The organism is Flavobacterium sp. (genome assembly GCF_013822155.1).
Taxonomy (GTDB): Bacteria; Bacteroidota; Bacteroidia; order Flavobacteriales; family Flavobacteriaceae; genus Flavobacterium.
On record NZ_PNJW01000022.1, the window covers coordinates 1 to 46,108 of the forward strand.

A 46,108-nucleotide genomic window follows, 5' to 3' on the forward strand; every position below is an offset into this window, starting at 1 on the left:
CCAAGCTTTTGAAGATATTAAGAAAACGGAAGTCAGAATAGATCAAATCAATCATCTATTGGCCACCCGTACAGATTATGAAAGTCAAACGTATTCTGAATTAATTGATGAATTGAGTGATGTAACACATCATTTTGAAGTATTAGGGGGTTACAATTATGTCGGCGATACCGAAAAAATTCTGTTAGGATTAGGATTCAAAAGAGAAGAATTCAATAATCAAACGGATACTTTTTCAGGAGGATGGCGGATGCGGATTGAATTAGCAAAACTGCTTTTACAATCCAACGATATTTTGCTTCTCGATGAGCCAACCAATCACTTAGATATTGAAAGTATAATTTGGTTAGAAGGGTTTCTTAGAAATTTTCCCGGAGTAGTGGTCATCGTTTCGCATGATAAAATGTTTTTAGATAATGTGACGAATCGAACCATTGAAATTTCGCTCGGAAAAGCATATGATTTCAATAAGCCTTATTCACAATATTTAGTTTTGCGAGAAGAAATTCGTGAAAAGCAATTGGCTACTCAAAAAAATCAAGCTAAAAAAATTGAAGAGACTGAAAAGTTAATTGAAAAGTTTAGAGCGAAAGCTTCAAAAGCTTCCATGGCTCAATCGTTAATTAAAAAACTCGATAAAGTAGAGCGAATTGAAGTCGATGAAGATGACAATTCTGTTATGAATATTTCATTTCCTGTTTCCATTACTCCCGGAAGAGTGGTGATTGAAGCTGAAAAGGTAACCAAAGCCTATGGTGATAAAATCATTCTAAAAGATATTTCGTTGTTAGTTGAACGTGGCAGTAAAATTGCTTTCGTGGGTCAAAATGGTCAAGGGAAATCGACTTTTATCAAAGCCATTGTAAACGAATTCAAATACCAAGGGTCAATCAAATTAGGTCATAATGTGCAGTTGGGTTATTTTGCCCAAAATCAGGCAGAATATTTAGACGGCGAAATTACGTTGTTGGAAACCATGGTGAATGCTGCAACAGACAGTAATCGTTCTAAAGTCCGCGATATGTTAGGTTCCTTTTTGTTTCGAGGGGATGATGTGGAAAAAAAGGTAAAGGTGCTATCCGGTGGAGAACGAAACCGTTTGGCGTTATGCAAATTATTGTTGCAACCCATTAATGTTTTATTGATGGATGAGCCAACCAATCACTTAGATATTAAATCAAAAAACGTTTTAAAAGCGGCCTTAAATAAATTTGAAGGAACCTTACTGTTGGTTTCACACGATAGGGATTTTTTACAAGGAATGGCAAATACGGTATATGAATTCAAAGACCAAAAAATCAGAGAATATTTGGGAGATATCAACTTTTTCTTAGAGCAACGTAATGCCATGAACATGCGTGAAATTGAAAAGAAAGATGTAGTAGCGAATTCAAATTCCAATAAAGAAAATAAATCGGTTTCGTATGAAGATCAAAAGAAGAACAAATCGCTTCAAAATCGCTTAAGTAAAATTGAAAGTCAAATCAAGCAATTGGAAATCGACATTCAAAATGATGATAAAGCATTGATGTCAAATTATGACAAACATATTGAAGATGCCAGTTTTTTTATGGCCTATAATAAAAAGAAACAGGAGTTAGATAAATTATTGGGGGATTGGGAAGTTATTCAAGGTGAGATAGATGCTTTAAATTAGGTAACAATATGATTCGTAAAAATTTACATTTGATTATTTCAGTGTTGATTGTTATTCCCGCAGCACTTTTTTACGGATTATTCCCAAATGAAACAGTACCGATTTTATTTGATTTTGCGGTTCAATCTACTGATTTAAAGAATGTGTTTCGAGCTATTCTGGGATTGTATTTAGCTTTTTCGGCTTTTTGGATTATGGGAATACTAAAACCTGATTTTTGGAACATGGCCACGCTTTCTAATTTCATATTTATGATTGGATTAGTATCTGGTAGAATGTTGAGTATGATTTTGGATGGCATTCCTTCTCCGGCTTTTTCTTATGGTATTATTGGCGAATTGATTTTAGCGATTTTTGCCTTATATCAATACCGAAAATATAAAAATTCTATTTAAACGGATTTCGCTCTTGCCAATCTGTTTTAGGTTCCAAATAACAGAATAACTGTTCCATTTTTTTGTTGATTAGCACATTTGAATGTTGCATAAACCCAAACATTTCTACCGGTTTTGCACCTACAGAACTTTTGATTTCCAAAGCTGTTCGGGCAAAAACAATTTCTTTAAAACCTTGGTTGATTGAATAGGCAATCATATCATAGAGCATATTTAAATACAACATTTTTTCACGCTGAATTTTTTCATCATAACCCAAAAAATAGGTATCCATTTGGTTACCGTTTTTAATTAAGGTATTGAATCCAATTAAACTGCCATTTTCAAAATAACCATAGAATAAAAAATTGTCTTTCAGTTTTTCTTTCATCACCCGAAAGTGGTTTTTAGCTAAGAAAAAAGTATTAAACGGAGCGTTTTGAGCTACGTGATGATACAAATCATAAATGGTTTCTTCCTGAGCAATAATTTCCTCTAAATCCATTTTTTTCTTTTGAATTCCTTCTGCTTTTTTACGGCAACGTTTGTATTGGTCACGGTATTTTTTTGCTAATGCGGCGATATAGTCATCAAAAGTTGCCCAATGGTCACAAGAGCAAAAAACCATATTGGGTTGGGTTGTGAAACGATAAAAAGTTTGAAAATCAGGGGCAGAAAAATGAGATACATTTTCAGTATCAAAATCTTTTAAGGTCGTTAAATGTACTTTCAGTCCTTTTTGTTTAAGTGTTTTTTTGATTTCGTTTGTTGCTTGATAAAGTGTCTCAACTCCTTTCGATGAATCAATTTCAGGAGAAAACTGAAAGGCATTTTGTCCGGTTAGCATGTTGTTTCCCATTAACAAGACATGTGAACAAAAGTTTCTGAAGATTATATTTCGAATGAATGTTTTGACGCATTTGTCCCGTTCACCAAACGATTCCAACTTATTTAAATCTAAAAATTGAGATAAGGCGATACCAACCAAGTTTTTGTTTTCGAAAATACCTATAAAAAAACAGCTCATGTTTTGAGGAGCTGATTCTTCTAACACGTCTAAATAGTGGGTCGATAAAAATATATTCGAGGTAGCTAAGCTATTCCATTGGGATGGCAATTGCTTAACCGATTCGTAAATGCTAAAAGTATACGCTGAATTCAAAGACAAATTGTTTCAGAAATAAGTTGATAAAGTTAAAGTATGTTGGATAAATAATAATCTTATTTAACTTTATATAAATATTTGATTATGATTTATAACAAAAGTACCATTCAGAAAGAAATTCAGGAACTTAAAGGTTGGGGTTTTAAAGACAATGCAATAGATAAAGCTTATGTTTTTAAAAATTTCTTGGAAGCTTTAGCATTCATTGTTCAAGTAGGGTGTCTTTCGGAAAAACAAAACCATCATGCTGAAATTTGGAATGTCTATAATAAAGTAACCCTCCGTTTATCAACTCATGATGCAGGAGGGGTTACTGATAAAGATATTAAATTAGCAGCGGCAATTGACAAGTTGGCTTAAACCCAACCACAAACAATGGCTCCCATAATAGTCATGCTAACGGTCCAATAACCGGCATTGATAAAAATATATTTCCATGATTTATGTTCGAATAAACCATTGATGGCTATTAATGGGAAGGCAAAAAACAATCCGGACATAAATCCGTGAAGTGCTCCGTGTTTAAAAGTTCGGAAAACAGTTCCATAATCTGCCATAAATGCAGCATAAGAGGGCTTGGCTGTTTCGATATAATCCGGACCGCCAATCATTCCTAAAGCACCAAATTGGTGAATGGAAAGCACTTGCATAATCATAGCAATCATGACTGAAAAAAGAAAGGTCAGGCCAAATATTTTCAGCATGTTTCCTTTTTTTAATTGTTCTTCGGTAAGACCGGATTCTTTCATCCAAGCATTGGCAAAAAGCATCGGACTATACCATACGGCACCTACCACTAATGTGGAAGTCGCTGCTACTAAAACAGAGATAAAATTCATTTCCATAAGTTAAAAAGTTATTGGTTAGTATATCAAATATAAAATATAAATGAATAACTTGTTTTAAAATAGGCAATAAATTGAAGTTCAAAAAGTTAAAAGGATAAGTTTCCGGCAATTTCTTTTAAACTGATTTCGGTTTGTTTTGTCAACAATTCTGCATTGGTTAAACGAATAACAGCATTGGCATAATTCACTTGAGCGGTTCTGAATTCAACCGGAGATATAGTCCCAATTTTAAATTTGTCTAATGTTATTTCTAAATTTTGACGGGCAATTTTTTCGTTCTTTTGTTCCATTTCCAATAAGGCTAAATTGGAAAGATACGATTGGTAAAAACTCGATATTTGGGCATTAACCGCTTGCTTTTGTCTATCAATCTGCAATTGCGTATTTTCCAATTGAATTTTAGACGTTCGTTCATTACGGTTTTGATTAAATCCGTCAAATATATTGATAGAGGCTGTAAAACCATAATTAAAGTTTTGCCCGGAAGTCTGCGTTATGAATCCAAAAGGAGATTCCGATCGAATGAAATTATATCCTGTTGATAAACTCAAACTTGGGTATCTTGCTGCTTTTACTTGCTTAAGTTCGTATTCCTGAATTTTTTTGTTGATGTATTGTATCTGTAATTCCGGATTTTGTTCTTGGGCCAATCCGAGCAAGTCTGTTAATTTTAAAGTTTCATCAATTAAAATAACATCAGTTACTGTAAAATCTGTTTCAGAAGGGCGGACTAATAATTGATTCAAAGCGATTTTTGAAATGGCATATTGTTCCTTTAACCTGATTTTTGCGGAAACATCTGCATTGTAATCCACTTCGGCATTCAGCACTTCTAATTTTGAAGCTTTACCAATAGTGAATCGTGTTTGTGCTGTTTTTAATCGGAATTCAGAAACAGCGATAATACTGTCTAAACTTCTAATCAAATGTTGTTGATTGACCAAAATATAATAGGTGTCATATACTTCACTGACTTTTGCAAGCACGTTTAATTTTAATTCAGTTTCACCCAATTTTTGAATTTCTTTCAATTGGTTATGACGTGCAAACATACTGAAACCATCAAAAATAGTCCACTCTAAACCAACGCCGTAATTTAGATTTAAATTTTTTGCTCCGTCAATTTCAATTTCGTTACCATTCGATTGGGTTTGTTTAGTGTTTAAAATGGTGTTGTTATTAGTAACAACCCCATTCACTCTTGGCAACATTCCGGCATTTCCCAAGCTTACATTTTCTTCATTTATTTTAACTTCGTTTTTTGCAATACGAAGGTCAAAATTATTCTCTAATGTAATGGCAATCGCTTCTTCTAAGGTTAGAACGGTTTGTCCTACAGCAAAAAAAGGAAGTCCTATTAGAAATACTACTATATATTTAAAATTTTTCATAAGTTCAAATTAAACAGACTCACGGTCAAATTGATCAGCTTGGTCTAATTCAGTCCGGTGTTTCTTTTCACGCGACCACATCAGGTAAATGGCAGGAATCACATAAAGGGTTAAAATTAACGAGAAAATAGTTCCTCCAACAATTACAATTCCCATACCCATTCTACTCTGAGAAGCAGCCCCTAACGAAACGGCAATTGGCATCGCTCCTAAAGCTAAGGTCAAACTGGTCATCAAAATCGGTCGGAGGCGAGATTCAGCGGCTTGCATAACCGCTTCATATTTTGTTTTTCCTTGTTCGCGAAGTTGGTTGGCAAATTCAACAATTAAAATTCCGTTTTTGGTTACTAGTCCAATCAGCATGACTGTTCCAATCTGACTGAAAATATTCCACGTTTGTCCGAAAAGCCAAAGGGAGAATAAGGCTCCGGCAACAGCCATTGGTACTGTTAAAATGATGATAAACGGATCGATAAAACTTTCAAATTGTCCGGCTAAGATTAAGAAAATTAATAATAATGCCAATCCAAAAGCAAACATGGTGTTGGAATTACTTTCCGCAAAATCACGTGATTCGCCTCCTAAGTCGGTTGTAAAGGTTTCGTCCAGCACTTTTTCTTTGATGCGTTCCATGGCTTCAATTCCGTCCCCAATACTTTTTCCTGGAGCTAAACCAGCCGAAACAGTTGCCGCCATATAACGATTATTGTGAAATAATTGAGGCGGACTGCTTTGCTCGTCAATGGTCACTACATTGTCTAATTGTATCAATTGACCGGCATTATTTCGAACAAAGATTGCTGCTAAATCCAACGGTTGGTCGCGGTCTTTTTTATCAAATTGTCCGATTACTTGGTATTGTTTTCCGTTCATTAAGAAATAACCAAAACGTTGCCCGCTTAACGATAATTGAATGCTTTGGGCAACATCGAGTACAGAAACACCCAATGATTCCGCTTTTTCGCGATTGATAGTAACATAAATTTCAGGTTTGTTGAATTTTAAGTTTACATCGGTAATTGAAAAAGTTGGGTCTTTAGAGGCTTCTTCCATGAATTCCGGAATTTTTTTCCTTAGCATTTCAAAGTTTTTTGCTTGAACGATAAACTGAATGGGTAATCCTCCTCGTCTGTTAACAGAAATAGTGGGTTGCTCGGAAACGGATGTTTTGGTGTCAGTAAAACCTTTGGTTAATTTTGTTAATCGGTCAGCAACTTCTTTTTGCGAAGCATCTCTATCTTCAGGATCAACTAATGAAAGTCTGGCAAAACCTCTGTTAAGTGAACCGGCACTAAATCCGGGGGAAGTGACAATCAAACTTATTTTTTTCTCAGGAATGGAATCAGTTATCAATTGCGACAAGTCTTGCATAAAGCGATCCATGTAATCGTAGGTAGCACCTTCTTGTCCGGTAACATTCACAAGTATCATACTTCGGTCGTCATAGGGAGCCGTTTCTTTTTGTAGAATGTTGTAAAACAAGACTGATAATCCCAAACAGATAATCAAAATTGGAAAACTCAACCATTTTCTCTTCATGAATTTACCTAACGAGTTGGCATAACCTTTATTTAAATTTTCATAAAACGGTTCGGTCATTTCGTAGAATTTCGAACGTTTTTGTTTCCCGCCTTTCATCAAATAAGCATTCAACATGGGTGTTAAACTTAAGGAAACAAAGGCCGATATTAAAACGGCCGCACCGATCACTATTCCAAACTCTCGGAATAATCTTCCCACAAAGCCTTCTAAGAATATAATAGGAAGAAATACTGCTGCAAGCGTAATGGAAATAGAAATTACAGCAAAGAAAATTTCATTGGAACCTTTGATGGCTGCTTCGATGGGCGACATGCCTTCTTCTACTTTCTTGAAAATGTTTTCGGTGACTACAATACCGTCATCTACTACCAATCCGGTTGCTAAAACAATTGCCAACAACGTAAGTACATTGATGGAAAAACCAAAAATATACATAATGAAAAAAGTAGCAATTAAAGAAACAGGAATGTCAATTAATGGTCGAAAAGCAATGGCCCAATCTCTAAAGAAAAGATAGATTACTAAAGTTACTAAAAGTAAAGAAATCAACAAAGTTTCAGCTACTTCTAAAATAGCTTTTTTGATAAAAATGGTCGTATCAATTGCTACATTCAGTTCAAAATCTTTTGGTAAATCTTTTTTCAGTAATTCGTATTGTTTATAGAATTCTTCCGAAATATCTAAATAATTGGTCCCCGGTTGTGGTGTAATGGCTAGTCCAATCATGGTTTGACCGGAATCACTCAACCTGGTTTCCAGGTTTTCTGCTTCCAAACTTGCCTTCGCAACATCCGACAAGCGAACAATTTTATCGCCTTCTGATTTTACAATGATGTTGTTAAAATCTTGTTCAGTAGATAAATTACCAAGGGTTTTTACGGTTAATTCAGTATTGTTTCCTGTCAGCTTTCCGGAGGGTAATTCGACATTTTGTTTGTTCAAAGCCGTTAGTACATCAGAAGCAGTGCAACCATAAGCAGAAAGTTTAATTGGGTCAATCCACAAACGCATGGCATATTTTCGTTCACCCCAAATCCGAACACTACTAACACCCGGAATGGTTTGCAAACGTTGTAAAATTACATTTTCCGCATAATCTGTAAGTTCCAAAACATTTTTATTTTCACTCTTCATGGTCATTGTCAGAATCGGGTCGGAGTCGGCATCAGCTTTTGAAACTACAGGGGGTGCAGTTAAATCTTGCGGCAAATTTCTAACAGCTTGCGAAACTTTATCACGCACATCATTGGCGGCTTCTTCAAGGTTTTTACCTAGATTAAATTCGATGGAAATAACACTGGTGCCTTGTGCACTGGTAGAGGAAATGTTTCGAATTCCGTCGATGGAATTAATTGCTTTTTCAAGCGGTTCTGTAATTTGCGATTCTATAATATCTGCGTTGGCACCCGTATAATTGGTTTGAACGGTAATTTGTGCCGGGTCAATGGATGGAAATTCACGAACGCCCAAATAAGTGTAGCCAATGATTCCAAAAAGGACAATCATCAGATTCATCACAATGGTTAAAACCGGTCGCTTGATGCTTAAAGTTGATAAACTCATGCGATTTAGTTTTTAGGTAGTGTTACGTTTAGTGGTGCTCCTTCTTTTAAAGCCATGATTCCGGATATGATGACCGTATCACCGGGTTTTAATCCGGCAGTGACCAGAATTTCTTTTTCTGTACGGGATTCCGTTTCAATTATTACTTCTTTAGCCTTTCCTTTGGATGAGATAAAAACTTTTTTACCGTTTTGAATCGGAATGATTGCTTCGGTCGGAACAAGTAAGGCATCGTTGATATCATCTAAAGGCAAGGTGATATTAGCATAGGTGCCGGGAATTAATCTTCCTTGTTTATTGTCTGCAAAAGCTCTTATTTGTAATGTTCTGGTGGATTGTTCAATGGCAGGTTCCATGGCATAAATTTTACCCGAAAACTTTTCACTGGAACCGGAGGTTGTAAAACTTAAATCGGAATTCAGCCTCATTAATGTGGCATATTTTTCCGGAATGGAAAATGTTATTTTCACCTGTGCATTGTTCACCAGTTTTGCAATTAGTGTGGTTGGTGTTACATAGGTTCCGGGAGAAATAGACCGTAAACCGATTTTTCCTGAAAAGGGTGCTACAATCGAAGTTTTAGCAATTTGAGCTTGAATTAATTGGGTTTGTGCTTGCGTGGATTGTAATTCTGCTTTGGCAACATCATATTCTTCCTGACTAATGGCTTCTTTTTCTAAAAGTAATTTGGCTCTTCGTTCGTTTTCAGAAGCTAAGGATTGTCGGGTTTTGGCTTGCGACAATTGAGCTCTTAATTCGATATCGTTGACTTTAATTAACTGTTGTCCTTTGGTTACGTTTTGCCCTTCTTTAAAAAAGATACCTTGTACAACGCCTGAAACTTCACTGCGAAGTTCAATTTGTTCGTTAGCATCAATGGTACCTGACAAAGTTAATTCATTAGAGAATTTCTGAGGTGTTAAAACAAGACCTTTGACATTGGTAGCCATTTTTGGAGCGGCACTTTTGCTATTGTTTTTTTCGTTTTGTGATTTATTGCTTGTAATTCTATAAACTATTAACGCTAGTAATCCCACTGAAAGCAGAATTATAAAGATGTTTTTAAATTTCATAAGGTTAGGCTTGTTTTTTTGTGGTTGTAAAATTTATAGTTTACAAATTTACCTTTTCTAAAACCAAAGGTTTTAGGGTTAATTGTTATTTAACAAATATTTAGTTAATTTTTAAAGTCTTATAAAGAGTGGGTTTTGTTTTTACTTAATCAAGTTTCTTAAAACAGAAAGTACCTAGTGCAGTTCGTCGATAATTGTAAGTAAAAACTACAAAAAAATAATAAAATATGCATTTCATCGATTAAATATGTATTATAACGATTAAAGTATCTATATTTACTTCGTCAAACCCAAATTTAATAAACTTATGAAAACAATTACTACTACATTTTTTCTATTTTTCATTTCCTTTCTCGCTTTAGCAGAGGTTTCTGTTACGGAAAAAGAGGCTTTAGTAAAATTCTATCAGTCTACCAATGGTAATCAATGGAAAAAAACATGGGATTTAAAAGCTGCAACTTCTACTTGGTATGGTGTGAAAATAAAAGACAACAAAGTAGTTGGTCTTGAATTGCCAAACAACAACTTAAAAGGTCAAATTCCTGCAGAAATTTCTAATTTAAAATATTTAGAAACATTAGATTTATTTAAAAATGATTTAAATGGAAGTTTGCCGGCATCAATAGGTGAATTACAAGCGTTGAAAACATTAAATGTTTCGTTCAATCGTTTAACCGGTTCAATTCCTGTTACGATAGGAAATGCAAAATCATTAAAAATAGTAGAATTATACATGAATTCTTTAACAGGTGGATTGCCAAATGAAATTGGAAATTTAGCTCAATTAGAAAACCTATCCTTATTTAACAATATGCTTGAAGGTGAATTACCTAAATCATTATTTGGATTAAAAAATCTGAAAGTTTTAATGTTAAACAGCAATAACTTCTCCGGTAAATTAAGCTATGAAGTTGAGAATTTAACAGCTCTTGAAAACTTAAGTTTATTTGAAAATAACTTTGTAGGACAAGTGCCTTTTGAGTTAGAGAATTTAAGCAATTTAAAAGAAATGAATATTTCCTATAACAAATTCAATGGATTAATATCGTATGCATTAGCTAAAAAAGATACTTTCCAAATGACGATGTTAAACGAAAAAGGATTAGCGGTTCGTTTACCGTTGATTACTGACAATACTGGAGTAGTAGGTACTCCGGATTAATTTCCAATACAAATACCAACAACCCAAAAAAACTTACTTTCCCCAAATTGTGAGTTTTTTTTTATTGGTTTAAATTGTAGTTTAAGATTCTATACTATAAAAGTTTCCCGTATCAACTGATACTTTTTTTAAAGCCACACATTACACAAATTTATTTATGTAATGTATGGCAAATAGATTTAAGCACTAACAAAACTTTTGTATTCAAGCTTTAGGTTTATTTCCAAAAGAATGCATACAAGAATACTAAAACAATCATGATGGCAAAGGCACTGATGTTAAAGGTAGAACTTGTTTTAAAGGTTTCTCTGCGTAATTCAAATCCTTTGGCATCATCAACGCCTTTATTTTGATTCCAGCTTATTAAAGCAATAATAGCCATGGTTAGTAAAGTGGTATACCCCATTTGATCCAAGAAAGGGACACTAGGGAAAATATTTTCCAACGCAGAACCTTCAGCCCAACCTTTCGGCCCAACTTTAAAGAACATTGCAATCGGTATGGAAACTAAAGCACCCCAAATAGCAGCTTTATTAGTCGTTTTTTTCCAGAATAGCCCTAATAGAAAGATGGCTAATATGCCCGGACTCACTACGCCGGTATATTCCTGTATAAACTGAAACGCTTGGTTAATTCCGCCTAACAACGGGGCAACGATTGCTCCTATCAATAAAGCAACGGCAGAAGTTATTCGGCCTACACGAACAGTTGTTTTATCATCTGAATTTTTATTGATGTATTGTTTGTAAATATCCATCGTAAAAATCGTTGAAGTTGAATTTAACATGGAGGCTAAAGAAGAAACAATTGCAGCAGTCAAAGCCACAAAAGCTAATCCTTTCAGACCGGAAGGTAAAAACTGAATCAACCACGGATAGGCTTTGTCTGCAGCGGCATCACTCGGAATATTGATTAAACCATCTGCTCCTAATCGGGCTAACATTTCCGGATCATTTACAATCACAAAGGCTGCAATTCCCGGAATTACCACGATAAATGGAATTAATAATTTCAAAAAGGCAGCTAATAATATCCCTTTTTGAGCTTCTTTTAATGATTTAGCAGCCAAAGCTCGTTGGATAATATATTGGTTAAAACCCCAATAATATAAATTAGCTACCCACATTCCTCCTATTAAAACCCCAATACCCGGTAAATTTAGATATTCCGGATTGGACTCATCTAAAATCATCGAGAATTTGGTAGGAGCTTTATCATAAATGATTCCCAATCCTTCCATCATTCCTTGACCGTCTGAAACAGTATTTAAAGCTAGGTAAGTGGTTGCTAATCCACCAAAAATTAAAAACACTACTTGAATGGCATCAGTCCAGGCAATGGAAGCCAAACCGCCATAAATGGAATAAGCTGCGGCAAAAAGGGATAAACCGATGATTGCCCACATCATATCGACACCCATTATCGTATTCATTGCTAAGGCTCCCAAATATAATACGGATGTGATGTTGACAAAAACATATAAAGCGACCCAAAAAACAGCCAAAATAGTTTTTAAATTAGTAGAAAACCGTTTTTCTACAAACTCCGGAATGGTATAAATTCCTTTTTCTATAAAAATGGGTAAAAAATATTTCCCTACAATGATTAAGGTTATAGCGGCCATCCACTCATAAGAAGAAATGGCAAGACCTACTGCAAATCCTGAACCCGACATGCCTATAAATTGTTCCGCAGAAATATTGGCAGCAATTAACGAAGTTCCAATAGCCCACCAAGGCAGCGATTTACTGGCTAAAAAATAATCTTCTGCATTTTTTTGATGCCCTTTTTTGCTTCGGGACATGTACAATCCTACACCCAAAATTAAAAGTGCGTAAGCAATAAAAATGACATAGTCTAAGGTAACAAAACCTGTATTCATAGGAAATGGATTAGTGTTATTGTTTTAATTTATAATGCAAGGTAGGCAAGTCTCTCAAAATGGCGGCACTTTTTTCAGGCGAAATATCACGTTGGGCTTCACCCATCATTTCATAGCCCACCATGAATTTTTTAACGGTGGCACTTCGCAACAAAGGCGGATAAAAATGCATGTGAAAATGCCATTCCGGATGAGCTGTTCGGTCTGTTGGAGCTTGATGAATTCCGGAAGAATAGGGGAAGGAGGTTTCAAAAAGATTATCATATTTAACCGTAATTCCTTTTATTATTTCAGCAAAAGAAACTGTCTCCTCTTTGGTCATCCCAATGATACTCCCAAAATGTCGTTTGCTGATAATCATGGTTTCATAAGGCCAAATCGCCCAAAAGGGTACGACTACTGCAAAATGTTCATTTTCTATTACGATTCTTTCTTTCAATTTTAATTCTTCTTCTAAATAGTCTTTCAACAAACTTTTTTTGTTGGCATCAAAGTATTTCTGCAAACTTTTTTGTGTTTTTTCTATTTGGGTGGGTAAGGAGGATTGTGCCCAAATTTGTCCATGCGGATGTGGATTACTACAGCCCATCACAGCACCTTTGTTTTCAAAAATTTGTACATAATTGATAAAATCATGATTGCCCAATTCAAGATATTGCTCTTTCCAAGTTTGAATCACTTTTGTAATATCAGTCACTTCCATTTCAGGAATGGTCAAATTATGTTGGGGTGAAAAACAAACCACTTTATTGATACCTCTTTCGGGTTTCAGTTGAAATAAGGATGATTTAGAAGGGTTTTCATTAAAAACTTCTTCTTGTAACAAGGCGGCAAAATCATTTTCAAACACAAAGCAATCCGTATAATGAGGGTTCTTGGTTCCGTTTGAACGTTCATTTCCCGGGCACAAATAACAATTGGGGTCATAGGCCGGTAATTCTTCCGAATGACTTTTTTCTTTTTGTCCTTGCCAAGGTCTTTTTGTGCGGTGTGGCGATACCAAAACCCATTCTTCTGTCAAAGGGTTGAACCGACGGTGGGGATGTTCGTTTGTATTGAAAGTTTGCATAGTATGGTGTTCAAGAAATCAATAAAAAGGTTACCAATTTATAGACGGCTCTATTATTTATACGTTAGTTGTTCCTTTTGAAATTTTTATTTTATAAGCAGAAAGTGTAAGGCCAAATTCTTTTAAATAAGCTTCTGAAATTTTAGTAATTAAGGCATCTTCTGTTCCTTTTTCTACTAAATTAAGGGAACAACCGCCAAATCCGCCACCCATCATTCTGGCACCTAAAACCGATTTTTCATGGCGTACCGACGCAACTAAAAAATCAATTTCTTCACAACTGACCTCATATTCTTTAGATAATCCATCGTGGGTTTCATACATCAATTGACCCAATTTTTCGAAATCATTTTTATCTAAAGCTGCAACCGCTTCATTCACTCGTCTAATTTCGTTTACTACAAAATGACAGCGTTTAAAGAGAATTTCACCTAACGCATCCCTCAGTTTTTCCAGTTGATTTTCAGTACAATCTCTAAAACTTTTAACCAATGGAAATTGATTTTTAATGATAGCTAAACCTTCTTCCACTTCTTGTCTTCGGGTATTATAGCCGGAGGTGAGATGGGTATGTTTAACATTGCTGTCCAATAAAAGTAGTGAATATTTTTTAAAATCTGCCTTGTGGTATTCATAGTCTAAGGTTGTACAGTCTAATTTGATGACCTTGTTTTTCTTGCCAAAAACACTTGCAAATTGATCCATAATGCCACATTTCACGCCAACAAAGGTGTGCTCTGACTTTTGGCCTATTTTAGCCAAATCTTCTTTTGTTAAATGGAAAGAGAATAGTTTGTTTAAGGCATAGCCAAATCCGCATTCTAATGCAGCGGAAGAGGATAGTCCGGCTCCCATTGGGATAGTGCTGCTGAATACGATAGTAAAACCTTCTAAAGGCAAACCACGTTCTTTCAATTGTTGTAAGACACCTAGAATATAATTAACCCACATTTTGTCAATAGGTTTCAAATCGTCTTTCCAATTGAATTTATAAGACTCGTTTAAATCTTTAGCAACAAGAGTACATTCGTCAGAATTTGATTTGGAAACAGCAAAACAAATGTATTTGTTGATGGCTGCTGGTAAGACAAATCCATCATTATAATCAACATGCTCACCAATAATATTGATTCTTCCCGGCGACAGAAACAAGGCTTCGGGCTCGTGTTGAAAAATGGTTTTAAAATGTTCCGAAGTCGAGGCAATTAATTTTTTTTTCATTTTGTTGCAAGAGATTTCATTTAGGATTTTACTATGTTTAGCGTCGCTGAAGCAGCTTGTAACCCGTTTGATTTGGCTTCAAATTTTACAGTTCCTACTGTTTTTCCGGCTTGAATAATTACTTGGCATTTCCCGTTGAAAGCACTTCTTTGCCAAGCACCTTCCCGGCATTTATCCGGCTCATGTGAACTGGGATCACCATTGCCAACACCAATTATTTTAGCATCGCCTGAGATATAAAATTTAACCATGTTGTCTGCATAAGGAACCTCGCGTCCTTTTTCATCCGTAATCGAAATGTTGAATACGGTTGCATCTTTTCCATCTGCCGTTAAAATGGTTTTATCAGGTGAAAGCACCACAGCATAAGCATTTCCGGTGGTTTCAACTTTTGTGGTTATTTTTTTTCCTTTTTTATAACCCACAGCTTCTAAAGTGCCGGGCTCATAGGTCACTTGCCATTCTAAATGACTGTTTCGGGGCATTGTTTTTTTACCCAAACTTTTGCCGTTCAAAAAGAGTTCTACGTCATCGGCATTTGAATTTACCCAAACATCAATTGGTTTCCCCACTTTTTCAGGCCAATTCCAATGGGGTGAAATGTGTAATACATCTTTTGTTGACCACCAACTTTGGTAATAATAATAGATGTTTTTTGGAAAACCACAGACATCTAAAATTCCAAAATGCGAACTGATATTTGGCCATTTATAGGGAGTTGGTTCGCCACGATAATCAAATCCTGTCCATACAAATCCACCTAGCCAATACTTGTTTTCGGCAGCTAATTTCCACCAGGTTTCTGCCTTGCTTGCCCACCACGGATGGGTGATGTCCTGATCAGGCACATAAGCTCTAATTTCATCTTTTTCATAGATGCCTCGGGTAGTAACAGTGCTCCCCATTTCAGTTCCCAGCAAGGGTTGATTGGGGTGATCACGGTGATAATCCGCAACGGCATATTCACGATAATTGAATCCACGAATGGGAATGACCTCGTTTACACCTTTAAAATCATTGGCCATATCTGCAGCGTAAGTGCTCGTTCTTGTGGGGTCTAAATCTTCTTGAATGGCTAAAAGTGTTTGGGCTATCTTTTTGCCATAATCGTTTCCTTGAATATTTTGTTCTTCATTTCCAATGGACCATAAAAAGACCGACGGATGATTTCTGTCGCGTTTGAGTAGGCGTTTGAATTGGTCAATATATTCCGGACTGCTGTTTAATAAACGTTGTTCATCAACCACTAACATTCCTAAACTGTCACAGGCTTCTAAAAGCTCCGGAGTTGGGGCATTATGACTGGTTCGGTAGGCATTGGAACCCATTTCCTTTAATAATTTTATGCGGTAATACTGCATATAATCCGGTAAGGCACTTCCAATTCCGGCATGGTCCTGATGGTTATTGGTGCCTTGAATTTTTAAAGGGTTACCATTGAGAAAAAAACCTTCTTTTGCATCAAATTTTACAGTTTTTATTCCGAAACGCGTTTTAGTTTGATGTGCTATTTGGTTGTTTGATTGAACGACGGAAATTACTTTATACAAATAAGGGTCTTCTAATGACCAAAGGCGGACATTGTTTAAATTTATTTTCTGTTTTACCGTAATGTCTTTATAGGTTCCTAACGTGATTTTTTGTTCTGCTGTTTTGGCTAAAACTTTCCCGTTTCTATCCGTAATATAGGCGTAAACCAAACCACCGGTAGTTTTTAAATGATTATTTTGAACAGTGGTTTCAATAGTGACAATGGCATTTTTGCCCTTTATTTCTGAATGTACAAAAACACCATCCTGCGGAATGAAAATTTTATCGGTAATGTTCAACCAAACGTGTCTGTAAATGCCGGCACCTTCATAAAACCAACCTTCATATTGCGTGGCATCCACACGAACGACAAGTACATTGTCGCCTTCAAAATGAATATAATTGGAAACATCATACGAATTACCAACGTAACCGCTAAAATTGGTGCCAACATAAAATCCGTTTAACCAAATTTCAGCATTTCTGTAAATCCCATCAAATTGAATCTCAAAACGTTTATTACTTTTCGCTTTGTCTACCGTAAAATGTTTTCTATACCATCCAATGCTGGTTTCCGGATAAGCACCCCCTACAGGTTTGTAGCCATGACTGTCCATTTCAACTTGTTCAGATTTTACAAAGGGTAATTCCACCACCCAATCGTGTGGAACATTGACTTTTGTCCAAGCGGTATCTACAAATTTTGGATTGACAATGGTAGTGGCAAAAACGTTTGATTTGTGAAGTAAAGCGGTTTTGCTGTAATCAAAATCTTTTTCAGGATTGGCCGCATGACCAAAATGGAACTTCCAATCCTCATCTAAACTTATTTTTTCTTGTGCGGTTGTAGGGATAAAATTTAGAAATAGACAAGAAATCAGTATGGTAAATTTTCCGAATGTAGGAGATAAAATGTATCGCATATGTTTAATTTTCTTTAAAGGCATCCAATGCCGGAGAAGGTTTCCCGTCCGCTAACCACGCACTTAAACTATAATGACTCCAACTTTTTTCACCTTGTGGCTCCCAATACAAGACACCTAAACCTTTGTTGTTGGGAACATTTTTGACCGCCTTGATAGTGGCTTCTAATAATTCTTTGGTGTTTTGCACTTTGTCATATTCACCGCCAACTTCAACGACCATCACTTCTTTGTTGTAACGGTTGACCATATCCTTTAAGTTGAATGCTAAATTGGCTATGGTTTCGGTGTAGTCTTTTTTTACCCAAAACGGATAATAGGAAAGACCAATCACATCATATTTTACGTTTTGAGCGGTTGCATTGTCAAAAAATGTTCTGAATTTTGCATTGTTATCGCCCTCGTCTAGGTGTACAATCACTTTAATTGATTTGTCAACGGCTTTTACGGCATCGTACCCTTTGTTTAGCAAAATACCCAACTGTTTCCAATTGTCAGTGCTTCCGTCAGGCCAAAGCATGCCTCCGGGAATTTCGTTACCTACTTGAACCCACTCGGTTTTTACTTTTGCTTTTTTTAAAGCGGTCATCACCTCAAACGTATGGTTATAAACTGCTTGGGCTAATTGATCAAAAGGTAACTTGGCCCAAGCTGCCGGTTTGTTTTGTTTGGCAGGGTCAGCCCAGGAATCGCTGTAATGAAAATCAATCATAATGCGAAATCCCATTTTTTGAGCCCGTAACGCAAAGGCTACTGTCTCATCTTTGCTGCAATGTCCACTGGCTTTGTCATCATTAGGATTGACAAAAACCCGAAGTCGAACGGTATTCATGCCGCGGTCTTTCAACAATTGTAAACAATCTTTTTTGGAACCGTCAGCATCATAAAATTGATAACCGGTAGCTTCCATTTGGGGTAACCAACTTACATCAGCTCCTTTTGAAAAGGCTTGTCCGAAATGTAGGGTGGAATGAAAAACAATAAAAAATAAGGGCAGAAAATAAAAGATCTTTTTCATGATTAATCTTTGTTAAAGGCGGCCATGGCCGGCACGGCTTTGTTTGTAAAATCCCACAAGGCTTGGTTTTCAAAGGGCGATCCATTGGTGGACTCATTGCCTCTGAAAGCAACCCATTCGGTTCCCCAATAAGCAAAACCGATTCCGCTTGTTGTTTCTTTGACTAGTGATTTTATGGCTAGAAGGTAATTTTTTTGCCCTTCCGGGGTGGCCGGATAAGCCGGGATTAATTGATTTTCTAAACCAACAAGGTTATTGGTCCAATCATTCCAAGTTAACGTAAACGGATAGGCTGTTTCCGCAACCACTACTTTTTTGTTATACGTTTGCCCTAACGAATTTATAGTGCTTTTTAAATCGGGTAAACTTTTACCATGCCAAACAGGGTAAAAGGACAACCCGATATAATCATAATCAACGGTGCTCATCTTGTTGTAAAACCAAGTTGCACCGGAACCTATTCCCGCATAATGGATCATGATTTTTGTTGTAGGAGCTTGTGTTCGGATGGTAGCACTTAGGGTAGAAAGCAATTCTAAACACTGACTTTCATTGTTGATTAAATGACCTTTTGGCCATAATAGCCCACTGTTGATTTCATTTCCTATTTGGAAGATATCCGGTTGAATCTCTGTTAAAATGGTTGTGGTATAATCTGATGCTGCTGTTTTCAAATCTGCAAAAGATAAGTTTTGCCAGGCAACAGGAGTAGTTTGATTTCCGGGATCAGCCCAAGTATCGGAATAATGAACGGTTAACCATACTTTCATACCGGCTTGTTTTACCCGTTGAGCAAATGCTTTTACTTCATTAAATCCGGAATGAGCATCGGCAGGATTTTTCCAAAGACGAATTCGAATCGTATTACAGCCTGCATTTTTTAAAGTGGTCAAAGCTATTTCAGGCTGATTGTTGGCATTGTAATAAACAGTGTTTTCACTTTCAATCAAAGGAAGGTAAGACATATCTGCCGCTCGGATAAAATTGTCTTCCACTACAGGATCTTCCGGAGTGTTTGAGTCATCTTCTGAACAACTTCCAATAAGGAAGACCAATGAAAGTAAAGTAAAAATTTTCAATAAATTTTTCATAGTATTTTTTTAAATTGTTTCAAAAGCAAAAATGGTCTGATGGTGATAGCGTTCTCCCTTTTTTAAAACGGCAGAAGGGAAGTTTTTATGATTCGGAGCATCCGGATAATTTTGTGTTTCAAAGCAAATGCCACTTTCCGGATGGTAATCCGCTGCTTCTTTTCCTTTGATTTGCCCAAAACAATTGCCGCCAACATAGACATGAACCGCCGGTTGATCGGTTAGAACAGTCATTTTTAAGTTATGCTGCTCACTGGTTAAAACAGCCGCAACTTTTTGATTGGCTTTTAAAGTGAACGTATTGTCAATGGATTTGGGAGCTTTTTTAGCGTTAGTAAAATCAAAAGAACTGTCGCTCAACTTAATCAGAACACCGCTCGGGATGTTTTCTTGGTTGGTTTCTAATACCGATTCAGAATGAATAATTAAATCTTGATTGGTCACATTTCCTTGATGACCATCTAAATTAAAATAGCTGTGTTGGGTTAAATTCAATAGGGTATCTTCCGTGCCATGGGCATGAAATTCCACAATTACCTGATTGGATTCTGTAAGCATATAGGTCACTTCAGCCATCAGGATTCCGGGATAATTTTCTTCTAAATGTTGACTGATATATTCTAAAGTGATGGAAGGATAGTCTCCTTCGCTGATTTTTTTAACTTTCCAAAATTGTTGACTGAAACCTTTAACACCGCCATGCAATTGATGGGCACCGTGATTTTTCGTTAAGTTGATTTCTTTTCCGTTTAAGGAAAAAGTAGCCTGGTTAATTCTTCCCGCAAATCGTCCGATAACGGCACCAAAATAGGGAGCACTGGGCAAATCATAGGAGGCAATGTAATCGGCTAAGGTGTCAAAACCCAATACCACATCAATCTTTTCCTGATTTGACAAAGGGAATTTCAACGAGGTAATGGTCGCTCCATAATTGATAACCGACAATTCCATGCCGTTTTTGTTCTTTAGAGTATAGCACAAAACCTCTTTTCCGTCGGATAGCGTTCCGAAAGATTTGATGTTTTTTGGGTGATCTAATTGTGAAAAATGCATTTTTTATATCATTTTAATAGTAATGTCTCATCAAAAGTAGGGAACATTGTTTAATAACCATACCGGTACCTACCGGTTTTTGATTATCTTGCCACCAGTTTTTAGTAAAGAGTCATTTTTTATGAAGTTAATTACAGTAGATAATCATTCCGGCGTTCCAAAATACAAACAGATAATAGCCTCTATCGAAGAAGCAATTGCGGTTAAACGATTACAACGCGGGGACAAATTACCTTCAGTCAATAAAGTGAGTTTGGAATTTTCAATCTCTCGGGATACCGTTTTACTGGCCTATGAGGAATTAAAAAAAAGAGGAATTGTTTTTGCCATTTTAGGAAAAGGCTATTATATAAAAAGTGTGGAATTTAGTTTTGAACAACGTTTTTTTGTGCTTTTTGATGAGTTGAATGCGTTTAAGGAAGATTTGTATACTTCTATTTTGGAATCCATTGATAACAAAGCCCAGATTGATATTTTCTTCCATCATTTTAATTTGGAAATGTTCCGAAAACTAATCAATGAAAGTAATGGAAATTATTCAAAATACATTATTATGCCTACCAATTTAGTGGGTGCGGCGGACCTTATCAAAACACTGCCTAAAAATGATGTCTATATTTTAGACCAAACCAATGAAGAATTAATCAAGTATCCTTCTGTTCATCAAAATTTTGTAAAAGACATGTATAGGGCTTTAGCAGAAGCCAAAAATAAGTTAGCAAAATACCAAAAAATGGTTTTGATTTTCCCCGGATTTAAAGAGCCGTTAGGGATGGTGGAAGGGTTTTTAAATTTCTGTCAGGAACATCATTTCGTGCATGAAGTAATTCGGGATTTTGATTTACAAACGATCCAAGTTGGTACTGTTTTTATTATTCCAAACGACCGTCATTTGGTTCAGGTATTAGAACAATCAAAAGTGCAACAATTGCAGATTGGTCTGGATTTCGGAATTATCTCTTACAATGATACGCCCTTGAAGAAAGTAGTAGAAAACGGAATTACCACCATTTCAACTGATTTTAAGGCAATGGGCGTTCTTTTGACAGAAATGATTTTAAACAATAAAAAAGAACAAGTGGAAAACCGAAGTCAGTTAATCATTCGGGCTTCGTTGTAAAAATTGCTAAGTATTGTTTTTTTTTGAATTATAGAGGATGGATAATTGTTAAAAAAGCAATAAATTTACAAGACAAATTTCCCGAACGGAAAAGTAGGGCTGTTCCATAAAAGATTCGTTAAATGAAGGCTTTCATTTCAAAAGGCATTTTTCTTTTTCTTACTTTATTTTGTTTAAGTGGTTTCGCTCAATCAGATTCGTTAGGCGTAAAACAAAGAGATTTAAAAGATGTCTATTATAAAGTTTTCAAAAGAGAGGATTCTTTAGTTTCGCAGCGAGATTACCAAGATAAAAAAGCGGTTTTTTCATTACTTCCGGCATCAACCTCTTCAAGCGGAGCAGGAAGAGCACTTGTGATTTCATTTGTAACCACTTTTTACCTGAGTGAATTGGAAAACACGAATATGTCTGCTGTTTCGTTCACACCGTCGTTAACCTTTTCTAACCAATATATTTTTCCGGTGCAAACGTATTTGTTTACCAAAGGGAACAAATATGTTTTAACGGGCGATTATCGCTACATGATTTATCCGCAATCTACGTATGGTATTGGTAATAACAACTATGAAAACGAACAATCTGTTTTAGATTACCAACAATGGCGGTTGTATCAATATGTAGCCCGTCGGGTGAAAAAGCAGTTATACCTCGGTTTAGGATTTTTGCTGGATAATTATCAAAATATTTCAGAGGAATCTTTTATTGAAGGAGAAACCGACTATGTAAAATACATGAACAATGATTTTAGCGACGAATTAGCCATCGGTTTTGCGTTTCAAACGATTTACGATTCCAGGGATAATATTACGAATCCATCCAAAGGGGTGTTTATGGAATTGGATTATAAATTCAATTCTAAGTTTAATGATAATATGACCGATTATAGTTCTGTTTATTTTGATTTGAGAAACTTCAAGTCATTTTCAAAAACAAAGCATCGCGTGTGGGCCAATAAGTTTTTTTGGTGGAATACGTTTGGAGGCAATCCTCATTACCTCGATTTGCCCAGTATTGGTTGGGACCATTTTCAAAAAACGGGGAGAGGCTTTACCCGAAACCGGTTCCGGAGCAATGCGTTGATTTATTTGGAATCGGAATACCGAACGGATATTACTAAAGACGGACTTTTAGGGGCAGTTTTTTTTGCGAACGTTTCCTCCGTTTCCGCAATTGATACCTATCAGTTTGAAAAATTTAATCCGGCAATTGGAACGGGATTGCGTATCAAATGGAGTAAAATCAACAATTCTAATATTTCGTTAGATTTAGGCGTGAGCAAACAGGATGTGACTTTTAGGTTAGGTTTTTATGAGAATTTTTAAGGACATGACTTACATCAACTTTTTTGTGTTTTTTAGTGAATACCTTTGTGTAGATAGATTGTTGAAAAAGTGAAAGAAAAGGCTTAACTTTGAGTAGCCCTTAGGCATATCAGCTAATTCATTTTTTTATGAAAGTAATTGATAAAATACTCCAAACTTCAAAAACATTCCTGGAAGAAACCGGAGAGTTAGCCTATTTTTCTGCCCGTTTTTTTAAAGAAGCAACCAAACGACCTTTTGAATTTAAAGAATTTCTCCGACAATGTTACAACATGGGAAATGCGTCGCTACTGCTCGTGGGGGTTACCGGATTTATCATCGGACTGGTTTTTACCTTACAATCCAGACCAACCCTGCAAGAGTTTGGAGCAGTTTCTTGGATTCCCTCTATGGTAGGGATATCCATCATAAGAGAAATCGGGCCAATCATCACCGCGTTAATTTGTGCCGGTAGAATTGGTTCCGGAATTGGAGCTGAGCTGGGTTCGATGCGGGTGACGGAACAAATTGATGCAATGGAAGTGTCCGGAACCAATCCGTTTAAGTATTTAGTGGTTACCCGAATTATGGCAACCACATTTATGTTGCCCATTTTAGTATTCTTTGGAGATGCCGTTGCTATTTTTGGTTCTTTTTTAGTTGAAAACATCAAAGGGGACGTTTCCTTTTTATTATATTTTAATCAGGTTTTTAAACATTTGGAATTTGGCGATATCATTCCGGCAACCCTCAAATCTTTCTTTTTTGGTTTTGCCATCGGATTAGTGGGCTGTTTTAAAGGGTTTACTTGTAAAAAAGGAACGGCCGGAGTGGGTTTAGCGGCAAATTCAGCAGTGGTTTACACGTCGATGTTGTTGTTTATCATTGACTTTATAGCTGTTTTTTTAACCGATATTTTTTATGATTTATAGCCATGGAAGAAACAAGGGAAAATAGAAAACCGGTAGTGGAAATTAAAGAGCTATACAAATCCTATGGAAGCAATAAGGTATTGGATGGGTTTAACCTGAATTTGTATGAAGGGGAAAACCTGGTGGTGATGGGAAAATCAGGCTCCGGAAAATCAGTGATGATAAAATGTTTAATCGGTTTAGAACAACCCGATAGTGGCACGATAAATATCATGGGGCAAGATATAAGCAAACTTTCCCGGGAGCAATTGGACGAACTTCGCACAGAAATCGGGTTTTTATTTCAAGGGAGTGCCTTGTATGATTCGATGTCAGTTCGGGAGAATTTAGAATTTCCATTGCGTCGCCACACCAAAAAATTCGGTGTGATTAAAGACACAACACCTTTGGTCATGGAGGCATTACAAAATGTAGGATTGGCAAATGCAATCGACTTAATGCCCAATGAACTTTCCGGTGGAATGAAACGCAGAGTGGCATTAGCCCGTACGTTGATATTGCAACCTAAAGTGATTTTGTATGACGAACCTACAACAGGGTTAGACCCAATTACGTCTAAAGAAATCATCTTGCTAATGCAAACGATTCAACATAAATATAAAACTTCCTCCCTGATTATTACACATGATGTCGATTGTGCTCGAGTGATTTCAAACCGCATGATTTTATTGGTGGAGGGAATCAATTATGCCGAAGGTACTTTTGAAGAACTAAAAGCGATAAAGGACGAAAAAGTGCAGGCCTTTTTTAAATAATAAGCAGTATGGAAAAATCAACCAATCAAAAAATTCAACTCGGAATCTTCGTCATTCTGGGGCTGGCTATTTTTGTTGCCGCTATTTACTTTGTGGGAAACAAGCAAAATATGTTTGGAAAAACAACGCAGCTAACGGCTGTATTCAATAATGTAAATGGACTGCAATTGGGAAACAGTGTTCGTTATTCCGGTATCAATGTAGGGACTGTCCGCGAAATTAGTATGATAAATGACACCGTTATTCGCGTAACGATGATTATTGAGGATAAAATCATACCGCATATTAAAAAAAATGCGATTGCCACCATTACTTCTGACGGATTAGTAGGGAATATGATCATCAACATTATCCCCGGAAAAGGGAACGACTTACCCGTTCAGCCCGAGGACGAAATCAGAACCTATAGCCGAATCAGAACCGATGATATTTTGGAAACACTCAATGTAACCAATGAAAATGCAGCCTTGTTAACAGCAGATTTATTAAAAATCACCAAACAAATCACGCAGGGAAAAGGCACGGTTGGATTGCTGATTAATGACACCCTCTTGGCTAAAGATTTAAAAGAAACAATGCATTACCTCAAAATATCCGGAAAAGGGACTTCAGAAGCGGTTCAAAATTTGAATAAACTGATTGCCTCTCTAAACGACCAAAACAATGTGGTGGGGGTATTAAAAGACACGGCAGTGGCCAATTCCATCAAAAAAATCATAGTGAATTTAGAGCAATCCAGTGGTGAGATGGAAAAGGTGATTACAAATTTAGACGCCACCATTACCAATATAAAAGAGGGGAAAGGGGCATTGAATTACTTGTCTAACGACCCTAAATTGGTGCAACAGATTGATTCGACGATGCTCAATTTAAACCAGGCGAGTATAAAACTCAATGAAGATTTAGAAGCCATGAAGCATAATTTTCTGTTGAGGGGCTATTTTAAAAAATTGGAAAAGGAAAAAGCGAAAGCGAATAAGAAGTAAGCTTTTTTATACGCCAAAAGGCACTGAAATCAACCTTTTCCTTTCATTATGTAGAACAAATTCGACAAAAATATCCCCTGCTTTATCACCTCTCTTTGTGGTATTATCCATACTTTTGACTTGAAATTGCGGAAGTAGCAGTCAGACCTGGTGTTTCGGTATTTTGCAGCATAAACGGACTTGTAAAATTGGGGCAATACAATGTCAGAACAAATGAGTAAACTTCGGGAGTTTTTACACTTTTCCCGCAAAGACTTCGTTACGGCGAAGAACAGAAAAATAATTCACTATTCACTTTTAGTGGCTTTGGTAGTCATGCAGTTTTTGTTAGGACTGACCATTTATAACGAATGGATCAATCAAAACAAATTAAATGCGTTAAAAGCTGAAATGCAATTGGCGGATAAGGTGCGGCTCACGGCCGATAAAACCCAAGAAGACTACATGGATGCTCAATGGCAGTTGCAAACTTTTTTTCTGAAAAGAGAAACAACGGCTTTGGAAAAGTATTTTGAGTTAATGGGTGGTGTTGTGAAACGAATGGATACTTTGCATGGTTTGTCCGCTAACCATGCCCGATGGAAACAATTAATTGCCAAAAAAAACCTTAAGGAGCACCAATTGGCTGATTTAAAAATGGGTTTAGATACCTTGTTGACATATTATCTTGCTGATTCCACTTTTTTGAACAGTAAAACAGTCGAGTTTAAAAGTTTTCCGGAACAGGAAATTTTACAAAATGTGGAGGTTGAAACCCATATCAAAGCCGGGCAGGCAGCCCGTAAGAATTTATTTTCCCGTTTGATGGCAGCTTTTTCAGGGAGAGTACAAATTCAAAAAGACATTGTTGAGAATACCGTAAAAATGAAATACGGAAAAAAAACGACGTCCGGAACGGTGCAGGAGCAAATGAAAGAATTGTTACAACAGGCTTCAACTTACTACAAAGAGTTGTTTGTCCAATGGCGAAACAGTTTTTATGGCTTAAAAAAGGAAGATGAGGCCTTGATGGCTCTGAATGAAGCGTTGGTTACGGAAAGCCATTTGATGTTGGCGGATTTTAACCGACTTTCCAATGAAATTTATAAAGAAAACGCACAAGCGGTGCTGGAACAAGATGAAACCAACCATACTATCCGAATTTTTGCGTTATTCGGTTTAATCGGAGGATTATTGTTGTTAACCTTATTTTTGGTGCTCATTACCCGATTGGCTTTTCAAAAAGAAGAACAGCTGACCCAAGCACAAACAACCATTCAGCAACATTTGGTGTTTAAAACAAAAATCGTGGGAATGTTGAGCCATGAAATTCGCTCCCCACTCAGTTTGATAGGCGTGTTCAGCAAACGCTTGAGTCAACGATTTTCAGAGGTAGAAACCAAAGAGGTGTTTCAGTCGTTACAGTATACTGCCAATTCCCTTTTGGTGTTGGTGAATCAAGTGTTGGATTTTTCCAAAACGGAAAACAACAAATTAAGCTTGAAGAAGGAGCCTTTTGAATTGAGTCAAGAATTGAATGCATTATTTTCAAATTTACAAATTTTAGTGGAGCAATCCGGAAACCAATTGATTGTACCTACAGAACAACTCGAATCATGCTCGGTAAAGGCAGATTTGGTAAAAATACAGCAGTTGTTTTATAATTTGGTGGGCAATGCCAATCGGTTTACTCAAAAAGGGATTATTCGGATAGCCATGGCCGTTCAGCCACAAGGCAATCGACAGGTGAGGATGATGGTCGAAATCAAAGACAACGGAAAGGGTATTCCGCCAAAAGAATTTGAACTGATTATGGAGGCGGTGGTACACGGGAAAGAAACCGTTCAGTTGCATGAAATCAGTACCGGTTTAGGCTTGTTGCTTTGCCGGGAAATCATTACCTTGTACCAAGGAAGTTTTTCAATTAACAGTGAAGTGAACTGTGGGACCACCGTGGCTTTTTCGCTGGTGTTGGAGAAAGAGGGACAAGCGTAAACATGACTGACAAACAAAATACCGAAATGCATTTTATTTTGGCCGATGATCATTTGATAGTTCGTCAAGGAATGGCTATGTTAGTGAAGGAGATTTTCCCCCAAGCCAAAATATGGCAAGCGGATAATTTCACCAAGGTGCGTCAATTGTTACAGGAAATAGCGGTGGATGTATTGATTTTAGATGTCAGTTTTCCCGAAGGAAATAGTTTATCGCTACTTCCGGAGATTAAAAAATGTCAACCCGACTGTAAAGTGATGATTTTTTCCGCTTTAGAAGAAGAAGTGCATGCCCTTTATTTTTACAATGCCGGAGCACAGGCATATCTTAACAAACTCAGTGATGAAGAGCAAATTCAGAAAGCACTTTTGGCTTTGGTTAATGAAGGGCGTTACCTTAGTGAAATTGTCAAAGAGTTATTTTTTACCTCTAATTTTAAAGAAAAGCCATTGAATCCAATGGATTATTTGTCTGAACGGGAATTGGAAGTAGCCCGATTAATGGTGAAAGGATTGGGCAATTTAGAAATTTCGAATGTGCTGAATCTTCAGAAAACTACCGTAAGCACGTATAAAAAAAGAATCTTCGAAAAATTACAAATAGAACACTTAGCGGCACTCATCGAATTGTTTGTGTATTACCACGAACAATAAAAAAAGTGTAGCATTATTTCTACATTAGGCAGAACGAAGTACTACAACGTGCCTGATTTTAATTCTTTATTTTTGTTGTGAAGTTAAACAAATGGCTTTTACCCTTTATTGCTCCAAAGAAGTTAATGATAAATAGTAGATTGGTAATCTGTTTTATGCCTATCCGGGTATTTAGTTGAATTTTGGAATGCACCCTGACACGTTATCAGGGTGTTTTTTATTGTTTTTAAGGCATGATAGTAGTCTATTAATCAGGTGTAGTAGCAGGTTGTTTATTAAAATATATCTATTTTACTTGCTTTTTATATTATTCGTTGTATATTTGCACTCACAAATCGCGGGGTAGAGCAGTAGGCAGCTCGTCGGGCTCATAACCCGAAGGTCACAGGTTCGAGTCCTGTTCCCGCTACTAAGTCCGGAAACCTCTCCCAATTTGGTTTCCGGCTTTTTTTAAACTTCACTTTCGAGAGGTAGCTACACGAAAACGACAATGTAATCGACAATGTAGCTATTATGAAAAATCTAAAAAACGGATGCTCTTATTCTGAGCTTTGGGTATCTCCTGAAGACTGGAGAACCACCACCGCAAAATCATCATTAAAAAAACAATGGTACGTACAATGTTACTATTACGACCCTTTATTCGCTGATAAGTATCCCAAAGGTTTCCCTTTCAGGAAAAAACTCAATCGTATCAAAACTTTAGAACAACGGAAAGAAGCAGTTAAATTCTTCCTTGAAGAAATACCTAAACTTTTTGAAGATAAGCTTTGGAATCCTATCACTAAAAACTATATGGCTGTTGAAGAAGATATTTATAATTATGATATAAATCCAAATACAAAAATTATAGATGCTATCCGATTCGTTCTTGATAGATTAGAAATAGAAACCAGAACAATAAAAGAGATAAGAAATATAGTAGACAAGTTTGAAAGATCAGTTAAAAATTTGAGATTTCAAGAAATATCTGTAATTGATTTTAAGAGGAAACATTACAAATTAGTTATTGAAAATATTGAAAAAATAGATGGAAAATTCTCTGCACATAAGTATAATAAATATCGTTCATACATTTCAATATTGTTTAGAGATTTATTAGAATATGAGGCGGTTGAGTATAATATAATGAAGGACATCCGTAAGAAAACCACTGAGAAAAAAATACGTGAAATTTTATCTGAAGACGAGAGAAAACAAGTCAATCAATTTTTAAAAGAGCATTATCCGGACTTTTGGAGGTTTACAATTATTTTCTTTCATTCCGGTGGACGTATAACTGAGCTATTGAGGTTGCAGATCAAAGATGTTGATATTAAAAAGCAAGTTTATAGAACATTGATAAAGAAGGGCAATCAATCTCAATGGATTGAACGTCCAATTAAGGATATTGCAGTTCACCTATGGCAACGTTCAATTTTTGGAAGGAAAGAAGATTATGTCTTTTCAACCGGGTTAAAACCTGGTCCGGAAATTATTGCTTACAAAAACATTCAACGTCGATGGAAAATGCATGTGAAAGATAAGTTAGAAGTGACAGCTGATTTTTATGCTTTGAAACATTTAAATCTTGATGAAACAGCAGAATTATTATCTTTGGAAGATGCTGCACGTTTAGCTGGCCACACAGATACAAAAATGGTTTTAAATCATTACGCTGTTGGAGAGGAAAGCAGAAAGCTTGAGAGGTTAAAAAAATTAAATAACAAATTCGCTTAAAATATGTTTAGTACCAACTTACCGACCGAAACATTATATAAGACTTCTTTTACTTTAGGTATAATAATTTTGGTTTTTACAATTAGTTATAGACTTAAACTTTCATTTGATCTTGAAAATTTAAAACTCGAACTTAGAAAGGAACTATTTGTTTTCGATTCGAAAAATGAAAAAAATTATGAAGAGTGGTATAAATCAGATAGTAAAATTAAAATAATAAAAAGCACACTCTTAGTTTATGATTCATTATTAGATTCGAAAAAAGTAGATAAAAAAACAATAGAAACAATTTACAAGCATGGACCTTTAAAAATTGATAGTTTAAAGATTTATAATTTCAAAATAGATTCATTAAAAAAAGAGCTTATTAAGGATGGCGTTTTAAGTCATTTTAAAGAAAAAAAATATATGTTAGAGTATGAAAAGTATGAATCATTTGTAGAGAAGCAGTCAATTATATTATTCTTAATATCAACATTAATGATTTTATTGGGTTTAATCTATTGGAGAAAAGTACAGATTATAAGTGATAATACAGCTAAAATTAACCTTGAAAAATTACAATTGGAGTTGGAAATGCTTAAACAAAGAAAACAAAATTAATAGTTACCTTCTCATGAATAATTTCAATTTCTAATCCTAAATATAGAAGCATTGTAACCCACCCAAATGCGTTGTTGAGTATCAAAGGAAGCCGTAAAAACGTTTCCTTTTTTGTTTTGAAACCCTAAATTACCTTTTACCAAGAATGAATCAAACTGTAGTGTGTTTCCGAACTCCACACCGCCCATCAAACGAAATACAGTTTCTTTTTCTTCAGGTGCATCCACTTCAATTGATTTGATAGTATAAGTAGGTTTTATGTTCTTAACGGTTCCGTAAACGCTACCGGTGATATTAATTTTAATTAGGCTATCTTCAAAAGGTTCATCAATGGTTCTTTCGGTAACTGCAAGAAGCATTATGTTCATTCTTTCCATTGAATCTTTAGCAGTTAGATAATCATTGAAAAGCTTTAAGTTAATTGGATTCTCAATTTCAATTTTAATTTCTTTCCATTTGATAATTGGTTTTGGATCATTCCACTTAGCAACTTCTTGTTTAGGAACCACCGGTTCAAACGTTCCTGACTTCTCCGGAATAACAATTGCTTTTGTTGATGGTGGATTTGGTTCACAAGAGTTTTGAAGCCAAATAACAGCTAAAAGAATAGCAATAATTATATATGGTATACTACGATTCATTTTCTGAAATTTGACCGGTTGAACTTAATTTAATTACTCTAACATTTTTTGGCTGAGCAATCTTCCAATCACATCTTCGAATACCTATACAACGGCTTTTTAAAATTCGAGTTGTGTTGACCATATTGGCTTGATTGCCTCCCAGCACATGATAACAAGTATCATCTTCGCCAATATAAAAACCAACATGACCACCGCCACCTGGTCTTGTGAAAGTTAGAATATCACCAAGCATAGCAATAGATTGTTTTGTTCCAAAATTATTCCAGTTACGAGCCCATAGAGGATTATGAACTACATCAAATCCGGCACGTTTAACTACAATAGCTACAAATAATCCGCACCAAGGAATTTCATCATTAGTGTATGAATTTTTAAGCTCTAAATCTTCTGCCCAAGATAGAATCTCTTTTGAATGTTGTTTTCCAACTATCTCTTTAGTTCCGTAAAGCTTGACAGCTTCCACAATTACTTTTGGTCCCGATTCTTTTTCAAGAAACTTATAGTTATTCTGGTGAATCATTTCTTTGATTATTAAAGTTATCCCCATCTTTTTGGCCGTCAAATTCAAACCACTTGTTATATCTTCTTAAGATTATTCCAGCTAATCCTCCGGCCTCCTTATAACCTAAATTGCCAAGATTCTCAAACCAACTAATCAACATCTGGAAAGTGATGGCAACCACAACAACATAGAAAACCCAACCGAATGGATTTACTTCAAAATCTCCAAAAATTATAGTTTTTGTACTCTTAGCGAAACTGTTTATAAGTACTAATATTCCAATGTATACACCTATTTTTAGAATCATTCGGCCAAACTTCCGGCTTCTAAATTTGTTTCCTTTCTTTATATCTACATTGATTCCTGTTTGCCATTCAGCAACAATCAAAAAAGAAAATGCTAGCCAAAAAACTAAATCTAATCCGGATGAATCTATAATAAATTCTCTCAATGTTCCGAAGGTGAACGCAACAGTTAAAAATATTTTCAGGTCTCCAAAGTAGAAGCATTTGAAGACAGTTGTCATGAAGTCTTGAGCATTTACATAACCAAATCCCTGAAGGATGTAATTAAAAAATTTATTCATTTTTTTTAGTTATAGGGTGTATAGAAAAAGCAATTACAATTAATGTTAAGGCAGTTATTAAATCTCCAATTACAGAAGCTCCAATGAGCTGTATTAACAAATAAACCGGAATGAATAGATAATAACCATACCATGTCCAACGAACATCCCTATCACTTCCTATTCCATCAAAAAACTTAACTTGAATTAATTCAATAATCATTCCTACACCAATAGCAGAAAAACCACCAAGAGTTAAAGCAAACCATTGAGGAAGTCCGGTTAAAACTAATGGCATGACTAAAAATAAACAAGCTCCTCCAATCAATAAATGACTAGGTATGTTTTCTTCTTTAGTCAAATTTTCCCTTTTAAAATCTGTTGGAATTTTTAAGATTAAATCCCAAATCATTTTGTGAACCGTAATTTTAATGAATGGTTTTTTAGCTCCGCCTCTTTCATCATAATGAAAAAGATTATATCTAGCTAGATTTATTTCGTCAATCATTTCGGCTCTTTGCACGAAAACAGTAAGTGTAATAATTGATATTTGAATAATCAATTTGAATACCGGAGAAATTTCAAGCAGCTCTTGAATTTGAGTAAGGATAATTAAAATAGTTGAAATCATCCATTTGTATTTGATAATTAAATCTTTCATTTTATTTGAGTTTAAGGGTTAAAGTTCTATGTTATTCGCGTTAATGAATATCGTGTCAATTTCTGTTTTGTCCTTTTGCAGAACTGCTCCAATGAATGCCACAGTTTGTGATTTTCTGTCAATCTGATTGCCGTACTCCCATATATAAGATGCACGAGTTTTCATTGGTTCGGGTAATTTAGAAAGCTCCATTTCAACGGTTGCCAATAAGCCCATTTCATGCAAGATTACTTTTATACACCAAAGCGGAACAAGTTGTGGAACTTCTCTAGTGCTTAAGATTTCTTCTTCAGTTTCAGCATTCACCCAAACACCTCCAACATTTCTAACTTTAGCAATGTCAGTTGGCAATGGTGTTGTAGAAAAAAACTCCATCCCTTCATTCGTTTCTGATTTTACACCTAAGTAATTTCCTTGTTCATCTGTTTTATAATACATATTAAATAGATTTAGTTTTTGAAGCTTTGAAAGTTTTAATTGAAGCTGTTTCTCCAGCATTACCTAATTGAGCGGTTATAGTAATTTTCCATGCTGCTGAATAAGTCAATGACACATCTGAAAATGCTGAATTAGTTCCTATTGTGTCAGTGATTAGATTTGCTGTTGGTGAAACTGCATTTACTAAATCACCTGTTAAAAATTCTATGTTCAGCCTTTCAAAATTTACTCCTTGATTGTTACCGGTATAAGTGGCAATAAGAGCATCAGCAGTTGTACCGGTAGTTCCGAATCTAATTCTATATGTGACGTTTGCAATAGCTCCTGATTTTTTTCCTTTAATGCGAATTGCCATACCATCCCCTGGCACAAAAAATCCACCTACAACATCATCAACGCTTACAACTGTTTCTAAAAGGTCACCGGTGTGACTTCCGAACGTCCCGTTTTGTTTTGATATAAAAAAGTTTTCAATTTTATTGATTGTTGAAGTAAAAAAATCTTGACGAATTGAACCATCGGTATTTGTGCCTAATGAGGCATACAATTTCATTATACCGGCTAGTACGTCTGTTGCTGAGGGAACTGTTCCACTAGAACCAGGTTTAGGTGTTAAAATAAATTCTGTAGTAGAAATTCTTTTCAATCTATAAAGAACATTTGACTCTAATTCTATAGTTGTATTTGCACCATTTACAGTAAACGTAGGTGATGCTATGAAACCAGTTCCTTGTTTTAATATTACTTGAAATTCTAATTGTGAAGTAACAAATGAAGCCGGTAACGTTAGTGTTTTTGCACCAGTTCCTGTTAACACTATCAGCCTAGAGGTATCAATATCAAAAAAATCTCTATTATTTGTTACATTTGTCACTGACCTAATTATCTCAACCATACCACTTACTCTTGGTAATGTCAATGAGCCATTATTTTGGTCATTTGCAGTGATTGAAATAGATATGCCATTCCCAAAATAAACTGACAATCTTTTATCTGTTAGAAATAAATTACCGGTACCATTTTCCCATGCTAATATGTCTGCTGGTTGTATTGAAAGTTTTAAGTAATTAAAAATAGAAAGCAAAGATTTTTTAACCTTGTAATGTTGAGAACCTTGCTTTACTAGCATCAACGAATTATCTAATGGTACAGAATTTAATTCGTCAAGAGTATCCAAATCGAAAGGAAATTCAGGACCGATAGTATTAATTATATCCGCTCCAAAAATTATATATTCTCTTAGTCTAAGTGTACCAGGCAGTAAAATAGGTTCTTCAACTATCACATCGCTTTCTTCACCAACTTGAAGTAATATTTCAGAAGAATCATTTAGATAAATAAGATGCCTTCTGTACATGTTATCAGAGGCCAAAGGAAGCTCAATCAATACATCACCATCATTAGCATTTAATACTTGATTTATATACCAAGTAAACCCAACACCGTAGGTAACTTCATTTGCATCCAAAACTTCAGTTCCTAAACTTACTATTCTATCCAACTCTTGGATTGAACCACCAACACTTCCTAATGTATTTCGTGAATAAAGTACCGGTAACAATGCGTTTTGAAGTTCATTTACAGTAGCATAAACTACTCCATTTACTGAAAAATTACTTACTTCACTAAATTCACATAAAATAAGTTTGCTATCATAACAATTCACTATTCTCAAATAGTTATTTATAACATGAGGCATGAAGTTCTTGAAATATGGAACTCCATTTAGGCTGAATTTTTGTGAATTTATGTTGACAATTATATTCATTATTGAATTACTTTAGTTGAAAAGCCTCCTGTTGATGAGCTTCCACATTTATTTTGGCAATTATATTTTGGAAAGAGTTCAATATTTCTTTCAATATACTTTACAACATCTTCCATTAGCTTATTAGCTTGAGACTTCTTTTGATAATATGTATTACGTCTCTCTTCAAGTGGAACCGGTTGTGAGTTAGGAGTCGTTTTGAATTGCATACCAAAAGAAGTTGATACAGCTGGTGATTCTAATTGAAATCGGGCATAAGAAAAGAATGCTAATACTCCAGCTAATCCTTTGAACGAATAAGTATTTTCATTGTATTCATATTCTCCACCGGTAATAAGCTTTGCATAGTTTTCTTGTGTTTTATTTTTAAGCAGATCATGATAGAATTCTTCACATACCAATTCTTTCAAATCAAAATCCTGAGCTTGTTCAATAAACTTTTCATATTCAGTATCTGATACTCCAACGGCAATTTGAAGAAATGCCATTGCTTGAGCTTTAGTAATTAACAGTATCATTTTTTATCTGGATTAGTTGGTTCTAAAATTACAGGCTCTCCAATCATTCGTTTGGCCACTTCATTTGAGTAACCATAAATATTCTCAAGCATGGCCACAGCTGAATCAAAAGTTGTCGTTTTATTAGAAACTGATAATTGAATAGCCAATATGGTAGTTACTCCACCAACGGAACCTCTCAAGGTTGCCTGTGCTACTCTTATTTCCTTTTGAGCTAGTTGTTCATCATTTAATGGTTGAGGAGCTTGTGAGTTTTTTGTAATGTCTACTCCTTGTTCGTAGTTAACAGTACCATCTTCTAATAATGAATATTGTTTAATAGTCCAGTTCCCTGAAGGGTTGATATTATCCTTGTGATTTTTGAATAATTCCGCAAAAAATAATTCAATTTTCTCCTGATCTCTTGAAATGATTGAGTTGTAAATTGATTGAGCTTTAGTTAAATCTTCTCCCGAAGTATTACCAAGTTTTCCGGCCACAAAATCAATCAACTGAGGAGGAATATTATATACTTTTCTAATGTAGTTTGAAGATGATGTCTCAAAGTGAGCATACTTTTCACTACGAACTTCATTTTTTAAAGTATCAAATTTGAAGTTTCCGGTTTTATCTCTTTCATCGTCAAAATCATCTTCTACAACTAGCTTAGATGAAGTATTCTCAAACCCTGACATCTTTTCAAGATTTTTATAGAAGTCTACTTTATCTTCATTTTTAGGAAACTGACGATGCCTAATAATTGTAATGTCCTCAAAACTTCTTCTTGCGGTACCATTGTAGAATAAACCTAATTGATTTTCAGTATCTGCGAACGTATAAGCAGTTTCAATCTTAGATTTAGGATAATCATACTTATCATTTAGTTTAAAGAAGAAAATTTGTCCTTTGTAATTATTCCATCCACCTGCAGCATCAACTTGCGTTTGAATTACTTCTGGTCTTGGGTTATATACATCATATACTTCAACTTGGTCTTTCTTTAAATCTTTACCCCAACCTTTACGGGAAAGAAGAATTTTACCATTATAATCCTTACTGTCTTTTTCTCCTAGCTTACAAAGAGAATAGGGGATAACATTAAAGCTATCCTTTTCATAATTGAAGTTATATCCAACATGTACCCATACTCCTTGATGTCTTGACAAAGGCTCACATACATCGAATAGTAAATTATTTGGAGAATAGGGAAGAATGCCATCTGAAATATTCACTTTTGAGAGATCAACTTCAAAACCGGCTCCACCAAGAAAACGCTCATTTATCCAAGCACATTGTAAAGCAGTCGGAGAACTGTCAATTAGGTTTTCAACAACAACGGGTTTGAGGTTATCTTCACCATCGAAGATAACCCCAAATTTTTTGTTGTAAATTCTCTTTGTCTCCTCTTTGTATCTTTCGATAATTTTGGACTGCATGTTTGCCATGGGAATAAATCTTTATTCTTCGATTTGTAATTTCAATTCCTCAATGTTTTTTTCAGCTTGAGTAATAGCTTCTTGACTTCCTTCATTAGCTTTCAAGTCTTCCAGGTCTTGTTCTGCTTTTTCCAAATCGAATTGAAGTTCTTCCAAAGTTTTTTCACCTGAATCAGTATCAGGTTTAAAACCTTTTCTATCATCTTGGCCAGTTTCAACATCTTTAGCTTCAACCAAAGATTTTGCTAATTGGAAAACTTCTTTTTGTTCTTCTTCCTTAAGTTCATTTACGAACTTTTGTAAACCGGTTACAGTTTTAGCTCTGGTTTTAATTTTGGCAGTATCAAGAACTTTTTCAGTTTCTTCAAATGTCAATGAATAGTCACCGATTTTTACTAGTTCGGATTTAGCATCCTCTTTTTTATCATCTTCCAATGCTGCTGCAATTAATTCATCCACATTAGTTGGAAGCTTTGCAAAAAGAACTTTTCTTTTTGGATTTTTGGCCAATAGCTCAATAGCAATTTCATCTGTTAAGTTTGCATTGCTATATGAAATTGAAGTACCAGGAACCGGAATAATTACTTGGTGATTCAATTTGAAATTTTGTTTTTTTATTTCTAAATTTTTCATCTTGATTTCTTTTAAATTTTTAATATTTTTTATGTAACCGCTTATTTTATATGGGCAGTTAGAACATACCTCTCCAAATATTTTGTAGTGAAGTGAGAAAACATATTTTAAAAAAGGGACACCATTATCTTTTCCGCTCACGATGGTATGATAATCTGTGTCCCAAATTTTATGTAGTTCTTCTTTTTCTTGAGTATTAAGGGATGACAGGTGCAACATATACGTTATCGTCTAACCATGCTTCAATATCAACAATACCACCGGCTGGATTCCAAATTTTCAATCTGGTAGCTTCTTCCTCTCCTTCTTTAGTTGCACAAATAATTTTACTTGTACCAGAATTTTCAGCAGAGCTAAAATCGTCGTTTGTAATTACCATTCCAGATTCTAGGCCAGCAATTCTATATTGAATTTCACCATTAATTCCTTTATCAATCATTTTATTGATTGTGAACACACGAGCTCCATCAGCTAACTCTTGAATTCTTTCAGCCTCATTTTCCCCAATGTAAATTGGAACATATTCATCAGTATGAATGTACCCGTTGCTAAAATCACCAACAGCCAAAGCACTTTTAGCGATGTGTGATTTATCGTTTCCTGCAGCTTTGAAGATTTTCTTACCAGCCTTAAGAACTAAAACTGATACTTTTGTATTTCTGTTAGCCATTTGAGTAGCTACAGAGTCAATATCTTTCCAGTTACCGTACCATTTTTCAGCTACACCTTGTTTAGGTCTGTATCCACATTTTTCAGTGAATTCACCAGCCATTTCTGTATTACAATCTGCCATTTGTTTTAAGTGTTAAAAGGGAGCTTTGAGACTCCCTTTGATTAAACAATTATTATAGTGCGGCTTTCATCGCATAAGGGTTAGTCATCTTAAAGTCTAACATGAAGTTAGCTTTAATCCAGAAAGTTTCCTCTTTACCACCCACATACTCTAGTGTAATATCAGTCAATGATGCTTCATCATCAACACCTACTTGTAAATACTCTTTACGAGTTAATAAAGCAAAGTGAGGTAAGTGGATTGTATCTGCTGGAGCTACTCCAGTTACGAAATCAGCTTTTTTCCAACGATCATAATGAACCACCGGAACAAGTTTCTCTCCATCAACATTGGCATCTTTAACTCCTTTTTGAGTTAAGTCTACGTTTGATTGTAAACCATAACCATTGTTTCTTTTAATCCATTTTGTGTAATTCTTGAACAATCTATTTGATGTTAAGAATAAATCAGCATCGAAGTCATACACATCATCTGTGATTGATTCGTAAAGATTCACAGCGTAATCAGCATCTAAAGCTAATTGTACTGATTGAGCACCTGTATTTTTTGATAATTCCACAAAAGCTTCAGCAAATTCCGGAAGGGTTTTCAAATACGCTAACGTTGGAATTAATCCTTTGTCAATTGTATTGTAGAATTGAACCTTTGTTACCTCATCAGTTAAGATATTTTGTGCCGCGATGTCTTTATCTGCCATCAAAACGATACGTTGTAAATCCAAAGCAATTGCTTTGGAAACTAAGTATTGAATAAATACACCAAGTTCAGTTCCTGTAAGGTCTTTTCTTGCATATCCGTTTTTCAATCCCCATTGAACGAAAGATGTTTCAAAATCTTTATAGCAATATTGGATTTTAACTTCTTGCAAAGTTGGATTCCAAAATTGAGAGAATGCTGGGAAAGTTGGTGAAATACCATCTCCACCACAACCGGCTGATTTTTTTGTGATATATTCAAAACCACGCATTGCAGCAACTTGTTGTCCACCTTTAATACCGGGTACAATGGTGAACATGTTTTCAGTTGGCTGGTAAAAGGTATCATTCATTACGACTTCTCGTAAATCTTCGATGTATCTTTTGTCATCAGCCAAATTCTTGAAATTTTCAATAATTTCCATATGATAAGTAGATTAAAATTTATTTGTTATTTTTTTTCTCTGATTTCTTTTGCTTTCTCAGGGTCATAAGTTTTCGCTTTAGCACCTTGTCCACTACCTTGCTCTGCGGAAGGTTTTTCAAATTTCTTTGAACCAATTTCTTTTCCAAGACGTTTCATTTCTTTTGATACTACGTCAAAAGCTTCTTCATTATCCTTTTGAGATTTCTCAATAGTTTTCTTGAATGATTGGAATTGTTTGGTTAAATTGTTTACCGAGTTCATAACTTCTTTCATAGAAGTTTCATCTGCAGGTTCATCAACTGGTTCTGCTTCTTTTATTTCGGTAATTTTACCACCTACAGTCACTATGGAACCGCCATCAGGTAGTAAATGATCTGCATCAGGAACAGGAGTTCCTTCACTGGTAACAACAGCGTCTCCAACTTGTGGTTGTTCTGCTTCTGTCACAACAGTAACAATAGAGCCATCCGCTAGGGTAACATCTATATCAAATGTTTCATCATCTCTTTTAGAGCTGAATTGTTTTTTTAGTTTTTCTAAAAATGACATATTAAAATTAATTAAGGATTTACGATTTGAATAGTTTGCATATCGATTAAAGAAGTCTTCGATAATTGCCGGTTGCTTTGAAATAGTTTCAAATATTTGAGGATTATCATCTAGGAATTGAGTTACTATAATTCCTAAATCATTTGGATTTGCGGAGAAAAGAGAATCGGTCGCTGCTGGATCATCTACTAGGTCTACCGCTTTGAAAGTTCCCAAAGAGTGAAGGTTTTTAACCTTTCCATCAATAGGCTTTTGGTAAATATCTGAGAAGATATGTATTGAGTTACCGAACATATCAGGATTGCTCTCGGCCATATCCATGATGTAATCAAACATGGTGATACCTTTCCCATCAACTTGGGTTTTTTTTGCAATTGGGTCAAGAGTTAAGTCAGCATAAACGTTTTTATTTTCTATTCTGAAGTTCTTGTAACGTCCAATATAAGTTCCGAATGAAGTGGCACACATGTTTGGGTGGCCAAATCGTGATTTTATTCCCTTTTCAGATTCATTGCCTTGTTTAACTAAGTCATTAAGGAATAATTCATCGAAGTATGAATCATTTTTGTTTTCTCCAAAATTGGCAATACAAGTATTTTTTACAAGACCATTTTCTCTATCAATATTAATATTGGTAGATTCAAAATTCGGTAGTGATTTGAAATAAGCTACTTTCATTAAGTAATATATTATATTACTACAAATGTAAATTAATCTTCTTTTCAAAATAGGTACCAGTAATTGACTAAATTATTATCTTTGTTAAATGATAATTTTATTACTAATAGTAGTAGCCCTAACTGTAACCGCATGTTTCATGTGGTACAAGTTTTGTATTTACTTGGGTAATAATTTAGAGAGAAGAAAGAATCCTTACATTAAAGCTCAAAAGACTATTGATAAAAACAATAGGGATTACGAAAATTATTTAAAGTGGATGGATAAAAATTCGAATGGAGTTCCATTGAATAAGATGATGACAAAAGAAGAATATGTTGCAGAACAAAAAATTAAGTCATTAATCTCTTGATTATTTTTTTTACACTACTAGCTGAAATACCTTCATCCTTAGCGATGAATTCATAACAACAATACACACAAACACCTTTATCTCGTAAAGCAGTATATTCCTCAACTATTCTGATATTTCTTCTCCAAGAGGTATCGACAACTCCTAAGGTTTCGAGTTCCTTAATTTCTTTTTCAAGATGTTTGAGTTTTGTATATAACATACACAAATATAGTAATATATTTTATTACCATTTGTCTTTTATGCATTTGTAATCTTTACTTCGAACCGCTGTAGAAAGTGGACAACCACAACCTCCCTTTTCTTTTGAGCAATACATGCCCTGAATTTTACTTATAGAATAATCCGGAAGAATTGCAGTGTGAAGTCCATAAGTAGCAGCTGGGCATTCGGCACAAATGGCAGCTCTTTTTTTTGCAATAGACAAAACTACCTCGTCATCTGGCATGAGGTAGTTTGTCCATCCATTTATGATATTCTTTACTTTGCTCATTAGTGATTTGCTCCTGTAATTAACTGAACATAACTATTATTGGCTAAATGAAAATCCTCAATTGGCAATACCGGTGGTGGTAACGATGCATTTGCTTGAGCAATTTTAGAAGCCAAAATATCATAATCAATTATTTGTCCTTTTGATGAATTATTTATGGAATTGGAAATGCCAAAAGATGATGCTACACCTCCTGAAGCAAGTCCTACACCACCACCAGCTTGATTTATAGCCGAAAGTAATGGTGCAAACATAGAACTAGATTTTGCATTTATAACACTCTCACCTCTTGAAAGCATTGCAGGAATTGAATCACTGGTTCCTGTTCCGGGTCCTTCTAAACCAATTACACCTTTTGCTAATTTTACTCCTGAAATTTTAGCCACATTTAATAAACCAAATGCACCAGCTTTAATTGCTGCCAATGTAGCTCTAGCAATTGACGTTGGATCACCTGGTACTAATTGGGTGGTATAAGCTTTTTGAATTGCTAAAAACATATCTGCAGTAGCAAGAGCAGCAGATAATTGTTTGTTTTCTCCAAAGAACCCGGTCATCAATGTACCGATATCCCCAATAGCTTGACGAGTATTATCAACTTGTGCAAGTCTACTTTGTTTTTCTAGATTTACTTTACTAGCCTGATATTTTTTATTTATTAAATCAATATTCGCTCCTGTCTTTTCAGCATTAGCAATCTCTTGTAATCTTGATTGTTCAAGTCTATCCAATTGAATTGCTAAATTTTCTTGAAATACTAAATCTTCATAAGCACGTTGGTTTTCTAAATCAATAGTTTTTCTTTCATTTTCGGCTTCTGCTCTTAAAGCTTTAGCCTCATCATTCTTTGTTTGGTAATCAGTCTGTATGGCTTTTATAGCTTCCTGATATTCATACTCCGATGTAATACCTTGGTCAAGCCTCAATTGCTCAAAGCTAATTTGTTGTTGTAAAATAGCATCAAGACGTCGTTGTTCTTCCTGTAATGCTAAATCAGAAAAAAACTTTTGACTGTCTATTTTGGAAATATTTGCTTCTATAAAGGCATCAAGCTCACGACTTGCATTGGTAACAACTGCATCAGTTTGTTTCTTTAAAAATTCATCCCGAATGTTATTCTGATCTGTCAGCAATTTCAATTTATCAGCTTCTGTTTTTTCAGAGGCATTAAATTCTGCTTGAGCAATCTTAAATTTTTTGTCTCGAACTTGTTCTGCAATTTTTATCTCCTCTTGAAGAGATTTTATTTTAATTCCTTGAGTAGATAAAAAATATTCTAGTTCAGATTTTGCAAGATTAGACGCATTAGCTAGAGCTTTTTTTCTATTTTCCTCAGCTTTTTTTCGTTGTGCTTCTGCTTCTGCTTCTAATTTTTCATTTAAAGCAGATTGTTGATTTTGAATTTTTTCACGTATAGTTGTTGACTCTTCAAGTATTTTAAACTTAGCAATTTCAGCTTCTTGAATTGCTTTAATTTCTTCATCTGAAACATTTATTTTGTCTTTCAACGCAATGGCATAAGCAACCCCTTCCTTGTTTAATCTTTTTATATCTTCATCAGTGATTCCAGCTTTTATTGTTATCGCTCTTTGGGCTACATCAAGTTCTTTATTGGCCAATGCAGCTCTTTGATTGTAGTTGTCTTCCTCAATTTTGTTGGCTTCTTGCAGTTTTTTTATACGTTCACTTTCTGATAGGCTTCTATTTTTTGATTGAAGCATCAATTCTTTGATTTGTTGTGAAGCTTTAGCATTGGCCACATCTTGTTTGATGGTGACATCTTCTAGGTCTTGCATATCTTTTTTTAATTGAATTGCAGCATTAGCAGCCTCTTTCATTTCATTACCCAATTCCTTAAAACTATCAATTGGATTGCTCAAGAACTTACCTACCTTATCCATCGTAGCTCCAATATCACTAAGTCCGGAAACAAAGTCTACAATTACTTTGGAAACAACTTCAACAACAGCACCAACAGCTGAAAAAACTTGTTCAACTCTATCCATTACTGGGTCAAAGGTTCGTAAATATCCAATCAACAAAGCTACTGCAGCTATGATTAAACCAATTCCGGTTGCTGCTAATGCTAAAGTAAAAATTCTGGTTGCACCCGTAGCAATGTTAGTTCCAATGGTCAATGCTTTTTGAGTAGCAGTCAATCCTTCTGTTTCTTTTGCTGAGTTTTTAATTAAAGAAACATTCTCTCCTAAGTCTTTTTTGACAAGGCTAAAAGTTTCTGTAAAGGCATAAGTTACTTTTCCCAAACTTGCCAACTCACCAGAGAACAACCCGGTTTCATTCAACGCTTCCTTTATGCTATCTTTATAATTACCGATGTTTAAAATTTGCTTCTCACGTTCGGAACCAGTTTGCTTTAGGAAAGTATTATTTTCATCTAACTTTTTATTTAGAGCATCAAGCAGTTTAGCCTCATCTTTATTGTTAACGTTCAATTGATCTCTCAACTTAGAAATTTCAGTGATAGATTTTTTAGCTTCTTCACGCGTTGCATTTTCCTTCTCTAAAAGTAAAGTTACTTTTTCCTGTACCGGAATAGATTTAGCATTTGATGTTATTAAAGCTGAAAGTACTTTTTGATTATTGGTATATTCATTTGAAACCTTTTTCAATGCAGCTTCTTTTTTTACAATAGCCTCGGTATTGTCTCCCTCTGCTTTTTTTAGGGTATTGAGGTTTTCTCTTAATGTTTTTATTTGTTCATTAAGTTCTTTTGATTTTTGAACTACTGCATCTGTTCCTAAATCTAATTCGAGTAATGTCTGTTTTTCTGCCATGACTATTCAACTATTAATGTTATGGTATTGCTGTATGAAAAGAAAGTTCTAAATTTATTTGTGGCTGTAAGTTGAATTTTATATTCTCCAACTGCTATAGGAGTAAGTACAAATTTCATATTGTCATCTGAGGTGTATGGTATTTCAGAAACTAACTCAACATCATATTCTGAATTGTAAATTTGTGCATTCCAAATAATAACTGATTGGCCAAGATTAATTGATTTAATCAATAAACCCAACTCGTATGATAGTTTTGGAGCTATAGTTCTTTGTCTTAAAATGCTCATGATGTTGCTATATTTGAGTTAACATTAAATTGAGCATTTTTAATCTGAAGACTGTATGAAGCCAAAACACCAAAATTTAAATGCGGCACTTCTACTTCGAATGAACCAGATGGAGGTGCAAAATAATTTTCTGTTACAATTGGAAGTCCAGTAAAAAATTGAAGATTCGTGGTATACATTCTTAACAATATTGTAGCAATACTTAAATCACTAGTGTAATCAACTCTTATTCTCCTAGTGGTACCGTTATTAAGAATTGCAATAGTTTGTACATTGGTAATTAGAATGTATGTCAATAGTCCTGGTGGTGTAATGTAACAAGAACCCGGAATATTAATCAATTCTGAAAGATTACTTTCAAAAAGTTGGAATATACCTTCATCATATCTGACCTTAAATTTGTATCCTCCGAAGTACTGTTCTGGTAGTTCTGTGAACGTATGAACAATTTGATTAGATTCTAAAGTTACTATTATTGGATCACCGTATGGAGCATAGAAAAATCCACCAATACCATCAGGTGTAAATGTATGTGGTATCAATTTTACTTCTACCGGTTGTGGAATGTTAGTATCAATTGTAAATGTGACTTCACAAGCATCTTGAGTTACTCCTGTAATGATGATATATCTTTCTGTTGGCTCATTCTTTTCTATCTCTTTTAAATAATCAACTTCAAACACTTCAACATTCGTAGGCTGTCCTTTTACAAATGATTTGATTTTATTGACTAAATAATAAGATGCCCGTTTGTCAATATAAATTAGTTTGTCCATGTTGAAAGCTTCATAATCTTGAAAGCTCAAATTCATTAATAATTCTTTGGCTTTTGCTTTATCAAATATGCTTTCAATGCTCTTGTAATTATCTATTATTAAGTGGTTCCAAGAGAGTCTAAAGTATGTTTCGTATGGTAACTTTGTAACCGTGGCATTTGTTCCAAGACTTTCAGAAGTCAATAAAAAAGAACCTGTAATTTCTTTATATCTTAAGCAATAAAATCTTCCGGATAATTCTTTATATTCAATTGAAGAATCATCTTTTAATTCTCGTTCCCAGATTTTATAAATGTTTGAACTCAAACCGCTGAAAAATGTTCCTATAGGTCTATCAGGAGTGTAAAATTTAGATGTAATAACTATTGTTTCATCAGGTAAATTCTCATTATTAATTTTGATTGCTCCATCATTATACTTTAAATTTTCATCGTTGTATTTATACTTAAACTTGTTCAGTTTAGCATATTTTCCAATAGTATAGTTTTCATTTTTCACTCCTAAAAAATTG

Annotated in this window: 42 protein-coding genes and 1 tRNA gene; 14 read left to right on the forward strand and 29 right to left on the reverse strand. The window is 35.1% G+C overall.

Translation table 11 applies throughout. The features are described 5' to 3' along the window. Both C0512_RS07225 and C0512_RS07230 read left to right on the forward strand, forming a co-directional pair. Positions 1 to 1,657: ABC-F family ATP-binding cassette domain-containing protein (locus tag C0512_RS07225; RefSeq protein WP_290860091.1), on the forward strand; the 1,657-nt coding region annotated here is incomplete at its 5' end. Positions 1,658 to 1,665: 8 nt separating this feature from the next. After that, complete coding sequence (locus C0512_RS07230) at positions 1,666 to 2,052, forward strand: DUF4345 domain-containing protein (protein WP_290860092.1); 387 nt, start codon at positions 1,666 to 1,668, stop codon at positions 2,050 to 2,052. On the opposite strand, the gene C0512_RS07235 is transcribed toward C0512_RS07230, so the two are convergent. After that, positions 2,045 to 3,193 carry a GNAT family N-acetyltransferase gene (locus C0512_RS07235; RefSeq protein WP_290860093.1) on the reverse strand — a complete coding sequence of 383 codons (1,149 nt, stop codon included), beginning with the start codon at positions 3,191 to 3,193 and terminating at the stop codon, positions 2,045 to 2,047. The two genes, C0512_RS07230 and C0512_RS07235, sit on opposite strands and share 8 nt — an antisense overlap. Positions 3,194 to 3,280: 87 nt before the next feature. Here C0512_RS07235 and C0512_RS07240 point away from each other — a divergent pair, with 87 nt between their 5' ends. Beyond that, a complete protein-coding gene (locus C0512_RS07240) occupies positions 3,281 to 3,556 on the forward strand; it encodes a 4a-hydroxytetrahydrobiopterin dehydratase (RefSeq protein WP_290860094.1) in 276 nt (91 codons plus the stop codon). On the opposite strand, the gene C0512_RS07245 is transcribed toward C0512_RS07240, so the two are convergent. The 4 genes from C0512_RS07245 to C0512_RS07260 all read right to left on the reverse strand — a co-directional run bounded on the left by C0512_RS07245 (position 3,553) and on the right by C0512_RS07260 (position 9,613). Next, positions 3,553 to 4,041 (reverse strand): DUF1761 domain-containing protein, encoded by a 489-nt coding sequence (locus C0512_RS07245; RefSeq protein WP_290860095.1) that lies wholly within the window; start codon positions 4,039 to 4,041, stop codon positions 3,553 to 3,555. The two genes, C0512_RS07240 and C0512_RS07245, sit on opposite strands and share 4 nt — an antisense overlap. 89 nt (positions 4,042 to 4,130) lie before the next feature. Then, a complete protein-coding gene (locus C0512_RS07250; RefSeq protein ID WP_290860096.1) occupies positions 4,131 to 5,435 on the reverse strand; it encodes a TolC family protein in 1,305 nt (434 codons plus the stop codon). A gap of 9 nt (positions 5,436 to 5,444) precedes the next feature. Next, entirely contained in the window at positions 5,445 to 8,540 is a 3,096-nt protein-coding gene (locus tag C0512_RS07255) for an efflux RND transporter permease subunit (RefSeq protein ID WP_290860097.1), read from the reverse strand. 5 nt (positions 8,541 to 8,545) lie between these two features. Continuing rightward, positions 8,546 to 9,613 carry an efflux RND transporter periplasmic adaptor subunit gene (locus C0512_RS07260; RefSeq protein ID WP_290860098.1) on the reverse strand — a complete coding sequence of 356 codons (1,068 nt, stop codon included), beginning with the start codon at positions 9,611 to 9,613 and terminating at the stop codon, positions 8,546 to 8,548. Between the two features lie 307 nt (positions 9,614 to 9,920). On the opposite strand from C0512_RS07260, the gene C0512_RS07265 reads away from it, so the two are divergent. Continuing rightward, entirely contained in the window at positions 9,921 to 10,775 is an 855-nt protein-coding gene (locus C0512_RS07265; RefSeq protein WP_290860099.1) for a Two component regulator three Y domain protein, read from the forward strand. Between the two features lie 217 nt (positions 10,776 to 10,992). Here C0512_RS07265 and C0512_RS07270 read toward each other — a convergent pair whose 3' ends face one another. Genes C0512_RS07270 through C0512_RS07300 form a run of 7 tightly spaced genes read right to left on the reverse strand, consistent with a single transcriptional unit; the run spans position 10,993 to position 20,562 of the window. After that, positions 10,993 to 12,657 carry a sodium/sugar symporter gene (locus tag C0512_RS07270; RefSeq protein ID WP_290860100.1) on the reverse strand — a complete coding sequence of 555 codons (1,665 nt, stop codon included), beginning with the start codon at positions 12,655 to 12,657 and terminating at the stop codon, positions 10,993 to 10,995. A gap of 16 nt (positions 12,658 to 12,673) precedes the next feature. After that, positions 12,674 to 13,726, reverse strand: coding sequence for a UDP-glucose--hexose-1-phosphate uridylyltransferase (locus tag C0512_RS07275; RefSeq protein ID WP_290860101.1), 1,053 nt, complete (start codon positions 13,724 to 13,726; stop codon positions 12,674 to 12,676). Positions 13,727 to 13,783: 57 nt separating this feature from the next. Beyond that, positions 13,784 to 14,947: a galactokinase gene (galK, locus tag C0512_RS07280; protein ID WP_290860102.1), complete on the reverse strand. Its 1,164-nt coding sequence runs from the start codon at positions 14,945 to 14,947 to the stop codon at positions 13,784 to 13,786. A gap of 20 nt (positions 14,948 to 14,967) precedes the next feature. Then, the gene (galA, locus tag C0512_RS07285) at positions 14,968 to 17,400 is read right to left on the reverse strand and encodes a beta-galactosidase GalA (RefSeq protein WP_290860103.1); all 2,433 of its coding nucleotides are present in this window, start codon (positions 17,398 to 17,400) and stop codon (positions 14,968 to 14,970) included. A 4-nt stretch (positions 17,401 to 17,404) separates the two neighbouring features. Continuing rightward, the gene (locus tag C0512_RS07290) at positions 17,405 to 18,418 is read right to left on the reverse strand and encodes a glycosyl hydrolase 53 family protein (protein ID WP_290860104.1); all 1,014 of its coding nucleotides are present in this window, start codon (positions 18,416 to 18,418) and stop codon (positions 17,405 to 17,407) included. A 2-nt stretch (positions 18,419 to 18,420) separates the two neighbouring features. Further along, positions 18,421 to 19,509 (reverse strand): glycosyl hydrolase 53 family protein, encoded by a 1,089-nt coding sequence (locus C0512_RS07295; RefSeq protein WP_290860105.1) that lies wholly within the window; start codon positions 19,507 to 19,509, stop codon positions 18,421 to 18,423. 9 nt (positions 19,510 to 19,518) lie between these two features. Further along, on the reverse strand, positions 19,519 to 20,562 hold the full coding sequence (locus C0512_RS07300) for an aldose epimerase family protein (RefSeq protein WP_290860106.1): 1,044 nt from the start codon (positions 20,560 to 20,562) through the stop codon (positions 19,519 to 19,521). Between the two features lie 121 nt (positions 20,563 to 20,683). On the opposite strand from C0512_RS07300, the gene C0512_RS07305 reads away from it, so the two are divergent. The 10 genes from C0512_RS07305 to C0512_RS07350 all read left to right on the forward strand — a co-directional run bounded on the left by C0512_RS07305 (position 20,684) and on the right by C0512_RS07350 (position 30,605). After that, positions 20,684 to 21,682, forward strand: coding sequence for a GntR family transcriptional regulator (locus C0512_RS07305; protein ID WP_290860107.1), 999 nt, complete (start codon positions 20,684 to 20,686; stop codon positions 21,680 to 21,682). A 122-nt stretch (positions 21,683 to 21,804) separates the two neighbouring features. Then, positions 21,805 to 23,004, forward strand: coding sequence for a hypothetical protein (locus C0512_RS07310; protein WP_290860108.1), 1,200 nt, complete (start codon positions 21,805 to 21,807; stop codon positions 23,002 to 23,004). Between the two features lie 128 nt (positions 23,005 to 23,132). Beyond that, positions 23,133 to 23,915, forward strand: a complete 783-nt coding sequence (locus tag C0512_RS07315; protein ID WP_290860109.1) for an ABC transporter permease — start codon at positions 23,133 to 23,135, stop codon at positions 23,913 to 23,915. 2 nt (positions 23,916 to 23,917) lie between these two features. After that, positions 23,918 to 24,670 (forward strand): ABC transporter ATP-binding protein, encoded by a 753-nt coding sequence (locus C0512_RS07320; protein ID WP_290860110.1) that lies wholly within the window; start codon positions 23,918 to 23,920, stop codon positions 24,668 to 24,670. 8 nt (positions 24,671 to 24,678) lie between these two features. Beyond that, complete coding sequence (locus C0512_RS07325; protein ID WP_290860111.1) at positions 24,679 to 25,656, forward strand: MlaD family protein; 978 nt, start codon at positions 24,679 to 24,681, stop codon at positions 25,654 to 25,656. 201 nt (positions 25,657 to 25,857) lie between these two features. After that, complete coding sequence (locus C0512_RS07330) at positions 25,858 to 27,630, forward strand: HAMP domain-containing sensor histidine kinase (protein WP_290860112.1); 1,773 nt, start codon at positions 25,858 to 25,860, stop codon at positions 27,628 to 27,630. A 2-nt stretch (positions 27,631 to 27,632) separates the two neighbouring features. After that, positions 27,633 to 28,283 (forward strand): response regulator transcription factor, encoded by a 651-nt coding sequence (locus C0512_RS07335; RefSeq protein WP_290860113.1) that lies wholly within the window; start codon positions 27,633 to 27,635, stop codon positions 28,281 to 28,283. 336 nt (positions 28,284 to 28,619) lie between these two features. Beyond that, a tRNA-Met gene (locus C0512_RS07340) sits at positions 28,620 to 28,692 on the forward strand. Between the two features lie 104 nt (positions 28,693 to 28,796). Continuing rightward, the gene (locus C0512_RS07345; RefSeq protein ID WP_290860114.1) at positions 28,797 to 30,002 is read left to right on the forward strand and encodes a site-specific integrase; all 1,206 of its coding nucleotides are present in this window, start codon (positions 28,797 to 28,799) and stop codon (positions 30,000 to 30,002) included. 3 nt (positions 30,003 to 30,005) lie between these two features. Then, positions 30,006 to 30,605, forward strand: a complete 600-nt coding sequence (locus C0512_RS07350; protein WP_290860115.1) for a hypothetical protein — start codon at positions 30,006 to 30,008, stop codon at positions 30,603 to 30,605. Positions 30,606 to 30,628: 23 nt separating this feature from the next. On the opposite strand, the gene C0512_RS07355 is transcribed toward C0512_RS07350, so the two are convergent. The 17 genes from C0512_RS07355 to C0512_RS07435 form a co-directional block, all read right to left on the reverse strand. Then, positions 30,629 to 31,246 carry a hypothetical protein gene (locus tag C0512_RS07355; RefSeq protein ID WP_290860116.1) on the reverse strand — a complete coding sequence of 206 codons (618 nt, stop codon included), beginning with the start codon at positions 31,244 to 31,246 and terminating at the stop codon, positions 30,629 to 30,631. Further along, positions 31,236 to 31,769 carry a TIGR02594 family protein gene (locus C0512_RS07360; protein ID WP_290860117.1) on the reverse strand — a complete coding sequence of 178 codons (534 nt, stop codon included), beginning with the start codon at positions 31,767 to 31,769 and terminating at the stop codon, positions 31,236 to 31,238. The genes C0512_RS07355 and C0512_RS07360 overlap by 11 nt, the downstream gene beginning before the upstream one ends. Then, positions 31,753 to 32,337, reverse strand: coding sequence for a phage holin family protein (locus tag C0512_RS07365; RefSeq protein ID WP_290860118.1), 585 nt, complete (start codon positions 32,335 to 32,337; stop codon positions 31,753 to 31,755). Before C0512_RS07365 ends, C0512_RS07360 begins: the two co-directional genes overlap by 17 nt. Continuing rightward, positions 32,330 to 32,977, reverse strand: coding sequence for a hypothetical protein (locus tag C0512_RS07370; RefSeq protein ID WP_290860119.1), 648 nt, complete (start codon positions 32,975 to 32,977; stop codon positions 32,330 to 32,332). Before C0512_RS07370 ends, C0512_RS07365 begins: the two co-directional genes overlap by 8 nt. An 18-nt stretch (positions 32,978 to 32,995) precedes the next feature. Next, complete coding sequence (locus C0512_RS07375; protein ID WP_290860120.1) at positions 32,996 to 33,415, reverse strand: hypothetical protein; 420 nt, start codon at positions 33,413 to 33,415, stop codon at positions 32,996 to 32,998. Between the two features lies 1 nt (position 33,416). Beyond that, positions 33,417 to 35,183 carry a hypothetical protein gene (locus C0512_RS07380; protein ID WP_290860121.1) on the reverse strand — a complete coding sequence of 589 codons (1,767 nt, stop codon included), beginning with the start codon at positions 35,181 to 35,183 and terminating at the stop codon, positions 33,417 to 33,419. Beyond that, complete coding sequence (locus tag C0512_RS07385; RefSeq protein WP_290860122.1) at positions 35,183 to 35,701, reverse strand: hypothetical protein; 519 nt, start codon at positions 35,699 to 35,701, stop codon at positions 35,183 to 35,185. Before C0512_RS07385 ends, C0512_RS07380 begins: the two co-directional genes overlap by 1 nt. Continuing rightward, the gene (locus C0512_RS07390; protein WP_290860123.1) at positions 35,698 to 37,125 is read right to left on the reverse strand and encodes a hypothetical protein; all 1,428 of its coding nucleotides are present in this window, start codon (positions 37,123 to 37,125) and stop codon (positions 35,698 to 35,700) included. Before C0512_RS07390 ends, C0512_RS07385 begins: the two co-directional genes overlap by 4 nt. 12 nt (positions 37,126 to 37,137) lie before the next feature. Further along, on the reverse strand, positions 37,138 to 37,749 hold the full coding sequence (locus tag C0512_RS07395) for a hypothetical protein (RefSeq protein WP_290860124.1): 612 nt from the start codon (positions 37,747 to 37,749) through the stop codon (positions 37,138 to 37,140). A 196-nt stretch (positions 37,750 to 37,945) separates the two neighbouring features. Next, positions 37,946 to 38,542, reverse strand: coding sequence for a hypothetical protein (locus tag C0512_RS07400; protein ID WP_290860125.1), 597 nt, complete (start codon positions 38,540 to 38,542; stop codon positions 37,946 to 37,948). Between the two features lie 52 nt (positions 38,543 to 38,594). Next, complete coding sequence (locus C0512_RS07405) at positions 38,595 to 39,662, reverse strand: hypothetical protein (protein ID WP_290860126.1); 1,068 nt, start codon at positions 39,660 to 39,662, stop codon at positions 38,595 to 38,597. A 26-nt stretch (positions 39,663 to 39,688) separates the two neighbouring features. Next, complete coding sequence (locus C0512_RS07410; protein WP_290860127.1) at positions 39,689 to 40,891, reverse strand: hypothetical protein; 1,203 nt, start codon at positions 40,889 to 40,891, stop codon at positions 39,689 to 39,691. A gap of 332 nt (positions 40,892 to 41,223) precedes the next feature. Beyond that, on the reverse strand, positions 41,224 to 41,451 hold the full coding sequence (locus C0512_RS07415) for a hypothetical protein (protein WP_290860128.1): 228 nt from the start codon (positions 41,449 to 41,451) through the stop codon (positions 41,224 to 41,226). Positions 41,452 to 41,469: 18 nt separating this feature from the next. Then, entirely contained in the window at positions 41,470 to 41,736 is a 267-nt protein-coding gene (locus C0512_RS07420; protein ID WP_290860129.1) for a hypothetical protein, read from the reverse strand. After that, complete coding sequence (locus C0512_RS07425) at positions 41,736 to 44,531, reverse strand: hypothetical protein (RefSeq protein WP_290860130.1); 2,796 nt, start codon at positions 44,529 to 44,531, stop codon at positions 41,736 to 41,738. Before C0512_RS07425 ends, C0512_RS07420 begins: the two co-directional genes overlap by 1 nt. Positions 44,532 to 44,533: 2 nt before the next feature. After that, positions 44,534 to 44,821 (reverse strand): hypothetical protein, encoded by a 288-nt coding sequence (locus C0512_RS07430; protein WP_290860131.1) that lies wholly within the window; start codon positions 44,819 to 44,821, stop codon positions 44,534 to 44,536. After that, on the reverse strand, positions 44,818 to 46,108 hold a 1,291-nt coding region (locus tag C0512_RS07435), incomplete at its 5' end, for a hypothetical protein (protein WP_290860132.1). The genes C0512_RS07435 and C0512_RS07430, both read right to left, overlap by 4 nt.

Excerpts from the sequence above, each read along its gene's own strand:
- C0512_RS07230 (WP_290860092.1), top strand. The coding sequence starts at position 1,666 with ATGATTCGTAAAAATTTACATTTGATTATTTCAGTGTTGATTGTTATT.
- C0512_RS07240 (WP_290860094.1), top strand. The coding sequence starts at position 3,281 with ATGATTTATAACAAAAGTACCATTCAGAAAGAAATTCAGGAACTTAAA.
- C0512_RS07245 (WP_290860095.1), bottom strand. The coding sequence starts at position 4,041 with ATGGAAATGAATTTTATCTCTGTTTTAGTAGCAGCGACTTCCACATTA.
- C0512_RS07250 (WP_290860096.1), bottom strand. The coding sequence starts at position 5,435 with ATGAAAAATTTTAAATATATAGTAGTATTTCTAATAGGACTTCCTTTT.
- C0512_RS07255 (WP_290860097.1), bottom strand. The coding sequence starts at position 8,540 with ATGAGTTTATCAACTTTAAGCATCAAGCGACCGGTTTTAACCATTGTG.
- C0512_RS07260 (WP_290860098.1), bottom strand. The coding sequence starts at position 9,613 with ATGAAATTTAAAAACATCTTTATAATTCTGCTTTCAGTGGGATTACTA.
- C0512_RS07265 (WP_290860099.1), top strand. The coding sequence starts at position 9,921 with ATGAAAACAATTACTACTACATTTTTTCTATTTTTCATTTCCTTTCTC.
- C0512_RS07270 (WP_290860100.1), bottom strand. The coding sequence starts at position 12,657 with ATGAATACAGGTTTTGTTACCTTAGACTATGTCATTTTTATTGCTTAC.
- C0512_RS07275 (WP_290860101.1), bottom strand. The coding sequence starts at position 13,726 with ATGCAAACTTTCAATACAAACGAACATCCCCACCGTCGGTTCAACCCT.
- galK (WP_290860102.1), bottom strand. The coding sequence starts at position 14,947 with ATGAAAAAAAAATTAATTGCCTCGACTTCGGAACATTTTAAAACCATT.
- galA (WP_290860103.1), bottom strand. The coding sequence starts at position 17,400 with ATGCGATACATTTTATCTCCTACATTCGGAAAATTTACCATACTGATT.
- C0512_RS07290 (WP_290860104.1), bottom strand. The coding sequence starts at position 18,418 with ATGAAAAAGATCTTTTATTTTCTGCCCTTATTTTTTATTGTTTTTCAT.
- C0512_RS07295 (WP_290860105.1), bottom strand. The coding sequence starts at position 19,509 with ATGAAAAATTTATTGAAAATTTTTACTTTACTTTCATTGGTCTTCCTT.
- C0512_RS07300 (WP_290860106.1), bottom strand. The coding sequence starts at position 20,562 with ATGCATTTTTCACAATTAGATCACCCAAAAAACATCAAATCTTTCGGA.
- C0512_RS07305 (WP_290860107.1), top strand. The coding sequence starts at position 20,684 with ATGAAGTTAATTACAGTAGATAATCATTCCGGCGTTCCAAAATACAAA.
- C0512_RS07310 (WP_290860108.1), top strand. The coding sequence starts at position 21,805 with ATGAAGGCTTTCATTTCAAAAGGCATTTTTCTTTTTCTTACTTTATTT.
- C0512_RS07315 (WP_290860109.1), top strand. The coding sequence starts at position 23,133 with ATGAAAGTAATTGATAAAATACTCCAAACTTCAAAAACATTCCTGGAA.
- C0512_RS07320 (WP_290860110.1), top strand. The coding sequence starts at position 23,918 with ATGGAAGAAACAAGGGAAAATAGAAAACCGGTAGTGGAAATTAAAGAG.
- C0512_RS07325 (WP_290860111.1), top strand. The coding sequence starts at position 24,679 with ATGGAAAAATCAACCAATCAAAAAATTCAACTCGGAATCTTCGTCATT.
- C0512_RS07330 (WP_290860112.1), top strand. The coding sequence starts at position 25,858 with ATGTCAGAACAAATGAGTAAACTTCGGGAGTTTTTACACTTTTCCCGC.
- C0512_RS07335 (WP_290860113.1), top strand. The coding sequence starts at position 27,633 with ATGACTGACAAACAAAATACCGAAATGCATTTTATTTTGGCCGATGAT.
- C0512_RS07345 (WP_290860114.1), top strand. The coding sequence starts at position 28,797 with ATGAAAAATCTAAAAAACGGATGCTCTTATTCTGAGCTTTGGGTATCT.
- C0512_RS07350 (WP_290860115.1), top strand. The coding sequence starts at position 30,006 with ATGTTTAGTACCAACTTACCGACCGAAACATTATATAAGACTTCTTTT.
- C0512_RS07355 (WP_290860116.1), bottom strand. The coding sequence starts at position 31,246 with ATGAATCGTAGTATACCATATATAATTATTGCTATTCTTTTAGCTGTT.
- C0512_RS07360 (WP_290860117.1), bottom strand. The coding sequence starts at position 31,769 with ATGATTCACCAGAATAACTATAAGTTTCTTGAAAAAGAATCGGGACCA.
- C0512_RS07365 (WP_290860118.1), bottom strand. The coding sequence starts at position 32,337 with ATGAATAAATTTTTTAATTACATCCTTCAGGGATTTGGTTATGTAAAT.
- C0512_RS07370 (WP_290860119.1), bottom strand. The coding sequence starts at position 32,977 with ATGAAAGATTTAATTATCAAATACAAATGGATGATTTCAACTATTTTA.
- C0512_RS07375 (WP_290860120.1), bottom strand. The coding sequence starts at position 33,415 with ATGTATTATAAAACAGATGAACAAGGAAATTACTTAGGTGTAAAATCA.
- C0512_RS07380 (WP_290860121.1), bottom strand. The coding sequence starts at position 35,183 with ATGAATATAATTGTCAACATAAATTCACAAAAATTCAGCCTAAATGGA.
- C0512_RS07385 (WP_290860122.1), bottom strand. The coding sequence starts at position 35,701 with ATGATACTGTTAATTACTAAAGCTCAAGCAATGGCATTTCTTCAAATT.
- C0512_RS07390 (WP_290860123.1), bottom strand. The coding sequence starts at position 37,125 with ATGGCAAACATGCAGTCCAAAATTATCGAAAGATACAAAGAGGAGACA.
- C0512_RS07395 (WP_290860124.1), bottom strand. The coding sequence starts at position 37,749 with ATGAAAAATTTAGAAATAAAAAAACAAAATTTCAAATTGAATCACCAA.
- C0512_RS07400 (WP_290860125.1), bottom strand. The coding sequence starts at position 38,542 with ATGGCAGATTGTAATACAGAAATGGCTGGTGAATTCACTGAAAAATGT.
- C0512_RS07405 (WP_290860126.1), bottom strand. The coding sequence starts at position 39,662 with ATGGAAATTATTGAAAATTTCAAGAATTTGGCTGATGACAAAAGATAC.
- C0512_RS07410 (WP_290860127.1), bottom strand. The coding sequence starts at position 40,891 with ATGAAAGTAGCTTATTTCAAATCACTACCGAATTTTGAATCTACCAAT.
- C0512_RS07420 (WP_290860129.1), bottom strand. The coding sequence starts at position 41,736 with ATGAGCAAAGTAAAGAATATCATAAATGGATGGACAAACTACCTCATG.
- C0512_RS07425 (WP_290860130.1), bottom strand. The coding sequence starts at position 44,531 with ATGGCAGAAAAACAGACATTACTCGAATTAGATTTAGGAACAGATGCA.
- C0512_RS07430 (WP_290860131.1), bottom strand. The coding sequence starts at position 44,821 with ATGAGCATTTTAAGACAAAGAACTATAGCTCCAAAACTATCATACGAG.